The sequence below is a fragment of the Escherichia sp. XD33 genome (genome assembly GCF_019375075.1).
GTDB lineage: Bacteria > Pseudomonadota > Gammaproteobacteria > Enterobacterales > Enterobacteriaceae > Enterobacter > Enterobacter flexneri_A.
Window position 1 is genome coordinate 1 of record NZ_JAENDM010000004.1, and the last position, 57,671, is coordinate 57,671.

Below are 57,671 nucleotides of genomic sequence, written 5' to 3' on the forward strand. Positions count from 1 at the left end.
AAATCAGCCACGAAGAGACGATTTTGGGCTGAAAATTGGAAAATTGAGCCACAGGACGTCGATAAAGGACGGTTTGGGGCGTCATATCGGGAGCTGCGGACCACTTAATCGCAACTTCCATAGACATCGTTTTCATCACGGCGATAATTATCTTTATTGTTTGCCCAAACGTGATCGTTAAATGTCCGGTAATCACGCGACGAATAACGCCAGGCCGCCAGACCAAAACGCGTCGACGTTTGGCTCACAAATTTGTTGTAGGCAATTTGATAACTTTGCCCGTCAAACACATCGCCGTTGTCTTGTTTACTATGCGACTTAGTGGCATCGACGGAAATGGCACCAATGCGTGTATTCCAGCCAGCCCCCAAAGTAAACGCGTAATAATTATTCGCGACCATCGAGCCACCATACAGCGTCAATAAATTATTAAAACCATACTGATAACCCGCCTGGACAAAATCACTTTGTTTGCTCGCCCCTTCAATATGGCTACGACCCGCCGCTAAATCATATTTCGACACGCCGGGTTGCAGCATATTTGGCACCGCTGCATAAGGCACCAGATAGGTGGTTACCGAGCCGTCCGCCTCTTTCACGCTGACATCAAGATCTGCTCCACCACCGGCCAACTGCAAATCTGTAATCGCGAACGGGCCAGGAGGAACCTCTTTCTGATAAACCACAAAACCATTCTGTTCAATAGTTACCAGCGCGTTACTCTGAGCAATCCCCTGCACCCGTGGCGTAAAATTTTGTTTCGAGTTAGGCAACATCTGCATATCACGAAACAACCGCACACCTCTGAAGCGAACAGAATCAAAAATATCGCTTGATGTGTACATATCACCCACGCGAAGCGTGCCGAGAAGTTGGGCAAATCCACGTTCCAGATACAGGGTATTGCTTTTCCACACCCCTGGATTGTTATTTGTTTTACTGAAACTGGCATCAGAATGCAGTTGCCACCCCAGTAAATTTAACCCGCTGTTAAAACGTACATATGTACTCTTGTTATTACCCAACGCTTTATAGTCGCTGTAATACTGACTCAGATAATAAGAGGTATAAAACGCATTAATACCCCGCTCCCAGTTTTCCGGTGGAACATAGCCACTTTCCAGTTCTTCCACCCAGGCCTGCGGGACACTGAAATCGAGACGAAAACCCCCGATATCCCAGGTATAGCTCCCACCCTGAACAAGTTGCTCAAATGTTAAACATTGCTTACCGCTGGCGAAGTTATCGCTATTAATGCCTAACCGCTTGATAACTTCTCTTGATAAACATGTTTCTTGCGGGTTGTCTTTAACAATAATCTCATATTTCCCGCGCCATTGCTTATTGACATAAATATCGATGTCATACTGCCCCGGTAAGGGTTGATTATCATCAAGACGAATATTTGCAACCTGCTGGTCTTTCATTCCACCTATCATAAAATGGGTATCAAAGGTTTCTTCAGCTGCATAAGCTTCAATGCCGAGCAATAACGCTACGATTGCTGATGCAAGTGGGGTCATTCTCAACATAGGCAGCTCCTGCAATTAAATTTTGTCACTAATATAGTTGCCATGGTCATCGATAATGGTCAGATGCCAGTTATTTGCATTATTACTTTTGACATTAACACTCTGACTTTCTAAGGGGGCAATCATAATAGTTTCATAATTGACTTTGACATTATTAGCTTTGACATCCGAAATCGTCACCCAATTAGCTGAGTCATTTTTTATCACCAAACCATTGCCACTGCGATTTACCAGCAATTTTTTAAATGTCGCTTTATTTACCGGAGCAATACCCGCTGGCCGGTAAAACAACTTAATTCTGTTTTGCATCGCAAACTTCAGTGCATTCTTACCTTCTTGCTCTGGACTATTTGGTGGAATATCCAGAACATTCAGATAAAAAATGCTTTCTTTATTAGTGGGCAGTTTATTCGGCATAATTTTGATTTTTACTTGCTGCCCGGAATTTGCCCCTATTTTTGCCACTGGTGGCGTTAACATGAAAGGAACCTGAATTTTTTCTGGTGGTAATGACGTATCGCCATCATCAATCCACGCCTGCAGCAGCGAAGAACGGTTTCCCTGGTTCATCAACTGCACCATCACTTCTTTATTTTCTGCCGGGTAAATAATGCGCGTCCCGTAGATAACAATTCCGGCATGTGCAGGAAGGACCATAGAAAAAATGAGTAAAGATAATAATCCTTTCATTTTAATGCCTCTTAAATTAAAAGGCCGCCATGGGATAGCGGCCATGTTTATTACCTGGAGAAACTTACAATTTTATTTATTAATCCTGCGCCACACGCATAACCAGAGAAGATAACACATCACCTGATTGCACTGAGTTATCTGTCAGTTTCAGGTATTTTGCTTTAAACGGAATAGCATATTGACCTTCCGCTGTTTTATAACTCTCAATGTTAAAAGGTGCAGAAACATCCAGGACATCGCTGTTATCACCTAAATAGAGATAGTAACCCACGGTATCGTTGCTACTGGCTATCGCCTTATCGTTACCGGTTATTTTATCGTTGGTAATCAACGAGAGTTTTACACCAGCAACTTCTTTCGGGCAGCTAATTTTTAACATGCTGCTGGTTACACCGACTGCATCATCATAGGTAGAATATTTAGCTTTACCTTCAAAGACACTGGTTGGTACAGTCGGATATTAATACTTACTGAATCACCACCCGCTTCGAATTTACACGGAGATTCTGCAATATTCCCCTTAATAGTTAATGTTCCGGTATCAACGTCTGCAGCAAATACTCCAGCGCTCATAAAAAAAGAAGAAAAGACAGCGGCAGCAATAATTGAACGTTTCATAATATGTTCCTTAATAAAATTTATTTTTGGTTGTTAAGAGTCTGTATCTCTTGGAAACAAATTTCTCACATCAAAAAAGTTGCCGCAATGTAAACACATTGCTTTATTGATTTAAAACAAATTAACCATTGCAATATAAATACAACAAATATTTAAGAGTATTAACTATTTATCGCATCTATCAATTAATGTAGATTTATGTAAATGGTATTGTTGATATCAATAAAAAAGCCGAAATCATTTATATAAATGATTTCGGCTTTCTAAATGCAATTAAAATCAGGTTGCCAAATTAATCGTAGCGATTTAACACGATTCGACGTTTGCTATCGCTACCTGCAACAACCACTTCTGTCGTTACACCTTTGACGGGCGAAGAAAACAGATGACGGGTGTCAACATTATACGTTAACTGACCACAATGCTGTTGAGGTTGACCATTAACCATAGCCATACTGCATGTTGGGGGACTGATCCTGCCATTAATCGCTAATGTGGCAGTCTCTGAAGAGAATGCGGGAGAAGCCAATCCATAGGCAAGAAAAATAATTCCTGACAGCCAATACTTATTCATTGAACGTTATCCCTGTAGTAAAGGTTATGCCTGGATAGAATGAGTGCATAACAAACTATAGCTGTACATCCACTACACAGCCACGAAGGATGATAATGAAGCATTGCCTGTATGATCAATCGACTTTGTAGAGTTTCGGACGAAGGTCCGCAGAATATTCGCAGTATTAAATAAGTGTTCATTAATGCGGCAAAAACTAATACACCGCATCAATGTAACATCTCTGCGGTGTATGAAGAATAACCAGAATGGTTAATAGGCGTTAGACCGCGCGGAAGGAAATCTCGCCTGGAATGACTTCACCCTGCCAGTAGAGCTGAGCTGCAACGCGGTCAGCCAGCTGGCGGTAGATAGCGGTAAATTCGCTCTCCGGACGGCTGATAACCGTTGGCGTACCTTTATCGAGATCCTCACGTAAGGAGATGTGTAACGGCATCTGCCCCAGCAGCTGTGTATGGTATTTTTCAGCCAGTTTCTCTGCACCACCGGTACCGAAAATCGGTTCATGGTGACCACAGTTACTGCAAATATGCACACTCATGTTCTCGACAATACCGAGCACCGGAACCTCGACTTTCTCGAACATCACAATGCCTTTTTTCGCATCGATCAGCGCGATGTCCTGCGGGGTGGTGACCACGACTGCACCGGTTACTGGAATGTTTTGCGCCAGCGTCAATTGAATGTCACCGGTGCCTGGCGGCATATCAAGCACCAGATAGTCGAGATCCGGCCACAAGGTTTCCTGCAACATCTGCATTAACGCCTTGCTCGCCATCGGTCCACGCCACACCATCGCATTGTCGTCAGTGACCAGATAACCAATTGAATTGGTTGCCAGGCCATGAGACATAATCGGTGCCATATGGGTACCGTCCGGCGAAGTTGGACGCTGATTTTCTGCGCCCAACATTGTTGGGATTGATGGGCCGTAGATATCGGCGTCCAGAATGCCGACTTTCGCCCCTTCTGCCGCCAGCGCCAGTGCCAGGTTTACCGCCGTGGACGATTTACCCACGCCGCCTTTACCGGAACTCACCGCGATAATGTTCTTCACACCGTTAATTCCCGGCTGATTCTTCACGCGTTTCAGAGTGGCTATGTTATGCGACAGTTTCCAGTCGATAGCTTTCGCCCCGGTGATGCGCAGCAGTTCGGCGCTACATTGCTCTTTTAACTCTTCGAACGCGCTATGCCAGACAAACGGCATAACCAGTTCCACATGCAACGTGTCGTCCATCCAGGCGACATGGTGCAACGCTTTCAGCGTGGTGAGGTTATGCTTCAGGGTTGGGTGCTGAAAATTGGCCAGTGTCCCGGCGACCATTGCGCGCAAGGCTTCTGGTGATTTGGCCTGGGATTGTTCGTTCATCCCGACTCCTTTTTTGTATAGATAAACCATCAGCTGATAGTTTACCTGAAGAATATAGAGAAGTACTTACTTAACATTTTCCCATTTGGTACTATCTAACCCCTTTTCACTATTAAGAAGTAATGCCTACTATGACTCAAGTCGCGAAGAAAATTCTGGTGACGTGCGCACTGCCGTACGCTAACGGCTCAATCCACCTCGGCCATATGCTGGAGCACATCCAGGCTGATGTCTGGGTCCGTTACCAGCGAATGCGCGGCCACGAGGTCAACTTCATCTGCGCCGACGATGCCCACGGTACACCGATCATGCTGAAAGCTCAGCAGCTTGGTATCACCCCGGAGCAGATGATTGGCGAAATGAGTCAGGAGCATCAGACTGATTTCGCAGGCTTTAACATCAGCTATGACAACTATCACTCGACGCACAGCGAAGAGAACCGCCAGTTGTCAGAACTTATCTACTCTCGCCTGAAAGAGAATGGTTTTATTAAAAACCGCACCATCTCTCAGCTGTACGATCCGGAAAAAGGCATGTTCCTGCCGGACCGTTTTGTGAAAGGCACCTGCCCGAAATGTAAATCCCCGGATCAATACGGCGATAACTGCGAAGTCTGCGGCGCGACCTACAGCCCGACTGAATTGATCGAGCCGAAATCGGTGGTTTCTGGCGCTACGCCGGTAATGCGTGATTCTGAACACTTCTTCTTTGATCTGCCCTCTTTCAGCGAAATGTTGCAGGCATGGACCCGCAGCGGTGCGTTGCAGGAGCAGGTGGCAAATAAAATGCAGGAGTGGTTTGAATCCGGCCTGCAACAGTGGGATATCTCCCGCGACGCGCCATACTTTGGTTTTGAAATTCCGAACGCGCCGGGCAAATATTTCTACGTCTGGCTGGACGCACCGATTGGCTACATGGGTTCTTTCAAGAATCTGTGCGACAAGCGCGGCGACAGCGTAAGCTTCGATGAATACTGGAAGAAAGACTCCACCGCCGAGCTGTACCACTTCATCGGTAAAGATATCGTTTACTTCCACAGCCTGTTCTGGCCTGCCATGCTGGAAGGCAGCAACTTCCGCAAGCCGACCAACCTGTTTGTTCATGGCTATGTGACGGTGAACGGCGCGAAGATGTCCAAGTCTCGCGGCACCTTTATTAAAGCCAGCACCTGGCTGAATCATTTTGACGCTGACAGCCTGCGTTACTACTACACTGCGAAACTCTCTTCGCGCATTGATGATATCGATCTCAACCTGGAGGATTTCGTTCAGCGCGTGAATGCCGATATCGTTAACAAAGTGGTTAACCTGGCCTCCCGTAACGCGGGCTTTATCAACAAACGTTTTGACGGCGTGCTGGCAAACGAACTGGCTGACCCGCAGTTGTACAAAACCTTCACTGATGCCGCTGAAGTGATTGGTGAAGCGTGGGAAAGCCGTGAATTTGGTAAAGCTGTGCGCGAAATCATGGCGCTGGCTGATCTGGCTAACCGCTATGTCGATGAACAGGCTCCGTGGGTAGTCGCAAAACAGGAAGGTCGCGATGCTGACCTGCAGGCGATTTGCTCAATGGGCATCAACCTGTTCCGCGTGCTGATGACTTACCTGAAGCCGGTACTGCCGAAACTGACCGAGCGTGCAGAAGCCTTCCTCAATACGGAACTGACCTGGGATGGTATCCAGCAACCGCTGCTGGGCCACAAAGTGAATCCGTTCAAGGCGCTGTATAACCGCATCGATATGAAACAGGTTGAAGCTCTGGTGGAAGCCTCTAAAGAAGAAGTGAAAGCAGCTGCCGCGCCAGTTACTGGCCCACTGGCAGATGATCCGATTCAGGAAACCATCACCTTTGACGACTTCGCCAAAGTTGACCTGCGCGTAGCGCTGATCGAAAACGCAGAGTTTGTTGAAGGTTCTGACAAACTGCTGCGCCTGACACTGGATCTCGGCGGTGAAAAACGCAATGTCTTCTCCGGTATTCGTTCTGCCTACCCGGATCCGCAGGCACTGATTGGTCGTCACACCATTATGGTGGCTAACCTGGCACCACGTAAAATGCGCTTTGGAATCTCCGAAGGCATGGTGATGGCTGCCGGTCCAGGCGGGAAAGATATCTTCCTGCTAAGCCCGGATGCTGGTGCTAAACCGGGTCATCAGGTGAAATAATCCCCCTTCAAGGCGCTGCATCGACAGCGCCTTTTCTTTATAAATTCCTAAAGTTGTTTTCTTGCGATTTTGTCTCTCTCTAACCCGCATAAATACTGGTAGCATCTGCATTCAACTGGATAAAATTACAGGGATGCAGAATGAGACACTTTATCTATCAGGACGAAAAATCACATAAATTCTGGGCGGTGGAGCAACAGGGAAACGAGTTGCATATCAGTTGGGGAAAAGTTGGCACCAAAGGGCAAAGTCAGATAAAAAGTTTTTCAGATGCTGCGGCAGCGGAAAAAGCGGAACTTAAGCTGATTGCGGAGAAGGTGAAGAAGGGGTATGTGGAGCAAGCGAAGGATAATTCTTTGCAACCTTCCCAAACGGTAACGGGCTCTCTCAAGGTAGCGGACTTATCCACCATTATTCAGGAACAACCCTCTTTCGTAGCAGAAACCCGTGCGCCTGACAAAAATACAGATGCTGTTTTACCGTGGCTGGCGAAAGATATTGCTGTCGTTTTTCCGCCCGAAGTTGTACACACCACGTTAAGTCATCGCCGCTTTCCCGGAGTTCCTGTTCAGCAAGCAGACAAATTGACCCAATTACGTCGCTTAGCCTGTAGTGTGTCGCAACGGGATAATAAAACAGCCACATTTGACTTCAGCGCCTGTTCTTTAGAATGGCAAAACACCGTCGCCCAGGCGATCAGTCAGATCGACGGCCTGAAAACAACACAGTTACCATCACCAGTAATGGCTGTACTCACGGCACTTGAAATGAAATGCACAAGATATAAAGTGCGTGAGGATATTATGGATCAGATCGTCCAGGAAGGCGGTCTGGAATATGCTACTGATGTAATAATACACCTTCAACAGATTGATATTGAATGGGATTATGCGAATAATGTCATTATTATTCTGCCGTCTGGCATTGCACCTAGCTACTTGGAGCAATATTCCAGATTTGAATTACGCCTACGTAAACATTTATCACTGACGGAAGAGTCTCTCTGGCAAAAATGTGCACAAAAACTTATTGCCGCAATTCCACATATTCCAGAATGGCGGCAACCATTAATTGCTTTGTTATTACCCGAAAAACCAGAAATTGCACATGAAATTGCCCAGCGTCTACTGGGGCAAAAAAAATTACCCTCGCTTGAGTGGTTAAAAATAGTGGCGACTGATGAGCACATTCTTGCCTCATTAGAAAAATATCACGAACCATATGCCATTTTTGATGATTACTATTGTGGTGCGATATGGTCAGCCACCGTATTACAGGAGCAAGGTGTTGCAGCCCTGCCCCGATTTGCTCCCTATGCCGCAAGTGACTACTGCGCCGATGTGTTGCGTCATATCAATCATCCGTTCGCATTGACACTGCTTATACGTGTAGCCGGGCAAACTAAACGCTGTCACGATCGGATGACGAAAGCCATTGCTGCGTTCCCACATGCAGCAATGGCGGCACTGACGGAACTTCTTGGGCAAAAAGAAGAGAACAGTTGGCGCATTATGCTAATGACAATGCTTATCTCACAACCAGCACTGGCAGAACAGGTCATTCCCTGGCTCTCGACACCCGCAGTTGCCGTACTGAAATCATGCCAGCAACAACTGACACAGCCCTCAAACCATGCCAGCGCCGATCTACTGCCAGCCGTAGTAGTCTCCCCTCCCTGGCTTTCGAAAAAGAAAAAATCGCCGATTCCGGTGCTGGATTTAGCGCCATTAGGCATTGAGCCAATCTGTTATCTGACAGAAGAAATCAGTAATCAACTTTTGGCGAAATATATCTGGTATTCAAAACACATCACGGTTAGCCATGAAGAAAGTACTACCAACCTGTTGGCAAGGATGGGTTTTCAACGACGGATCGCTGGTACATATATTAAAGCTCCCGAAGCGGTAGTTGAGGCATGGCTAAATGAAGATTATTCAACCTTACTAAGTGAATTTAAGGTGTTTCATTCACCTACCGGGCATTATTGGCAGTTGGGGATTTTGACAACATTGCCGCTGGAGAAAGCAGTAAAAGCATGGAATGCCCTTACCCTATCTCCACATACCGATACCGAATACTCCATGTTACATTTTGGACTCAAAGGGTTACCTGGGTTAGTAAACTCACTTGCACGCTATCCACAAGAAGCCTTGCCCATCACGAATTACTTCGCAGCGAGTGAGCTGGCTCCTGCCGTCGCCCGTGCCTTCAACAAACTGAAAACGCTACGCGAAAACGCCCGTAGCTGGCTGTTGAAATACCCGGAACATGCCCTTACCGGCCTGCTGCCTGCGGCGCTCGGCAAAGCCGGTGAAGCACAGGATAACGCCCGCGCTGCCTTGCGTATGCTTACCGAAAACGGTCATCAGCCATTACTGCAAGAAATCGCCCGACGTTATAACCAGCCGGAAGTAACCGATGCGGTGAACGCTCTGCTTGCGCTCGATCCCTTAGATAATCACCCGACAAAAATCCCCACTCTTCCGGCCTTTTATCAGCCATCGCTCTGGACGCGCCCGGTATTAAAAGCAAATGCCCAATCACTGCCAGATAGCGCCCTCCTCCACCTCGGTGAAATGCTCCGCTTCCCTCAGGAAGAGGCTCTGTATCCGGGATTATTGCAGGTGAAAGACGTCTGTTCCGCCGACTCACTGGCGGGATTTGCCTGGGATCTGTTTACCGCCTGGCAGACCGCTGGCGCGCCGTCGAAAGAGAGTTGGGCGTTCACTGCGTTAGGCGTTCTCGGTAACGATGACACCGCCCGCAAACTGACGCCATTAATACGCGCCTGGCCTGGTGAATCCCAGCATAAACGCGCCACCGTTGGGTTGGATATTCTCGCTGCTATCGGTAGTGATATCGCCCTTATGCAGCTTAACGGCATCGCCCAGAAACTGAAATTCAAAGCATTACAGGAGCGGGCAAAAGAAAAAATTGCCGACATTGCCGAGAGCCGCGAACTCACGGTGGCGGAGCTTGAAGATCGGTTAGCACCGGATCTCGGTCTGGATGATAACGGTTCGCTGCTGCTGGATTTTGGCCCACGGCAGTTCACCGTCAGCTTTGATGAAACCTTAAAGCCGTTTGTGCGTGATGTTTCCGGCAGCCGCCTGAAAGACCTGCCCAAACCGAACAAAAGCGATGATGAAACGCGGGCGAACGATGCGGTTAACCGCTACAAATTGCTGAAAAAAGATGCGCGTACCATCGCCGCCCAGCAGGTAGCAAGGCTGGAATCCGCCATGTGCCTGCGCCGCCGCTGGTCGCTGGAAAACTTCCAGCTCTTCCTGGTTGAGCATCCGCTGGTTCGTCACTTAACCCGCCGTCTGATTTGGGGCGTTTATAGCGCCGAAAACCAGCTACTGGCTTGCTTTCGCGTAGCAGAAGATAACAGCTCCAGCACCGCTGACGATGATCTTTTCACCCTGCCGGAAGGCGATATCTCTATCGGCACTCCTCACGTTCTGGAAATATCACCAACGGATGCTGCCGCCTTTGGTCAGCTTTTTGCCGCCTACGAACTGCTACCACCGTTCCGCCAGCTCGACCGTAACAGCTACGCCCTGACAGAAGCCGAGCGCAATGCCAGTGAACTGACCCGCTGGGCAGGCAGAAAATGCCCGAGTGGTCGGGTCATGGGGCTGGCGAATAAAGGCTGGATAAAGGGCGAACCACAGGATGGAGGCTGGATCGGATGGATGATCAAACCTTTGGGTCGCTGGTCGTTAATCATGGAAATCGATGAAGGCTTTGCGGTAGGCATGTCGCCAGCCGAACTCAGCGCTGAGCAGCTCTTAAGCAAGCTGTGGCTATGGGAAGGCAAAGCAGAAAGATATGGCTGGGGGAGTAATTCAACACAGGAAGCGCAGTTCTCCGTAATCGATGCCATCACCGCCAGCGAGCTAATTAACGATATTGAAGCCCTGTTTGAATAAGGAAAGAGCATGGACAAGGAATTACCGTGGCTGGCGGATAACGCCCAACTGGAACTGAAATATAAAAAAGGCAAAACGCCGCTCAGTCATCGTCGCTGGCCGGGCGAACCAGTGTCCGTTATCACTGGAAGTCTCATCCAGACATTGGGTGATGAATTGCTACAAAAAGCTGAGAAGAAAAAAAACATTGTCTGGCGTTATGAGAATTTTTCACTGGAGTGGCAGTCCGCCATCACGCAGGCCATCAACTTGATCGGCGAACACAAACCCTCAATCCCGGCCCGGACAATGGCGGCGCTAGCCTGTATCGCGCAAAATGACAGCCAACAGTTGCTCGACGAAATCGTCCAACAAGAGGGGCTGGAATATGCGACTGAGGTGGTGATTGCACGCCAGTTTATTGCGCGGTGTTATGAGAGTGATCCTCTGGTAGTGACATTGCAGTATCAGGACGAGGATTATGGCTATGGTTATCGCTCAGAAACCTATAACGAATTCGATCTCCGACTGCGTAAGCATCTCTCTCTGGCAGAGGAAAGCTGCTGGCAGCGTTGCGCCGACAAACTCATTGCCGCACTACCAGGAATAACCAAAGTTCGCCGCCCTTTTATTGCGCTGATCCTCCCGGAAAAACCAGAAATAGCCAATGAGTTGGTAGGCCTTGAATGCCCGCGAACTCATTTTCATTCTAAGGAGTGGTTAAAAGTTGTTGCTAATGACCCCACAGCGGTGAGAAAACTCGAACACTACTGGAGCCAGGATATATTTAGCGATCGAGAAGCCAGCTACATGTCGCATGAAAACCACTTCGGCTACGCGGCCTGCGCCGCCCTTTTGCGCGAACAAGGACTGGCAGCCATTCCGCGCCTCGCGATGTATGCCCATAAAGAAGATTGCGGCAGTCTGCTGGTACAAATTAACCATCCGCAAGTCATCCGCACCTTGCTACTGGTGGCTGATAAAAACAAACCCAGCCTGCAACGTGTAGCTAAATACCATAAAAACTTCCCCCATGCGACGCTCGCCGCACTGGCAGAACTGCTGGCGTTAACAGAACCACCAGCCCGCCCTGGTTATCCAATCATCGAAGACAAAAAGCTGCCTGCACAGCAAAAAGCACGCGATGAATACTGGCGTACGCTGTTACAAACGCTGATGGCATCGCAGCCACAACTGGCAGCAGAAGTGATGCCGTGGTTAAGTACTCAACCCCAGTCAGTGCTGAAGAGTTATTTATCGGCACCGCCCAAACCGGTTATTGATGGCACCGATAACAGCAATCTGCCAGAAATCCTCGTTTCACCACCGTGGCGTAGTAAGAAAAAAATGACAGCTCCACGTCTTGATTTGGCACCGCTCGAATTAACTCCGCAAGTTTACTGGCAACCAGGCGAACAAGAGAGGCTTGCCGCCACTGAGCCTGCCCGTTATTTCAGCACGGAATCTCTTGCGCAACGCATGGAACAAAAAAGTGGACGAGTTGTATTACAGGAACTGGGTTTTGGGGATGATGTATGGCTGTTTCTGAATTATATACTCCCCGGAAAACTGGATGCTGCACGCAATTCACTCTTTGTTCAGTGGCATTACTACCAGGGGCGGGTTGAAGAGATCCTGAATGGCTGGAACTCCCCGGAAGCACAATTAGCAGAACAGGCGCTCCGCAGCGGTCACATAGAAGCGTTAATTAACATATGGGAAAATGACAACTACTCACATTATCGTCCGGAAAAGAGTGTCTGGAACCTGTATTTATTGGCACAGTTGCCGCGTGAGATGGCTTTGACCTTCTGGCTGCGTGTCAATGAGAAAAAGCATCTGTTCGCGGGTGAGGACTATTTTCTCAGTATCCTCGGATTGGATGCGCTACCAGGTCTGCTGTTGGCTTTTTCACATCGTCCAAAAGAAACATTTCCGTTAATTTTAAATTTTGGCGCAACAGAACTGGCGCTGCCTGTTGCCCACGTCTGGCGACGTTTCGCGGCGCAGCGTGATCTGGTCGCCAGTGGATTTTACAATGGCCGGAACATACGGCTAGTGCACTTATCCCTCTTGTCTTTACCAAACCCAGCGATAATAGCGAAGCCGCATTACTTGCCCTGCGTTTACTGTACGAACAGGGACATGGCGAATTGCTACAAACCGTGGCAAACCGCTGGCAGCGTACAGATGTATGGTCTGCCCTGGAGCAGTTGCTTAAACAGGGTCCAATGGACATTTACCCGGCACGCATTCCAAAAGCCCCTGATTTCTGGCATCCGGCAATGTGGTCCAGGCCTCGACTTATCACTAATAATCAGCCTGTTACCGGTGACGCTCTGGAAATTATCGGCGAAATGCTGCGCTTTACCCAGGGGGGACGTTTTTATAGCGGGCTGGAACAACTGAAAACGTTCTGCCAGCCACAAACGCTGGCAGCTTTTGCCTGGGATCTCTTCACTGCGTGGCAACAAGCTGGTGCCCCCGCAAAAGACAACTGGGCATTTCTGGCGTTAAGTCTCTTTGGTGACGAAAGCACGGCACGGGATCTGACGACACAGATCCTCGCCTGGCCACAAGAAGGCAAATCTGCCCGTGCTGTCAGCGGCCTGAACATCCTTACCCTGATGAATAATGATATGGCGCTGATACAGCTGCATCATATATCGCAACGGGCTAAATCCCGCCCCTTACGTGATAACGCGGCGGAATTTCTTCAGGTGGTCGCAGAAAATCGCGGGCTAAGCCAGGAAGAGCTAGCGGACAGATTAGTCCCAACCCTGGGCCTTGATGATCCGCAGGCGTTGAGTTTTGATTTTGGTCCCCGGCAGTTTACCGTTCGCTTCGATGAAAACCTCAACCCGGTTATCTTTGATCAGCAAAACGTTCGCCAGAAAAGCGTTCCCCGTTTGCGCGCCGATGACGATCAACTGAAAGCGCACGAGGCACTGGCCCGACTAAAAGGGCTAAAAAAAGATGCTACTCAGGTGAGCAAAAACCTGCTCCCGCGTCTTGAAGCTGCCCTACGTACCACCCGACGCTGGTCGCTGGCAGATTTTCATTCTCTGTTTGTTAATCATCCCTTTACCCGTCTGGTTACCCAGCGATTAATATGGGGGGGTTATCCGGCAAATGAACCGCGTCGTTTACTCAACGCCTTTCGTGTGGCCGCAGAGGGGGAGTTCTGCAATGCGCAAGATGAGCCAATTGACCTGCCTGCGGACGCTCTGATTGGCATTGCCCACCCGTTAGAAATGGCAGTAGAAATGCGCAGTGAATTTGCACAGCTTTTTGCCGATTACGAAATTATGCCGCCTTTTCGCCAGTTGTCGCGCCGCACGGTGCTGCTCACACCTGACGAGTCAACCAGTAACAGCCTGACTCGCTGGGAAGGTAAATCCGCTACCGTTGGGCAACTTATGGGAATGCGATACAAAGGCTGGGAGTCAGGCTATGAGGACACATTTGTCTATGACCTGGGCGAGTACCGGCTGGTCCTTAAGTTTTCACCCGGTTTTAACCACTACAATGTTGATAGCAAAGCGTTAATGAGCTGCCGTTCTCTTCGAGTGTACCGTGACAATAAATCCGTCACTTTTGCCGAACTTGATGTGTTTGATTTGAGTGAGGCGTTAAGCGCACCTGACGTCATTTTCCATTAAAACACAGCGGGCAGTGATGCGACTGCCCGTTATCTACACGACTTACCAGCGGGGAAAGCGATGATCGTGCAAAAAGAGCTGGTTGCTATTTACGATTATGAGGTCCCTGTACCTGAAGATCCGTTTTCCTTCAGACTTGAGATCCATAAATGCTCTGAATTATTTACAGGTTCCGTCTATCGACTGGAGCGATTCCGGCTACGTCCAACATTTCATCAACGTGATCGAGAAGATGCTGACCCGCTAATAAATGATGCGTTGATTTATATAAGAGATGAGTGTATTGATGAGCGGAAATTACGAGGTGAATCACCTGAAACTGTAATAGCAATTTTTAATCGTGAACTACAGAATATATTCAACCAAGAAATAGAATAATATACTCTAAATAATTCAAATTGGTCCGATCCGGCGCAACGTCCCAATGGCCTGGATTATAAATCTCATTATCTTAATTGCAACGGGGTCCAGCCGTGGTTATAATTCGTTCGTTGGAACACGATGTTGCACAGGCTGCGGTGTTGGGCCTGAAAATAGTAAATAAAAGAACCTGCCTCACCAGCAGTTTTTTTATTTACTGTGATCTGCTTTCCAGATATTTTTCGCTCAAACAACTAATGCGCCAAACATTTATTGCGCGTAAAATATCGTTTATTTCATTAATACATTTCAGGGATGAATATATGTCACCGCAGAATAATCATCTGCAGCGTCCGCCTGCTGCTGTGTTATACGCCGATGAACTGGCAAAATTAAAACAAAATGATAACGCACCTTGCCCGCCCGGTTGGCAGTTAAGTTTGCCTGCGGCCCGTGCTTTTATCCTTGGCGACGAAGCGCAAAATATCAGCCGTAAAGTGGTGATTAGCCCCTCCGCTGTCGAACGTATGTTAGTCACTCTTGCTACCGGCCGCGGTTTGATGTTGGTGGGGGAACCGGGTACCGCAAAATCTCTTCTTTCTGAATTACTGGCAACCGCTATTAGCGGCGATGCCGGGTTAACCATCCAGGGCGGGGCATCTACCACCGAAGATCAAATCAAGTATGGCTGGAACTACGCCCTGCTTATCAATCATGGTCCGTCAACGGAAGCGCTGGTCCCTGCCCCGCTTTATCAGGGAATGCGCGACGGCAAAATCGTCCGTTTCGAAGAGATAACGCGTACACCGCTGGAAGTGCAGGACTGTCTGTTAGGTATGCTTTCTGACAGGGTGATGACGGTGCCGGAACTCACTGGTGAAGCCAGTCAGCTCTATGCGCGAGAAGGCTTTAATATTATTGCCACTGCCAATACCCGCGATCGCGGCGTCAATGAAATGAGTGCTGCGCTAAAGCGTCGCTTCGATTTTGAAACGGTTTTTCCGATTATGGATTTCGCCCAGGAGTTGGAACTGGTCGCCAGTGCTTCGGCGCGTTTGCTGGCCCATAGCGGTATTCCGCATAAAGTGCCTGACGCGGTACTGGAATTACTGGTCCGCACCTTCCGCGATCTGCGTGCCAACGGCGAAAAGAAAACGTCAATGGATACACTGACAGCGATTATGTCCACCGCTGAAGCCGTGAACGTGGCCCATGCTGTGGGCGTCCGCGCCTGGTTTTTAGCGAATCGCGCGGGGGAGCCTGCCGACCTGGTGGAATGTATTGCCGGAACCATCGTCAAAGATAACGAAGAAGATCGCGCGCGTCTGCGCCGTTACTTCGAACAGCGTGTCGCCACACATAAAGAAGCTCACTGGCAGGCTTATTATCAAGCCCGCCACCGCCTGCCGTGAGGAAAGATGCATGAGCGAGCCGTTAATTGTCGGCATCCGGCATCATAGTCCGGCCTGCGCCCGGCTGGTGAAATCGTTAATCGAAAGCCAGCGGCCACGATACGTGTTGATTGAAGGCCCGGCTGATTTTAATGACCGGGTAGACGAACTGTTTTTAGCCCACCAGCTTCCGGTAGCTATTTACAGTTATTGCCAGTATCAGGACGGTGCAGCCCCCGGGCGTGGTGCCTGGACGCCATTTGCTGAATTTTCGCCGGAGTGGCAGGCGCTACAAGCCGCACGTCGCATTCAGACACAAACTTACTTCATCGATTTGCCTTGCTGGGCGCAGAGTGAAGAAGAGGACGATTCGCCTGATACGCAAGATGAAAGCCAGGCCTTACTGCTGCGTGCCACCCGCATGGATAACAGCGATACCCTGTGGGATCACTTGTTCGAAGATGAAAGCCAGCAAACTGCATTACCCTCTGCGCTGGCGCACTATTTTGCCCAACTGCGGGGCGACGCCTCCGGCGATGCGCTCAATCGTCAGCGCGAAGCCTTTATGGCCCGCTGGATTGGATGGGCGATGCAGCAAAATAATGGCGACGTGTTAGTTGTCTGCGGTGGCTGGCACGCTCCGGCACTGGCAAAGATGTGGCGCGAATGCCCTCAGAAAATTAACAAGCCAGAATTGCCCTCGCTGGCAGATGCCGTTACAGGTTGTTATCTCACACCCTACAGTGAAAAGCGCCTTGATGTGCTGGCAGGATACCTTTCAGGAATGCCTGCCCCGGTATGGCAAAACTGGTGCTGGCAGTGGGGCTTGCAGAAGGCCGGTGAACAACTGCTAAAAACTATCCTTACCCGTTTGCGCCAGCACAAATTGCCCGCTTCTACCGCGGATATGGCTGCCGCTCATCTGCATGCGATGGCGCTGGCACAGTTGCGCGGTCATACACTACCGTTACGCACTAACTGGCTGGATGCCATAGCAGGCTCGCTGATTAAAGAAGCCCTGAACGCGCCGTTGCCGTGGAGCTATCGCGGCGTTATTCATCCCGATACCGATCCGATTCTGCTAACGTTGATAGACACATTAGCGGGTGACGGATTCGGTAAACTTGCCCCTTCTACGCCACAACCGCCTCTGCCAAAAGATGTCACCTGCGAACTGGAACGTACCGCAATCTCCCTTCCGGCGGAGCTTACCTTAAATCGCTTTACCCCCGATGGGCTGGCGCAAAGTCAGGTGTTACATCGGCTGGCAATACTGGAGATCCCTGGGATTGTACGCCAGCAGGGAAGTACACTGACACTTGCAGGCAACGGTGAAGAACGCTGGAAATTAACCCGCCCGCTTAGCCAGCATGCGGCATTGATTGAGGCCGCCTGTTTTGGTGCCACACTCCAGGAAGCCGCACGCAATAAATTAGAAGCCGATATGCTGGACGCGGGCGGAATCGGCAGTATCACCACATGTCTTAGCCAGGCGGCGTTAGCGGGTCTGGCGTCCTTCAGTCAACAATTACTGGAGCAACTCACACTATTAATCGCCCAGGAAAATCAATTTGCCGAAATGGGCCAGGCGCTGGAAGTGCTATATGCCTTATGGCGGCTGGATGAAATTAGCGGTATGCAAGGCGCGCAGATATTACAAACGACGTTATGCGCGGCTATCGATCGCACGCTGTGGCTGTGTGAATCTAACGGCAGACCGGATGAAAAGGAGTTTCACGCTCACCTGCATAGCTGGCAAGCGCTTTGCCATATCCTGCGCGATCTACATAGCGGCGTTAATTTACCCGGCGTTTCTCTTTCTGCGGCGGTAGCCTTACTGGAGCGACGCAGTCAGGCGATTCATGCCCCGGCGCTGGATCGCGGCGCGGCTCTTGGCGCACTAATGCGTCTGGAACATCCCAACGCCAGTGCCGAAGCGGCGCTGACGATGCTGGCGCAGTTATCCCCGGCACAATCCGGTGAGGCGCTGCACGGTTTGCTGGCATTAGCCCGTCATCAACTGGCCTGTCAACCTGCATTTATCGCCGGTTTCAGCAGTCATTTAAATCAACTAAGTGACGACGATTTTATTAACGCCCTGCCCGATTTACGCGCGGCAATGGCCTGGCTACCGCCACGAGAACGCGGGACGCTGGCGCATCAGGTGCTTGAGCATTACCAGCTTGCGCAGCTTCCTGTTTCAGCGCTGCAAATGCCGTTGCATTGTCCACCACAGGCCATTGCACATCATCAACAACTCGAACAGCAGGCACTGGCATCGCTGCAACACTGGGGAGTTTTCCATGTCTGAACTGAACGATCTTCTGACCACCCGTGAGCTACAACGCTGGCGATTAATTCTTGGCGAAGCGGCAGAAACGACGCTTTGTGGGCTGGATGACAACGCCCGGCAGATAGACCACGCGCTGGAATGGCTGTATGGGCGCGATCCTGAACGGCTCCAGCGTGGTGAACGCTCCGGTGGATTAGGTGGCTCAAATCTCACCACCCCTGAGTGGATCAACAGTATTCACACGCTGTTTCCGCAACAGGTGATTGAGCGGCTGGAAAGCGATGCCGTACTGCGCTATGGCATTGAAGATGTGGTGACGAATCTCGACGTGCTGGAACGTATGCAGCCTTCTGAAAGCCTGCTACGCGCCGTTTTGCATACCAAACATCTGATGAACCCCGAAGTACTGGCTACCGCCCGCCGGATAGTGCGCCAGGTTGTTGAAGAAATTATGGCTCGACTGGCAAAGGAAGTTCGTCAGGCTTTTTCTGGTGTCCGCGATCGCCGTCGCCGCTCATCTATTCCACTGGCGCGAAACTTTGATTTCAAAAGTACTCTACGCGCCAACCTGCAACACTGGCACCCACAACACGGCAAGTTGTATATCGAATCCCCCCGCTTTAACAGCCGCATTAAACGCCAAAGCGAACAATGGCAACTGGTCTTACTGGTTGATCAAAGCGGCTCGATGGTCGATTCGGTGATCCACTCTGCGGTGATGGCGGCCTGTTTATGGCAGTTACCCGGCATTCGTACCCATCTGGTCGCTTTTGACACCAGTGTGGTTGATCTCACGGCAGACGTTGCCGATCCGGTAGAGTTATTAATGAAAGTGCAATTAGGCGGCGGAACCAATATCGCCAGTGCCGTGGAGTATGGTCGGCAACTTATTGAACAACCAGCGAAAAGCGTCATTATCCTCGTGAGCGATTTTTACGAAGGGGGTTCATCATCATTACTGACGCATCAGGTGAAAAAGTGTGTCCAGAGCGGCATCAAAGTGCTGGGACTGGCAGCGCTCGATAGCACAGCAACACCTTGCTATGACCACGATACGGCCCAGGCGCTGGTAAATGTCGGCGCACAAATAGCCGCCATGACACCGGGCGAGCTGGCATCATGGCTTGCGGAGAATCTTCAGTCATGAATTCACTACGTCCGGAATTATTAGAACTGACACCGCAGGCCCTGACGGCGTTAAGCAATGCCGGTTTTGTTAAGCGCAGTCTTAAGGAACTGGAAAATGGCAACGTCCCGGAAATCAGCCATGAGAACGGCGCTTTAATCGCCACCTTCAGTGACGGTGTCCGTACCCAGCTGGCGAACGGCCAGGCACTGAAAGAGGCTCAGTGCAGCTGCGGGGCCAGCGGTATGTGCCGTCATCACGTGATGCTGGTGTTAAGTTATCAACGACTTTGTGCTACCGCCCAGCCTACGGGAAAAGAAGAGGAATGGGATCCGGCAATCTGGCTGGAAGAACTGGCTACCCTTCCCGATGCCACCCGCAAACGCGCACAGGCGCTGGTCGCTAAAGGCATCACCATTGAGTTGTTCTGTGCGCCGGGTGAAATTCCCTCTGCCCGCTTACCGATGAGCGATGTGCGTTTTTATTCCCGCAGCAGTATTCGTTTCGCCCGTTGTGATTGTATTGAAGGCACACTTTGCGAACATGTCGTACTGGCTGTGCAGGTCTTCGTCGAGGCCAAAACTCAGCAAGCGGAATTTAACCATTTGATCTGGCAGATGCGCAGCGAACACGTCACATCATCTGACGATCCGTTTGCCAGCGAAGAAGGCAAAACGTGTCGTCAATATGTTCAGCAATTAAGCCAGGCATTATGGCTGAGCGGCATCAGCCAGCCGCTTATTCACTACGAGGCCGCTTTCAGCCGCGCGCAGCAAGCGGCGGAACGCTGCAACTGGCGATGGGTGAGTGAATCGCTACGGCAACTGCGCGCCAGCGTTGATGCCTTCCACGCCCGCGCAAGCCATTATCATGCCGGAGAATGCTTGTGTCAGCTTGCGGCATTAAACAGTCGATTAAATTGCGCACACGAAATGGCGCAGCGCGACAGTGTTGGTGAAATTCCTCCCATGCCGTGGCGCACGGTCGTTGGCGCAGGCATTGCCGGAGAAGCAAAGCTTGATCATCTGCGGCTGGTGTCTTTAGGTATGCGTTGCTGGCAGGATATTGAGCATTATGGTTTACGCATCTGGTTTACCGATCCCGACACCGGCAGTATTTTGCACCTTTCGCGCAGTTGGCCGCGAAGCGAACAGGAAAACTCACCGGCAGCTACGCGTCGGCTGTTTAGTTTTCAGGCTGGCGCACTGGCGGGTGGGCAAATTGTTTCACAAGCAGCAAAACGCAGTGCCGATGGCGAGCTGCTGTTAGCTACCCGCAACCGCTTAAGCAGCGTTGTGCCGCTGTCGCCTGATGCCTGGCAAATGTTGAGCGCGCCGTTACGCCAGCCGGGCATTGTGGCTTTGCGGGAATATTTACGCCAGCGTCCCCCCGCCTGCATACGGCCTCTTAATCAGGTCGATAACTTATTTATTCTGCCGGTCGCTGAGTGTATTTCGCTCGGTTGGGATAGCAGCCGCCAGACGCTGGATGCGCAGGTCATTAGCGGCGAAGGTGAAGATAATCTGCTGACGTTATCACTGCCAGCCTCAGCCAGCGCGCCTTATGCCGTTGAACGCATGGCGGCGCTTTTGCAACAAACAGAGGACCCCGTGTGTCTGGTTTCTGGCTTTGTCAGTTTTGTAGAGGGGCAATTGACACTGGAACCACAGGTAATGATGACAAAGACTCGTGCCTGGGCGCTGGACGCTGAAACTGCGCCTGTGGCACCGCTACCTTCTGCCAGCGTTTTGCCTGTGCCGTCTACTGCTCATCAGTTGCTGATACGCTGCCAGGCGTTACTTATTCAACTGCTCCATAACGGCTGGCGCTATCAGGAACAAAGTGCTATTGGTCAGGCAGAGTTGCTGGCGAATGACCTCACCGCCGTGGGTTTTTATCGGCTGGCACATGTGTTGGGACAATTTCGTAATACAGAAAGCGAGGCACGGGTAGAAGCAATGAATAACGTTGTTTTGCTTTGCGAACAATTATTCCCCATGCTTCAGCAACAAGGATGAAATAGTGCTTTTTACTAAGAGTTCTACTCCAGTTCCGGACTGCTCACGCCACGGTATTAGGCATATCCTATATAGCCCCTGGTGAGAGTCACCAGTTCCTTGATTAAATAAAATGGAGTTTTACATGAAGGCTTTCAATAAGCTGTTTTCCCTTGTTGTTGCATCTGTTCTGGTTTTCTCTCTTGCTGGCTGCGGTGACAAAGAAGAATCGAAGAAATTCAGCGCCAATCTGAACGGCACTGAAATTGCCATTACCTATGTCTACAAAGGTGACAAGGTGCTTAAGCAATCTTCTGAAACCAAAATTCAATTTGCCTCCATAGGTGCTACCACCAAAGAAGATGCTGCCAAGACACTTGAGCCGTTAAGCGCCAAATACAAAAACATCGCGGGTGTTGAAGAAAAATTAACCTATACCGATACCTACGCGCAGGAAAACGTGACTATCGATATGGAAAAAGTGGATTTTAAAGCCCTGCAGGGTATTTCAGGAATCAACGTTTCTGCTGAAGATGCCAAAAAAGGTATCACTATGGCGCAAATGGAACTGGTGATGAAAGCCGCTGGTTTTAAAGAAGTGAAATAATCTGTCGGCGGCCATGTTTCGCATGGCCGCCATACCCGTCTTAGCTTTTCTTCACATGCTGGCGCGCTGCCAGTCCACGCAGAAAATAACGTAAAAATTGATCGCCGCATTCGCGGAAGTTTTTATGATCCGGTGCACGCATCATCGCCGTAATTTCCGGCATCGAAACGCGGAACTGCTGTTCGGTGAGGATCGCCAGAATGTCATCGGTTTTCAGCGAAAACGCGATGCGTAATTTTTTCAGCACGATGTTGTTATTAATGCGACGTTCCGGCTCCAGTGCCGGAGCAGACTCATCCTTGCCGCGTTTTTCATAAATCAGGCCATTGAGGAATGACGACAAAACAATGTCCGGACAACGCTGAAAACCCTCTTCGTCTTCTTTACGTAGCCAGACGGCGATCTGTTCCGCGGTGGCTTCGACATTACCCAGCGCCAGAATACGCACCAGGTCATTATTATTGGCTTTCAAAATGTAGCGCACGCTGCGCAGAATATCGTTACTTAGCATGAGGCCTTCAGGTGTTGATGAGGCAAAAAGCCATTTTAGCAGTCTTTTACAGGCCAATCGCCTCTTTTAAGCTTTTCAGATAACGGCGGCTGACCGGCACGGTTAAGCCATTACGCAAAATCAACTCGGCCTGGCCGTTATCTTCCAGACGAATCTCCTGTAAATGCGCGAGGTTAACCAGATACTGACGATGGCAGCGCAGTAGTGGTGTACGACTTTCCAGGGTACGTAATGTCAATTCGGTAAAGCCCTCTTTCCCTTCGTGGCTGGTAACGTAGACACCGCTCATCCGACTGCTGACAAATGCCACATCTTTCATTTGCAGCAAATAAATCCGACTATGCCCAGTACAAGGGATAAATTTCAGCGCCTGTTGATTTTCTGGTAACAGCGAAACATCCTGCTTGCTGCGTTCCTGCCGCAAACGCGCCAGCGTTTTCTCCAGTCGCGCTTCATCAATTGGCTTCAGCAGATAATCAAAGGCGTGTTCTTCAAAGGCTTTAATGGCGTATTCGTCAAACGCGGTGAGAAAAACAATATACGGACGATGTTCCGGGTCGAGCATCCCCACCATTTCCAGACCACTGATGCGCGGCATCTGGATATCGAGAAACAGCACATCCGGGCGCAGTTTATGCACCGCGCCGATCCCTTCCACGGCGTTTGAACACTCACCAACGATTTCAATATCGCTCTGCTCCTGCAAAAATACGCGCAGGTTCTCCCGTGCTAACGGTTCATCATCGACAATTAAGACTTTAATCATGCCTCGTCCCTCCATGGTAGTCGTAACGTTATTCGGGTGTAACTATCAGGCTCACAGGCGACGCTTATCCCATAGTCATCGCCAAACCGTTCACGTAAACGCTTATCCACCAGATTCATCCCCAGCCCACTGGCATTGGTTACCGGTTGATACAAACCGGCATTGTCTTCGATCTCCAGCATTAAATGTTGCCCCTCACGTCGGGCGCTGATTGCCACTCGCCCTGTATCCAGCAGTTGTGATGTCCCATGTTTAATGGCGTTTTCCACTATCGGTTGCAGGGTAAACGCGGGCAATTGCTGCTGGGATAATTCTTGCGGAATAGCAATGTTGACCTGCAACCGCGACTGGAAGCGCGCCTTTTCAATTTGCAGATAAGCATTCACATGTTCAATTTCGTCGGCGAGAGTAACAAACTCCGAAGGCCGCTTTAAGTTTTTGCGGAAAAAAGTGGAAAGATACTGCACCAGCTGGCTGGCCTGTTCGCTGTCGCGACGGATCACCGCTTTAATGGTGTTAAGCGCATTAAACAAAAAATGGGGATTCACCTGGGCGTGAAGCAGTTTGATCTCTGACTGGGTGAGCATCGCTTTTTGCCGCTCATATTGCCCGGCAAGGATCTGCGCCGAAAGCAGTTGCGCAATCCCCTCACCCAACGTGCGGTTGATTGAACTGAATAAACGGTTTTTGGCTTCATACAATTTGATGGTGCCCATCACCCGCTGATTTTCACCACGCAACGGAATTACCAGCGTCGACCCCAGTTTGCATTGCGGATGCAAAGAGCAACGGTAAGGTACTTCGTTGCCATCAGCGTAGACCACTTCACCGGTTTCAATCGCTTTTAAGGTATAAGTCGAAGAAATCGGTTTGCCGGGTAAATGGTGGTCGTCACCAATTCCGGTAAAGGCTAGCAATTTCTCTCGATCGGTAATCGCGACTGCACCAATATCCAGCTCCTGATACAGCACCTGTGCCACTTTCATGCTGTTCACTTCGTTAAACCCCTGGCGCAAAATGCCTTCCGTCGAGGCCGCCACTTTCAGCGCAGTGGCAGAAAAAGCTGAAGTGTATTTTTCAAACATCGCGCGTTTATCGAGCAATATACGCATAAACAGCGCCGCGCCGACGGTATTGGTGACCATCATTGGCGCAGCAATATTACTCACCAGACGTACCGCATCTTCATAAGGTCGGGCGATCGCCAGGATGATCAACATTTGCACCATTTCAGCGACGAACGTGACGGCACCGGCGGTAATGGGGTTAAAGACTTTATCAGTGCGCCCGCGACGGATCAGAATGCTGTGTACCAGGCCGCCGAGCAATCCTTCAACGATGGTTGAGATCATGCAACTTAGCGCGGTCATGCCCCCCATCGAATATCGATGTAAGCCGCCGGTCAGACCAACCAGCCCACCGACGACCGGACCGCCGAGTAAGCCGCCCATTACCGCGCCTATCGCACGGGTATTGGCAATAGAATCGTCAATGTGCAACCCAAACCAGGTGCCCATGATGCAGAAGATGGAAAAGACGATGTAGCAGAGAAATTTATGCGGCAGACGAACCGTGACCTGCATTAACGGTATGAATAATGGCGTTTTACTCATTAACCACGCAATGACTAAAAAAACGCACATCTGCTGAAGCAGCAGCAACACCAGATTAAAATCGTACATACCCGCAAACCACACTTCCCTTTAAAACGCGTAACATACATTGCCTGCGTTTAACTTTCTTTGAACTCTTGCAGAAAAATGAGAATTCGTGAGTACGATCACTCAAAATCGCCTGGCAAAAATAAAATCACCCTATAGATGCACAAAAAACGGGCAAAACTACCTGGTTCGCAAAACTGCGTCTAAAGTTAAACCGGGACCTCGCGAGCAAGGGTGAGACGATGGCGCTTTACACAATTGGTGAAGTGGCGTTGCTTTGTGATATTAATCCTGTCACGTTACGCGCGTGGCAGAGGCGTTACGGATTGCTGAAACCGCAACGGACAGACGGCGGTCATCGGCTGTTCAACGATGCCGATATTGACCGGATCCGCGAGATCAAACGCTGGATCGACAACGGCGTGCAGGTCAGCAAAGTTAAAATGCTGCTCAGTAATGAAAATGTTGATGTGCAGAACGGCTGGCGCGATCAGCAAGAAACATTACTGACTTACCTGCAAAGCAGCAATCTACATAGCCTGCGAACGTGGATCAAAGAGCGCGGTCAGGATTACCCCGCCCAGACACTCACCACACATCTGTTTATTCCTCTGCGCCGACGGCTTCAGTGCCAACAACCGACTCTCCAGGCGCTGCTGGCGATCCTCGACGGCGTACTGATCAACTACATCGCCATTTGTCTGGCTTCGGCACGTAAAAAACAGGGTAAAGATGCGCTGGTGGTTGGCTGGAATATTCAGGATACCACCCGTCTGTGGCTGGAGGGCTGGAGGGCTGGATTGCCAGTCAACAAGGATGGCGCATTGATGTCCTCGCCCACTCGCTCAATCAACTACGCCCTGAACTATTCGAAGGCCGTACATTGCTGGTGTGGTGCGGTGAAAATCGAACCTCCGCCCAACAGCAGCAACTCACCAGTTGGCAAGAACAAGGCCATGATATTTTCCCACTCGGCATTTAATGATTCGTTAACAAATGCGCTTTACTGTACAATCCTTTCGTTAACATAAGGAGTGCATTATGCGCATAGCTAAAATTGGGGTCATCGCCCTGTTCCTGTTTATGGCGTTAGGCGGAATTGGTGGCGTCATGCTCGCAGGTTATACCTTTATTTTGCGTGCTGGCTAAGCGCCTGCACCAGCCTTTCAAACAGGCGGTCTGCGATGATCGCCGCCAGTGCCACCAGTAACGCCCCCTGGATCACATACGCGGTATTAAATCCGCTAAGCCCGATGATGATGGGCGTACCCAGCGTGCTGGCCCCTACCGTTGAGGCGATCGTCGCCGTACCAATGTTGATAATCACCGAAGTTCGCACGCCCGCCAGAATCACCGGAGCCGCCAGCGGTAGCTCGACCTTACGCAGTCGCTGACCACGACTCATTCCCATACCTTTCGCAACTTCTGTCACGCTGGCATCAATCGCTCCCAGCCCGGCAAGTGTCGCCTGCAGGACGGGCAGCACACCGTAAAGGATCAAGGCGATAATCGCTGGTTGCAGACCAAAGCCGATCACCGGAACGGCGATCGCCAGCACTGCGACGGGCGGAAAAGTCTGTCCAACGGCGGCAATAGTTTCCACCAGTGGGCGAAATTCCGCGCCCCACGGGCGAGTGACAGCAATTCCGGCACCAGTGCCAATGATCACCGCAAACAAACTCGAAATTCCCACCAGCCAGAAATGAGCCAGTGCCAGAGCTGCAAAACTTTCTTGCTGATAAACGGGTCGTGGCAGTTGTGGGAACAAGGCAGCAAACAGCGGCTGGCTGTAAGGCAGCCAGAAAATCAGCGCCACAAACAGAGCAATGAGCCAGAACAGCGGATCGCGCAACATCTTCATACGCTTACGCCTCCACCAGCAGATCCTGAAAATGCAGCGTGCCGCAAGGCTGGCCCTGCATGTTCACCACCGGCAGCACCTCGCATCCCCGCGCAACAAACAGAGAGAGCGCATCGCGTAGCGTCATCTCTTCTGCCAGTGCCTCACCATCTGCTCGTTCTTCGCGACGCACGTAATCCGCCACACTACGTAACGAAAGCAGGCGCACACCCAGTTCACTACGTCCAAAAAACTGGCGGACAAAATCATTCGCCGGACGAGTCAGCATCGTCAGCGGATTGCCCTGCTGCACTACTTCACCGTGATCCATCAATACCAGATGTTCTGCCAGCCGTAGCGCCTCATCAATATCATGAGTGACCAGCACAATGGTACGCCCCAGCAAACGGTGAATGCGCGTCATCTCTTGTTGCAACGCGCCGCGCGTTACCGGGTCCAGTGCGCCAAAAGGTTCATCCATTAGTAAGACTTGCGGATCGGCAGCCAGTGCACGCGCCACTCCCACACGTTGCTGCTGACCACCGGAAAGCTGATGCGGATAACGCTCACGCAAATTTGACTCCAGCCCCAGTAGCGCCATTAATTCGTCGATACGATCGTCAATCCGCGCCCGCGACCATTTTTGTAATTGCGGCACGGTAGCGATGTTTTGCGCCACGCTCCAGTGGGGGAACAGGCCAATAGATTGAATGGCATAGCCCATCCGGCGGCGCAACTCCAGTACTGGCAGCGAGCGAATTTCTTCTCCGGCAAAGCGGATCACTCCGCTGTCATGCTCCACCAGGCGGTTAATCATTTTCAGGGTGGTGGATTTGCCGGAGCCAGATGTGCCAATCAGCACCGAAAAACTCCCTTCCTGAAAATTGAGATTGAGATCGTTAACGGCTTTTTGTGCGCCGAACAGTTTGCTGACATGGCTAAATTCAATCATTACGTTTCACCTTCAGCAGTGCGATAAGCAAATCGAACAGCGCGTCGGTAAGCACCGCCAGAACAATTACCGGGATCACCCCCAGCAACACTAAATCAATGGCGCTGCTTAGCAGCCCCTGGAAAACCAGCGCACCAAAACCGCCTGCGCCGATTAACGCCGCAATCACCGCCATACCTACAGTTTGCACCATCACCACCCGCAGGCTGCGCAGAAATACCGGTAACGCCAGTGGTAACTGAACATGCAGGAATCGCCGCGCCCCGCTCATGCCCATCGCTCTGGCGCTCTCCAGCACATCGCGCGGGATCTGGTTCAAGCCGACTACCACGCCGCGCACCAGCGGCAGCAAGGCATAGAGCACCAGCGCAATCAGTGCGGGTGTCATTCCGGTTCCTGCTATGCCGAGCTTCCCCAGCCACGGAAAGGCCGTCACCAGCGCGGCAAGCGGCGCAATCAACAGGCCAAAGAGCGCCACCGAAGGCACGGTCTGAATGACATTGAGCAGAGAAAAAATTGCCCCCTGCCGAGCAGTGGAAAAGTAGCACCAGATGCCCAACGGCACACCAATCACTAACGCAGGCAGCACCGCACCAAACAGCAACGTCAGATGTTGTGCCAGCGCGTCGTCAAACACATCCTGACGGTTGGCGTATTCTTTCATTAGTGAGAGATCGTTAAGCGTGCCGGAGTACAGCAACCACAGCGGAATAATGGCAATCTGCATATGCAACAACCAGCGCCACAGCGAATGCGTGGAGATTCGGCGGATGGCATCGCTACAGGCCAGCAATGCCAGCGCCGCAGCCAGCCAGAAACCACTGCCGAGGCTGGTACGCGCCAGCGCACTGCCATTTTGCGCCAGTTGGGTCGCCGCCTTTCCAGCTCCCCACACCAGCAATACGAAGACGAATTGCGCCAGAATGAGTGCACAAATGCTGCCTTTTTTACCGGGAATAAAACAGGCCGTCAGCCAGGCGCAACCAACGCCCACCAGCATCCAGATCGTTTGCGGCCACAGCTGCCAGAGATGACGCCCCTCACCCGAAACTAAACGATTAGGCGCGTAACTGATAAACGGCAGCGCCGCTGCGATTGCCGTCAGCAACAGCAGCAGCGCCAGAACAGGATTAATACGGAAATAAGTCACGGGAAATTACTTCGTCCACCCTTTTTGTTTCAGGTAGTCGGCAGCCACTTTTTTGGCATCCAGTCCTTCCACAGCAATGCTGGCATTCAGTTGCTGCAATGTTTTTGCATCGAGGCTGGCGAAGACTGGCTGTAGCCACTGTGCCATTTGCGGATACTCCCTCAACACCGACTCACGCACCACTGGTGCAGGCGCGTAGATAGGTTGCACACCTTGCGGATCGCTTAAGGTTTGCAGCCCCAGCGCCGCTACCGGGCCGTCAGTGCCGTAAGCCATTGCAGCATTAACGCCAGAGGTTTGCTGGGCAGCGGCTTTGATCGTCACCGCCGTGTCGCCACCAGCCAGTGACAGCAACTGATCCTGACCGAGCTTAAAGCCATAGGCTTTTTCAAACGCGGGTAACGCATCGGCGCGTTCGATAAACTCTGCCGAGGCTGCCAGTTTGAAGGTGCCGCCCTCTTGCAGATAACGACTCAGGTCGGCAAGCGAAGTGAGTTTATTTTTCTCTGCCACATCCTGACGCACGGCGATAGTCCAGGTGTTATTTGCAGGCGCGGGCGTCAGCCAGATTAACTTGTTGTGCTCCGAATCGAGCTTTTTGACTTTCTCGTAACCTTGCTGCGCGTTTTTCCACGCTGCATCGTTTTCATCTTTAAAGAAGAAAGCGCCATTGCCGGTATATTCCGGATAGATATCCAGTTCATCGGAAGTAATCGCCCCGCGCACCACAGGAGTCGTTCCGAGTTGCACTTTATTCACCGTCGGTACGCCGTGGCTTTCCAGCACCTGCAAAATGATATTGCCGAGTAGCGCACCTTCGGTATCGATTTTTGAACCGACTTTAACGGGGGAAGCCGCCTGTAGCGGCAGGCTCACGGCTGCCAACATAACCAGTGAACCTGCCCAGAGCTTTAAGAGTGGCATGATGCTTTCCTCATTCTTTTACTGTTGTTTTCAGCGAATTAAGAGAAAAGCATAGTTGATAATGGCGGGGTTAGCTTGAGCGGAAGGATTCAGTTGCAGAATCAGATAAATACTTAAGAGGCATATTCGGTCCGGCGTTTCCTGCCGGATGCGGCGCGAGCGCCTTATCCGGCCTACAAAGGGCGAAAATTCAGCAAGTTAAGATATGAACATCAGGCAAAGGGCGCAAACGTCGCGCCCTTACAAAAGCATTACAGCAACTCAAACTCGCCTTTCTTAACGCGTGCGGAATCAGTGCCGATAAAGACATTGAACTTGCCAGGCTCGGCGTCATATTTCATCTGTTGATTCCAGAACTTCAGCGCCTCAATATCAATCGGGAAGCTGACGGTCTGAGTTTCGCCCGGCTTCAGGGTGATTTTCTCAAAGCCTTTCAGCTGTTTCACAGGGCGACTCATGGAAGCCGTCACATCCTGCAAGTACATCTGCACTACCGTGGCACCCTCGCGCTTACCGGTGTTCGTCACCTGCACGCTGGCCGTCACTTTGCCGTCACGCTTCATGGTCGGCGCAGAAAGTTTCACATCAGAGACGGTGAAAGTGGTATAGCTCAGACCATAGCCGAACGGATAAAGCGCCCCGTTAGCTTCATCAAAATAACGCGAAGTGTATTTGTTCGGCTTGTCGGCATTATACGGACGACCGGTGTTCAGATGGCTGTAGTACACCGGGATCTGCCCGACAGAACGCGGGAAGGACATCGGCAGCTTGCCGGACGGGTTGTAATCGCCAAACAACACATCGGCAATTGCATTACCGCCTTCAGTCCCCGCAAACCAGGTTTCCAGAATCGCATCAGCCTGCTGATCTTCTTTCACCAGCGCCAGCGGACGCCCGTTCATAAGCACCAGCACCAGCGGTTTACCGGTGGCTTTCAGCGCCGCAATCAAGTCACGTTGGCTTTGCGGAATAGTGATATCGGTCCGGCTGGAGGCTTCGTGCGCCATCCCCTGTGCTTCACCGACTACAGCCACCACCACATCAGATTGTTTCGCCGTCTGCACCGCTTCATCAATCATCTCTTGCGGCGAACGCGGATCGACTTTGACCGCTTCTTCATACTGATTCAGGAAATCGATAATGCCTTTGTCACTGGTAACGTTCGCCCCTTTGGCATACAGCACTTTACCGTTTTCACCGACGGCATTTTTAATCCCGGTCAGTACGGTCACGGATTGATCGGCAACACCGGCTGCGGACCAGCTGCCCATCACGTCACGTTTACTGTCCGCCAGTGGCCCAACCACCGCAATGGTGGCCGATTTTTTCAGCGGTAACGTTTCGAGACGGTTTTTCAGCAACACCAAGCTTTCGCGCGCTACTTCACGCGCTTCTTTACGGTGCAGGCGGCTTTCGGCATTGGTATCCACCGGGTCAGACTCTTTCGGCCCCAAATGGCTGTATGGGTCGTTAAACAACCCCATATCATATTTAACGTTCAGTACATGGCGGGCAGCATCGTCCAGCTCTGCCATCGTCACTTTGCCGGATTTAATCAACCCAGGCAGATACTTCGAGTAGTACTCGTCGCTCATGCTCATGTTGATTCCGGATTTCAGCGCCACGCGCACCGCATCTTCCGGGTCTGCCGCCGTGCCATGTTTAATCAGCTCTTTGATTGCACCGTGATCGGAAACGGTGATGCCTTTAAAGCCCCACTGGTCGCGCAGAACATCTTTCAGCAGCCAGGAATCGGAGGTGGCTGGCGTGCCGTTCAGCGAGTTCAGCGCCACCATCACCGCGCCGCTGCCTGCGTCCAGCCCCGCTTTGTACGGCGGCATATAATCATTAAACAGGCGCTGCGGACTCATATCGACGGTGTTGTACTCTTTACCGCCTTCTACCGCGCCGTATGCGGCAAAGTGTTTGACGCTGGTCATCACCGAGTAGCGATCTGCCGGGCTTTTACCCTGCATCGCTTCCACCATGGTTTTACCCATTGTTGAGGTGAGATACGTATCTTCGCCAAAACCTTCGGAAGCACGTCCCCAGCGCGGATCGCGCGAGACATCGACCATCGGTGCCCAGGTCATATTCAGGCCATCATCTGCCGCTTCATAAGCAGAGACACGTCCGACCGTTTTCACTGCATCGAGGTTAAAAGACGAGGCCAGACCGAGGCTAATCGGGAACACCGTGCGCTGACCGTGCAGCACGTCGTAAGCAAAGAAAAGAGGAATTTTCAGGCGGCTTAATTCCATCACCTGATCCTGCATGGCGCGGATATCCTGACGGGTTACGGTGTTGAAAATCGCCCCAACCTGACCGTCTTTGATCATCTCGCGGATCGCCTCTTTCGGGTTATCCGGGCCGACGCTGATTAAGCGCAGCTGACCAATTTTCTCATCAACTGTCATTTTCTTAAGCAGTTCGGTGACGAACGCATCCCGCGCTTCGGGCGTTAATGGATGGTTGCCGAATAAATCATCCGCCAGTGCTGGCTGCAGGGCCAGACTCACCGCGATTCCTACTGAACATAGCCATTTCATATGGATTTTTCTTCCTCTGTTGCCCGACGAGGCAGCGAAAATGGTGCAAAAACCGTAGTTTGCCATAAGCATGATGGAGAGAGAAAAAGAATGCTCAGTTTATTGTCTGAATTTTCAAAATATTCACTCGCTGAATTGTCATACAAGGCGCTATTCTAGTTTGTGATATTTTTTCGCCACCACAAGGAGTGGAAAATGTCTTCCATGACAACAACTGATAATAAAGCCTTTTTGAATGAACTTGCCCGTCTGGTCGGTCATTCACACCTGCTCACCGATCCCGCAAAAACGGCCCGCTATCGCAAGGGCTTCCGTTCTGGTCAGGGCGACGCGCTGGCTGTCGTTTTCCCTGGCTCACTACTGGAATTGTGGCGGGTGCTGAAAGCCTGCGTCACCGCCGACAAAATTATTCTGATGCAGGCTGCCAATACAGGCCTGACCGAAGGATCGACGCCAAACGGTAACGGCTATGATCGCGATATCGTGATCATCAGCACCCTGCGTCTCGACAAGCTGCACGTTCTTGGCAAGGGCGAACAGGTGCTGGCCTATCCGGGCACCACGCTCTATTCGCTGGAAAAAGCCCTCAAACCGCTGGGACGCGAACCGCACTCAGTGATTGGATCATCGTGTATAGGCGCATCGGTCATCGGCGGTATTTGTAACAACTCCGGCGGCTCGCTGGTGCAACGTGGCCCGGCGTATACCGAAATGTCGTTATTCGCGCGTATAAATGAAGACGGCAAACTGACGCTGGTGAACCATCTGGGGATTGATCTGGGCGAAACGCCGGAGCAGATCCTTAGCAAGCTGGATGATGATCGCATCAAAGATGACGATGTGCGTCACGATGGTCGTCACGCCCACGATTATGACTATGTCCACCGCGTTCGTGATATTGAAGCCGACACGCCCGCACGTTATAACGCCGATCCTGATCGGTTATTTGAATCTTCTGGTTGCGCCGGGAAGCTGGCGGTCTTTGCAGTACGTCTTGATACCTTCGAAGCGGAAAAAAATCAGCAGGTGTTTTATATCGGCACCAACCAGCCGGAAGTGCTGACCGAAATCCGCCGTCATATTCTGGCTAACTTCGAAAATCTGCCGGTTGCCGGGGAATATATGCACCGGGATATCTACGATATTGCGGAAAAATACGGCAAAGACACCTTCCTGATGATTGATAAGTTAGGCACCGACAAGATGCCGTTCTTCTTTAATTTCAAGGGACGCACCGATGCGATGCTGGAGAAAGTGAAATTCTTCCGTCCGCATTTTACTGACCGTGCGATGCAAAAATTCGGTCACCTGTTCCCCAGCCATTTACCGCCGCGCATGAAAAACTGGCGCGATAAATACGAGCATCATCTGCTGTTAAAAATGGCGGGCGATGGCGTGGGCGAAGCCAAATCGTGGCTGGTGGATTATTTCAAACAGGCCGAAGGCGATTTCTTTGTCTGTACGCCGGAGGAAGGCAGCAAAGCGTTTTTACACCGTTTCGCCGCTGCGGGCGCAGCAATTCGTTATCAGGCGGTGCATTCCGATGAAGTCGAAGACATTCTGGCGTTGGATATCGCTCTGCGGCGTAACGACACCGAGTGGTATGAGCATTTACCGCCGGAGATCGACAGCCAGCTGGTGCACAAGCTCTATTACGGCCATTTTATGTGCTATGTCTTCCATCAGGATTACATAGTGAAAAAAGGCGTGGATGTGCATGCGTTAAAAGAACAGATGCTGGAACTGCTACAGCAGCGCGGCGCGCAGTACCCTGCCGAGCATAACGTCGGTCATTTGTATAAAGCACCGGAGACGTTGCAGAAGTTCTATCGCGAGAACGATCCGACCAACAGCATGAATCCGGGGATCGGTAAAACCAGTAAACGGAAAAACTGGCAGGAAGTGGAGTAAAAATTACGGATGGCAGAGTATCGCCATCCGAATTCACTTAATCGTTCTGTGCCGTCTGCCCCGCCGCCGCCATTTGGGCGGCTTTTTGTTTTTTATAGCTCAACGCTGCTGCCGGCACAGGCATCACTTTACCGGTTTCAATCCAGGTACGCAGGCGGCTGGCATCGGCAAAATGGGTATATTTGCCAAACGCGTCCATCACTACCAGCGCCACCGGTTTATTATTGATAACCGTACGCATCACCAGACAATGGCCCGCCGCATTGGTAAAGCCGGTTTTGGTTAACTGAATATTCCAGTTATCGCGATACACCAGATGATTAGTATTGCGGAACGGCAGCGTATACGTCGGATTAGAGAAGGTTGCCATATCTTCCCGGGTAGTACTTAACTGCCCGATCAACGGATATTGTTTGCTGGCAATGAGCAGTTTGGTTAAGTCACGGGCAGTTGAAACGTTATGCACCGACAATCCGGTAGGTTCAACAAAGCGCGTGTTGTTCATTCCGAGCGATTTCGCTTTCGCATTCATTGCCTTAATAAAGGCTTTGTAACCACCGGGATAATGGTGCGCAAGGCTTGCCGCCGCGCGGTTTTCTGAAGACATCAGCGCCAGCAACAGCATATCTTTACGGCTGATTTCGCTATTCAGTCGTACGCGCGAATAGACCCCTTTCATCTCCGGCGTCTGGCTGATATCCACTTTTAGTTTTTCATCCAGCGGCAGTCGTGCATCCAGCACAACCATCGCGGTCATTAATTTGCTGATAGACGCAATCGGACGCACCAGATCCGGGTGGTTCGAATAGATCACTTTGTTGGTATTCAGATCAACAATCATCGCGCTACCGGAGGCAATTTCCGGTTGTGAAGCGGTGGTAGCGGCTGCCGTTTTCGCAACGGCCTGCGGTGCCAAAGGCACAGCCAGCATCAGGGCCAGGCTAAATAAAGAAACTCGAAATTTCGGCATGATGAGCATTCAGATAGTGGTTCACGCGCACGGGTTGCGCACCGCCGGAGTAAGGATTTACTGAGGCTAGCGACGCCATCATAACGAGCAAAAAGTGCGATCGTCAAAGGAGAATCGTGAGGAAATGCTGCATTGCTGACATTTACGCCAGCAATGCAACGTCAAAGAACTTTCTAGAACAAACGATAACCGTAGCCCCATAGTATAACGGTTAGGGCGAGCAGCACTTCCAGTACCAGCACGCCAATCGCCAGCGTCGAACTAGAGAAGCTAAGGCCTTCCTCTTTGTTGATATTCAGGAAGCTCGGAATACCAAGGTAAAGCAGGTAGCCGGTGTAAAACAGCGCCACCGTGCCGACCAGCGCACACAACCAGACCAGTGGATAAAGCGCCACCAGACCGCTTAAAAACAGCGGAGTTGCAACGTAGCCCGCGAAGACCATGCAGTGCGCAAGTGACGGACGCTGCGGATAATTACGCGCCATCCACCAGATGACCCGCCCCATTACCGCAACCCCAGCCAGCATAACGCCATAAAACAGGACAGCCAGCGCCAGTCCGGTAAACCAGGATAACTTCAGGATAGTGCCATCGCCAAAATTCCAGCCAATCTGTGTAGTGCCAATGAAGGCGCAAATCACCGGAATCGCCGCCATCAGCAAAACGTGGTGGGTGTAATGGTGAGAAATCGTTTCGTTTTCGCGATTAATCACCTGCATTTCACGATCGGGATGGGAAAACAGTCCCCAGACATGGCTCATACCGCCCCCTTGTTGTGAGTTCATGAACCTGACAGTTCAAGTATAAGTCAGCTTGTGATTATTTTTTTGTTCGCTCATGTAATTTGCACCGTCTGATGTACGTCCTTTTTCAGCGTGAATGATTTCCAGGGTGTATGCTTAAAGGCAACCAAAGGGAGACAGACTGGCCTATGGATCTCAATACACTCATCTCACAATATGGTTATGCCGCGCTGGTGATCGGTAGCCTGGCGGAAGGTGAAACCGTGACTTTGCTGGGAGGCGTTGCGGCACATCAGGGGCTATTAAAGTTCCCGCTGGTGGTACTTTCTGTGGCGCTTGGCGGCATGATTGGCGACCAGGTGCTTTATCTGTGCGGGCGGCGGTTTGGCGGCAAGCTGTTACGCCGTTTCTCGAAACATCAGGATAAAATTGAGCGGGCGCAGAAACTTATCCAACGCCATCCGTATCTGTTTGTCATTGGTACGCGCTTTATGTATGGCTTTCGGGTGATTGGCCCGACGCTGATTGGTGCCAGCCAGCTGCCGCCGAAAATCTTTCTGCCGCTTAATATTCTCGGCGCATTTGCCTGGGCGTTGATTTTTACCACTATCGGTTACGCTGGTGGTCAGGTGATTGCGCCGTGGTTGCACACTCTCGACCAGCATTTGAAGCACTGGGTCTGGTTGATTCTGGTCGTGGTTCTGGTGGTAGGCGTGCGCTGGTGGCTGAAACGGCGCGGGAAGAAAAAGCCGGATCATCAGGCGTAAAACCATTGCCCTGGGTAAGGCGTTCGCGCCGCATCCGACATCCGGTGCACCATGCCTGATGCGACGCTTGTGCGTCTTATCATGCCTACCAAAATTTTACCCATTGAAATAACCACGCACCTCACTGCGCTATTCTGGGTTGAACTGCGGATTCGCCAACATAAAGCCGCCATCCACTATCAACGACTGCCCGGTGGTGTAATTTGCGCCCTCTGAGCACAGCCACGCTACCAGGCTGGCAATCTCATGCGTTGCGCCAAAACGCCGCAGAGGAATCGAAGGCTCCGCGTCGGGCTTCACGTCGCTGTCATCCATGCCATTCATTGGCGTGGCGATCGCCCCAGGCGCGACTGCGTTCACCAAAATCTTATGCCTGACCAGCTCCAGCGCCATCGCTTTGGTTAACCCACCGAGCGCATGTTTAGCGGCTGTGTAGGCGCTGGCATCCGGCAGCGGCGTATGTTCATGTACCGACGTAATGTTGATGATGCGACCGCCCTGCCCTTGTTTCACCATCTGGCGGGCCGCAATTTGTGAGCATAAAAATGCACCATCGACATCAACGGTAAAAATCTTGCGCCACTCATCGAAAGCCATATCAAGAAACGGCGCTTTGGTCATTGCGCCCGCATTATTCACCAGCACATCAATACGCCCCAGCCGTTGAATGAGTTTCTCCAGCGCCTGCGCACCTTCTGGCAGTTTACCGAGATCCAGCTGCACGATCTCCGCACGTACGCCGTGGCTAACTACCTCACGCGCGGTATCTTTTGCCCCTTCTTCATCTGAGTTCCAGGTAATACCAATATCAACCCCCTGCTGCGCCAGTAATAACGCGCACTCTTTGCCGATCCCCGAATCGGAGGCGGTAATAATCGCAACCTGTGCCATCGAGTTCTCCACTTAACGCTGAATAAACGTTAAGTATAGAAGGCGCATATCATCAGCGTTTGTAACCCCCGCCCAACGCACCAGTGAGTTGAATGGAGGCATCCAGCCACTGCCCTTGCAATAACAGGCCATTGGCCCGCTCACGCAGCGCGGGGATTCTGGCTTCGCTGACGCGGGAACCAGCAATGATGCCCGCGTTAAAGCGCGCCTGCGCAAGACCTACCACACGCAAGGCATCGCGCTCAATTTGCGCCTGATGCTGGTTTTTCTCCGCCAGTGTCTGAACCTGACTGGCTGCCCGCGCCACGTCATTCACCGCTTCAACCACCGCTTTGTTGTAGCTGGCGATAGACAAGTTGCTTTCGGCTTTTGCGATATCGAGATTGGCGTTAAGACGACCACTATCGAAAATGGGTAGCGTCAGGCCTGCCGTAACGCCCATTTGCTGCGCGGAATGACGGAACAGATCGCTTAAGTGCAACGCATCCTGTTGCAGGAAGGCCATCAGGTTGATGTCAGGATAAAATGCCGCTTTTGCCGCATCAATGGTGCTTAGCGATGACTCAACGTACCAGTGCGCCGCCTGCAAATCTGCCCGCCGGGCCAGTAAGGAGTACCCCAGTTCATCAGGAAGCTGGCTTGCCACTTTCGGCAACGCGACCGGTTTAAGCTTCAATGACTTTGTCTGGTTATTTGTAAGTGCGCTTAACCGTGCCTCAATAATTTTCATTTTCCCCGCGACATCGTTGAGCTGCTGCCGGGTTTTGCTGGCATTAATATCGGTTTCCACACCTTCAACTGAAGAAGTAATCCCGTTCTGATATAGCTGGCGATCGGTCGCGATAATGGTGTTCTGCTCTTTTTCTATTTGCTGCAAGACCGTGTTTAACGCCGCCTGGGTTTGCCACTCCCAGTACAGGCGGGCTACGCTGCCAGCCAGCAATTGGCGGGTTTGCTCGCGTTCCGCCGCCCGTGCTTTAACCGTACCCAGGCGGGCAGTAACCTCCGCCCGATTCTTTCCCCAGATATCGAGCTGCCAGCCCGCCGTTAAGCCAAAAGTACCGTTGGTGTACCACGGGCCGGTCGTACCTGCGGCCGGATCGTTCAGAGCAAACGGCCCCATTAAGCCTTCTGCCGACATTTTTTGCCGCTCCATATCCGCCGAAAAGTCGATCTGCGGACCATCCTGAGTGGCAACTGCCTTCGCCTGGGCTTCAGCTAGCTGAATGCGCTGTTCAGCCACCTGCATATCCGGTGCGTTCTGTAGTGCATTGTTAATTAAGGAAGTGAGTTGATTATCGTGATACTCCAGCCACCATTGGCTGTCTGGCCAACCATTTTTCAGCGCCGTGGGTAATGCGGTGTCAACTTGTGCAGCGGGCGTTTGCTGGCTTAACGCCTGGCGGGTTTCATGCATAGGCGCACACCCGGCCAGCATCAGTAACAGCGGAAAACAGGCGATGGCTGGATAAAAGGAATCACGATTCATGGGGGAATAATCAGGTAAGAAAAGGTGCGCGGAGATTACCGTGTGTTGCGATATATTTTTTAGTTTCGCGTGGCAATACATCAGTGGCAATAAAACGACATATCCAGAAAAATATACACTAAGTGAATGATATCTTCCGATTTATCTTAATCGTTTATGGATAACGGCAAAGGGCTTCGTTTTTTCCTATACTTATTCAGCACTCACAAATAAAGGAACGCCAATGAAAATTATACTCTGGGCTGTATTGATTATTTTCCTGATTGGGCTACTGGTGGTGACTGGCGTATTTAAGATGATATTTTAAAATTAATTAATGTCATCAGGTCCGAAAATAACGAGAATATTTCAGTCTCTCATCCTGTTGCGCTCCTGTCATGTGCATTGCTTCATATAATCACTGGCGCAAGGAGCGCGCAGGGGGCGGCCAATCGCCGCCGCCCCCTGCACCCCCGGGCTCTGGCGAACAAAATCGCCGCTGCGCGGTGCCCTCGGCTTATCCCTTACGGCTACCGGGTCGGGCGCGAGGTAACATCCCTGTAAAACGCGCCCTCAGCCCACATCCATGTGGGCTGCCCCGGCCTTCAGGGAACGCCTCGGCAATTTTGACGCCACCAAACAACCGTGCGGCCTATTGATAAAGAGCTAACACATTGTCAAAAAACATCACTATGGTTTTTTAGAGTTTCTCGATATCAATTGCCTGAATAGCCCTTGCAATATCAGGGGAATTATTCAACACCCGAACATGCTGAAATAATTCCGTTGCTTCATCGTATTCTTTACGCAAATAACTCAACCACTGTTTAATCCGCGCAACGTGATATAACCCGGTATCGCCCTGCTTTTCCAGACGGGTATATTTTTGCAGCAAAGCAACCACCTCCGGCCACGGCATTCGCGGTTCGTTATATTTTACCACCCGGCTCAGGTTGGGAATATTGAGCGCCCCGCGACCAATCATCACTGCGTCGCAGCCGCTGATCGCCATGCATTGTTGCGCGCTCTGCCAGTCCCAGATTTCACCGTTGGCAATCACCGGAATATTCAGCCGCTGGCGAATATCGCCAATCGCCTGCCAGTCAATATGCTCCGCGCGGTAACCCTGCTCTTTCGTCCGCCCATGCACCACCAGCTCCGTAGCGCCAGCCTGTTGAACCGCATCGGCGATTTCAAATTTCTTCTCACCGCTGTCCCAGCCCAGACGCACTTTCACGCTGACGGGCAAATGCGCCGGTACAGCTTCACGCATCGCTTTTGCACCCTGGTAGATGAGTTCAGGATCTTTGAGTAACGTCGCCCCGCCGCCGCTACCGTTAACCGTTTTCGACGGGCAGCCGCAATTGAGATCCACGCCCCAGGAACCTAACTCCACCGCACGGGCGGCGTTCTCTGCCAGCCATTGTGGGAACTGACCTAACAACTGCACGCGCACCAGCGTACCAGATGGTGTCCGGCTGGCGTTTTGTAGCTCAGGGCAAATGCGATGAAAGACTTTTACCGGCAGCAGTTGATCCACCACGCGGACAAACTCGGTGATGCACAGATCGTAGTCGTTAACTTCGGTCAGCAATTCACGCACCAGAGAGTCAAGCACTCCCTCCATCGGTGCCAGTAACACACGCATATCATCACCCGCAAAAAAATGAGGCGCTATGTTAGCGCCTATGGTCAGCGGATTAAAGGTCTGCAAAGAGGGATTGCTGCAAACTGCAATCCCTCTCTATGCTTGATGTATGCCTGAGTTCGCTGCGCATTGCGTAATGCCGGGGAGCGAAAAAATAAGCGCTGATTTCTTAATGTGATCGGTAGCACGTTTTACGAATTAATTGTATGATGAATCCATCTCATCTGGGGTGTTGATTATGAGTAAGACACTGAACATTATCTGGCAATATTTACGCGCTTTCGTCCTGATTTATGCCTGCCTGTATGCAGGCATTTTCATTGCTTCCCTGCTACCGGTAACCATTCCGGGCAGCATCATCGGGATGCTGATCCTGTTTGTCCTGCTGGCCTTGCAAATTCTTCCGGCAAAATGGGTCAATCCGGGGTGCTACGTACTGATTCGCTATATGGCGCTATTGTTTGTGCCGATTGGCGTAGGCGTCATGCAATATTTTGATTTGCTCCGCGCACAGTTTGGCCCGGTAGTGGTTTCCTGTGCAGTCAGTACGCTGGTGGTTTTTCTGGTGGTGAGCTGGAGTTCGCAACTGGTACACGGTGAACGTAAAGTCGTAGGTCAGAAAGGATCAGAAGAATGATGGCGAATATCTGGTGGTCATTACCGCTGACATTGATTGTCTTTTTTGCCGCCCGCAAACTGGCGGCACGGTATAAGTTTCCCTTGCTTAACCCGTTGCTGGTAGCAATGGTGGTGATCATTCCTTTTTTAATGCTGACTGGCATCTCTTACGACAGCTACTTTAAAGGTAGCGAAGTGCTAAACGATCTGCTGCAACCGGCGGTCGTCGCGCTGGCCTATCCTTTATATGAGCAGCTACACCAGATCCGCGCGCGCTGGAAATCGATCATCACCATCTGTTTTATCGGCAGCGTGGTTGCGATGGTGACGGGGACTTCCGTGGCATTGTTGATGGGCGCTTCACCGGAAATCGCCGCGTCAATCCTGCCGAAATCAGTCACCACGCCTATTGCAATGGCGGTTGGCGGCAGTATTGGCGGTATTCCGGCAATCAGCGCAGTTTGCGTGATTTTCGTCGGCATCCTCGGCGCGGTATTTGGCCATACATTGCTTAATGCGATGCGTATTCGTACCAAAGCTGCGCGCGGTCTGGCAATGGGGACTGCCTCGCACGCCCTCGGTACGGCGCGCTGCGCCGAGCTGGATTATCAGGAAGGTGCATTTAGTTCGCTAGCGCTGGTGTTATGCGGGATAATTACTTCGCTGATCGCACCGTTCCTTTTCCCGATTATTCTGGCAGTAATGGGCTAAAATTTGCGATGCGTCGCGCATTTTTGATGTAAGTTTCACGCGTTGCATAATTAATGAGATTCAGATCACATATAAAGCCATAACGGGTTCGTAAACTGTTATCCCATTACATGATTATGAGGCAACGCCATGCATCCACGTTTTCAAACCGCTTTTGCCCAACTTGCGGATAACTTGCAATCTGCACTGGAACCTATTCTGGCAGACAAGTACTTCCCCGCTTTGTTGACCGGGGAGCAAGTCTCATCGCTGAAGAGCGCAACGGGGCTGGACGAAGACGCGCTGGCATTCGCACTACTTCCGCTGGCGGCGGCCTGTGCGCGTACGCCATTGTCGAATTTTAATGTTGGCGCAATTGCGCGCGGTGTGAGCGGAACCTGGTATTTTGGTGCCAATATGGAATTTATTGGTGCGACAATGCAGCAAACCGTTCATGCCGAACAAAGCGCGATCAGCCACGCCTGGTTGAGTGGTGAAAAAGCGCTTGCAGCCATCACCGTTAACTACACGCCTTGTGGTCACTGCCGTCAGTTTATGAATGAACTGAACAGCGGTCTGGATCTGCGTATTCATCTGCCGGGCCGCGAGGCACACGCGCTGCGTGACTATCTGCCGGATGCCTTTGGGCCGAAAGATCTGGAGATTAAAACGCTGCTGATGGACGAGCAGGATCACGGCTATGCGCTGACTGGTGATGCGCTTTCTCAGGCGGCGATTGCGGCGGCAAACCGTTCGCACATGCCTTACAGTAAGTCGCCAAGCGGTGTTGCGCTGGAATGTAAAGACGGTCGAATTTTCAGCGGCAGCTACGCTGAAAACGCCGCATTCAACCCGACTCTGCCACCGTTGCAGGGAGCGTTAATTCTATTGAATCTCAAGGGTTATGATTACCCGGATATCCAGCGCGCGGTTCTGGCAGAAAAAGCCGATGCGCCGTTGATTCAGTGGGATGCCACCTCCGCAACGCTGAAAGCTCTCGGCTGTCACAGTATCGACCGCGTACTTCTCGCTTAAGCCTGGTGCCGGATGCGGCGTGAACGCCTTGTCCGGCTTGCCAGCCCTCTCCTGGTGTCGAAAATCCCGGCAAACAGTTTGCCGTTTCTTGCGCAAAACCAGCGGGTAAAGTAGCCTGATGGAAATTTTCCTTAGATCGAGTCTCCTGCATGTTAAAGCGCGTGTTCCTCAGCCTGTTAGTCCTGATCGGCTTGCTGCTGTTGACTGTGCTCGGCCTCGATCGCTGGATGAGCTGGAAAACCGCGCCTTATATCTACGACGAATTGCAGGATCTCCCCTACCGCCAGGTCGGTGTGGTGCTCGGAACAGCAAAATATTATCGTACTGGCGTAATTAATCAGTATTATCGCTACCGCATTCAAGGAGCGATTAATGCCTATAACAGCGGTAAGGTAAATTATCTATTACTGAGCGGCGATAACGCATTGCAAAGTTATAATGAGCCGATGACCATGCGCAAAGATTTAATCGCTGCTGGTGTCGACCCATCAGATATTGTTCTCGATTACGCAGGCTTTCGTACGCTGGATTCCATCGTGCGTACACGCAAAGTTTTCGATACTAATGATTTCATTATTATCACCCAACGTTTCCACTGTGAGCGAGCATTATTTATTGCGCTGCATATGGGGATTCAGGCTCAGTGTTATGCCGTACCGTCACCGAAAGATATGCTGTCAGTACGTATTCGTGAATTTGCCGCCCGTTTCGGTGCGCTGGCTGACCTTTATATTTTTAAACGTGAACCGCGTTTTTTAGGGCCGCTGGTCCCTATTCCGGCTATGCACCAGGTACCGGAAGATGCGCAGGGGTATCCCGCCGTCACACCCGAACAGTTACTTGAATTACAAAAGAAACAAGGAAAGTAGTTATGGATGTACAGCAGTTTTTTGTCGTTGCCGTTTTTTTCCTTATCCCGATATTTTGTTTCCGCGAAGCATGGAAAGGCTGGCGCGCAGGCGCGATTGATAAACGGGTTAAAAATGCACCGGAACCGGTGTATGTCTGGCGAGCAAAAAATCCCGGACTCTTTTTCGCTTATATGGTGGCATATATCGGCTTCGGAATTTTATCTATCGGCATGATTGTTTATCTTATTTTCTATCGTTAATATTCCCCTCTCCAGTTAATTATTGAGAATAATTATTACTTCACCTGATAAGCTGCGGATATCACATTCCTAACCGCAGCTATTTGTGAATCTTTTCACAGTTTAAATTCCCCCGCACGCTTAGCCTTAATATCAGTACATTATTATTTACTAAACGCTCGCCTTAATTACCTATAGCATTAAGGAAGATCACATGCCGCAACAAAATTATCTGGATGAACTCACTCCGGCTTTTACGTCTTTACTGGCGATTAAAGAAGCCTCTCGCTGTTTATTATGTCACGACGCTCCCTGTAGTCAGGCTTGCCCGGCACAGACCGATCCGGGGAAATTTATTCGCTCAATCTACTTTCGTAATTTTAAAGGCGCTGCCGAGACAATTCGCGAAAATAATGCCCTCGGTGCCGTTTGTGCCAGAGTGTGCCCAACGGAGAAATTATGCCAAAGCGGTTGTACCCGTGCCGGTGTTGATGCTCCCATTGATATCGGCCGCTTACAGCGTTTTGTTACTGATTTTGAACAACAAACCGGAATGGAAATTTATCAGCCCGGTACTAAAACGCTCGGCAAAGTCGCGATTATTGGCGCAGGTCCTGCCGGATTGCAGGCCAGTGTGACACTGACAAACCAGGGTTATGACGTCACGATTTATGAGAAAGAAGCGCACCCCGGTGGCTGGTTGCGTAACGGTATTCCGCAATTCCGGTTACCGCAATCAGTGCTGGATGCAGAGATCGCCCGTATTGAAAAAATGGGCGTGACCATTAAGTGCAACAACGAAGTCGGTAACACACTCACCCTGGAGCAACTGAAAGCGGAAAACCGCGCGGTACTGGTCACCGTGGGGTTATCAAGCGGTTCCGGGCTACCGCTGTTTGAGCATAGCGACGTTGAGATTGCCGTCGACTTCTTGCAACGTGCACGACAGGCGCAAGGCGATATCAGCATTCCACAAAGCGCATTAATTATCGGCGGCGGTGATGTCGCGATGGACGTAGCCAGCACGCTGAAAGTTCTCGGCTGTCAGGCAGTAACTTGCGTAGCGCGTGAAGAGTTAGATGAGTTTCCGGCAAGCGAAAAAGAGTTTACCAGCGCCCGGGAGCTGGGCGTTTCGATCATCGATGGATTCACGCCAGTAGCCGTGGAAGGCAATAAAGTCACGTTTAAGCATGTACGGTTACCGGGCGAACTGACGATGGTGGCAGATAAAATTATTCTCGCCGTCGGTCAGCATGCCAGACTGGATGCCTTTGCGAAGTTAGAGCCGCAGCGTAACACCATCAAAACACAAAATTATCAGACCCGCGATCCGCAAGTCTTTGCTGCTGGCGATATTGTTGAGGGTGACAAAACCGTGGTCTATGCCGTGAAAACCGGGAAAGAAGCCGCCGAGGCGATTCATCACTATTTAGAGGGAGCTTGCTCATGTTAACGAAAGATCTTTCGATTACCTTTTGCGGCGTGAAGTTTCCCAACCCGTTCTGCCTCTCTTCTTCGCCGGTAGGCAACTGCTATGAGATGTGTGCCAAAGCCTACGACACAGGTTGGGGCGGCGTGGTGTTTAAAACGATCGGCTTTTTTATCGCCAACGAAGTCTCGCCGCGTTTTGATCATCTGGTGAAAGAAGATACCGGTTTTATCGGCTTCAAAAATATGGAGCAGATTGCCGAGCATCCGTTGGAAGAGAATCTGGCCGCCCTGCGTCGGCTGAAGGAAGATTACCCGGACAAAGTATTGATCGCTTCGATCATGGGGGAAAATGAGCAGCAATGGGAGGAGCTGGCGCGCCTGGTGCAAGAAGCTGGCGCGGATATGATCGAGTGTAACTTCTCCTGTCCGCAAATGACGTCTCATGCGATGGGTAGCGATGTCGGGCAAAGCCCGGAGCTGGTAGAAAAATATTGTCGGGCAGTTAAACGGGGTTCCACGCTGCCGATGCTGGCGAAGATGACACCGAATATCGGTGATATGTGCGAAGTGGCGCTGGCGGCGAAGCGCGGCGGCGCAGATGGCATTGCGGCAATTAACACCGTTAAATCCATCACCAATATCGATCTTAATCAGAAAATCGGTATGCCGATCGTGAACGGTAAATCGAGTATTTCCGGATATTCCGGTAAAGCGGTAAAACCGATCGCCCTGCGCTTTATTCAGCAAATGCGCACCCATCCAGAACTGCGCGATTTCCCGATCAGCGGTATCGGCGGCATTGAAACCTGGGAAGATGCGGCGGAGTTTTTATTGCTCGGCGCAGCAACGTTACAGGTCACCACCGGCATTATGCAGTACGGCTATCGGATAGTGGAAGATATGGCGAGCGGGTTGTCGCATTATCTCGCCGATCAAGGGTTTGATTCGTTGCAGGAGATGGTAGGTCTGGCGAATAACAATATTGTCCCGGCGGAAGATTTAGACCGCAGTTATATTGTCTATCCCCGTATCAATCTTGATAAATGTGTTGGCTGTGGACGCTGTTATATTTCCTGTTACGACGGCGGTCACCAGGCGATGGAATGGAGCGAGAAAACCCGCACACCGCATTGTAATACCGAGAAATGTGTGGGTTGTCTGCTTTGTGGTCACGTCTGCCCGGTGGGTTGTATTGAGCTCGGGGAAGTGAAGTTTAAGAAAGGCGAGAAAGAACACCCGGTAACGTTGTAAAACCAGAGACGCATCCGGCATTTGGCACCGATTGCCGGATGCAGCGCATCCGGCAATATCCACAATCACATCACTTCTTACGCGCGTATTTCAGTGAATCCAGCGCTACGGCGAAGATAATAATCGCCCCTTTGATGATGTACTGCCAGTATGGGTTTACGCCGATATACGTCAGGCCATAGTTGATGACGGTAAAAATAATTACCCCGGTCACCACGCCAATCACCGTCCCCACACCGCCGCTGAACGATACACCGCCTACCACGCACGCCGCGATAGCATCCAGCTCATACATAAAGCCGAGGTTGTTGGTGGCAGAGCCGATACGTCCGGCTTCTAACATCCCGCCGAAGGCATAGAACACACCAGACAACGCGTAGATCATCAGCAGGTTCAGGCCGACGTTGACACCAGATACTTTTGCCGCTTCCGGGTTACCGCCAATGGCAAAAATGTTCTTACCGAAGCGGGTTTTGTTCCACAACACCCAGACGAACGCCACCGCAATCAACGCGTAGAAGGTGATGTAAGAGAGACGGAAACTCCCCAGCGCGACAAAGCCCTGAGCAAAGGTAGAGAAGCCACTGTCAAAACCAGAAATTGGCGACGCCCCGACAAAGTCGTAATAGAGCGAGTTGATGCCATAGACGATGATCATCGTGCCGAGCGTGGTAATGAACGGCGTCACGTTGAGATAAGCGATAATCAGACCGTTGATCAAACCGATCACCGCACCAATGGCACAGACAATCAGAATAACCAGCGCAATCGGCATCGTCGCCATTTCCGGGAACACTTTGTTGGCGTTATCCATGGACTGCAATAATGTCGCAGCCACCACTGCCGCCAGCCCTACCTGACGACCAGCAGAAAGATCGGTCCCCTGGGTGACAATTAACCCTGCCACACCGAGCGCGATAATAATACGCACCGATGACTGGGTGAGAATATTACTTAAGTTCAACAGACTTAAAAATGTTGGGTCCTGGAAAATAATAATCGCCAGCAAAACTAAAAGAACGACGTAAATACCGCCCTCTTTCAGGTAAGTAAGAAAACTTTTCTTATTTAACGCACTCATGGGAAGCCCCTAATCTTAAAGGTGCAAAGACGCAAGACGCAGAATTTCGTTTTGCGTTGTTGTTTTTGTGTCGACAATTCCGGAAACGAGACCATTGCTCATGACCAGAATACGGTCTGTTATCCCTAACAACTCAGGCATTTCAGAGGAGATAATAATAATCCCCTTGCCTTTCTTCGCCAGTTCGGCAATTAACTGATAAATTTCAAACTTCGCCCCGACATCAATACCGCGCGTCGGTTCATCGAGCATTAATATTTCTGGTTGCGTTAGTAGCCAGCGACCAATAATCACCTTTTGCTGATTACCACCGGAGAGCGAACCAATTTGCGTCCGATGACCCGGCGTTTTTACCCGCATCGAATCAATCACCCACTGGGTATCGCTTTTCATCCGCGAGTTATCCAGTAAACCAACTTTATTTTTGTAGTTGCGAATATTGGAAATTAACGAGTTAAAACCAATATCCAGATAGGCATAAATTCCCGTTGAGCGGCGCTCCTCAGTTACCAGTGCAAATCCGTGGTTTATGGCTTCGTTGGCATTATGGTTATTGATCTGTTTGCCGTGCAACGTTATGGTGCCAGCCGATTTCTCGCGAATACCAAATAACGTCTCAACAATATCGGTACGTTTCGCCCCCACCAGCCCGGCAATACCGAGGATCTCCCCTTTATGCAGATCAAACGAGACATCGCGAATCGACGGCTGGCGCAGTGACGTCAGGTTACGCACCTCGAGGATGACTTCGCCCGGCTTGTTTTCTTTGTCAGGAAAACGCTGATTAAGAGAACGCCCAACCATCATGGCGATGATCTTGTCCATCGTCAGTCCTGCCAGCGGTTCGGTGGCGATCCACTGACCGTCGCGCAATACGGTAACTTCATCACATAACTGGAAGATTTCTTCCATTTTATGCGAGATATAAACAATACCGCAGCCGCGCTCTTTTAATTTACGAATAATAGTGAACAGATGATTGACCTCTTTTTCGGTTAACGAAGAAGTCGGTTCATCCATAATCACAATTTTCGCGTTATAGGAAAACGCTTTGGCGATTTCGATCATCTGCATTTGCGAAACGGATAATGTGCCGACGCGCGCACGCGGATCGATATCAATATCCAGTTCATCAAAAATCGCTTTGGTTTCGCGGTACATTTTGTCCTGATCGACAAACATGCCTTTGGTGGGATATCGCCCCAGCCACATGTTATCCATCACCGAACGTTGTAATACCAGGTTTAACTCCTGGTGTACCATCGAAATACCATTTTCCAGTGCTTCTTTGGCAGAATGGAAATCGATCTCTTTACCCTGGAATAAAATGGTGCCGGAGTCTTTTTGATAAATACCAAACAGGCATTTTAATAATGTTGATTTTCCTGCGCCGTTTTCCCCCATTAATGCATGGATAGAATGTGGCCGGACTTTTAAATTAACGTTATCAAGTGCCTTAACACCAGGAAAAGACTTGTTGATACCGCTCATTTCCAACAAGTATTCCCCGGAAGACGGAGTCGTTGAGCTGACCATATAATTTTACCTTGTTGGCCATACAATAAGGGCGCAGTAAACGACTGCGCCCAATCAGTCTTATTTCTTGCTGAATTCAGCCAGGTTGTCTTTATCTACGCCAACATAAGGTACGCGGACCACTTTGTTGTCGATTTTCCAGTTGGTGCCATCAGCCGCACCTTTGCCATCGGCCAGGTTTTTCGCCAGATCAAAGGTCGCTTTCGCCTGGTTGTTAGCATCGTTCAGTACTGTGCCCGCCAGTGCACCGGATTTCACCAGCGCCAGCGCTTCTGGCAGCGCATCGACGCCAAACACCGGAATGCTGGACTTGTTGTGTGCTTTCAGTGCTTCTACCGCGCCCATTGCCATCGCATCGTTGTTGGCGATAACCACTTCGATTTTGTTGGCGTTCGGGCCAGACAGCCAGGCGTCCATCTTATCTTTCGCCTGAGCGGTATCCCACATAGCGGTATCTAACTGTAACTGTTCAGTTTTAATGCCTTTGTCGTTCAGCTCTTTAATCACGTAAGTGGTACGTGCTTCTGCATCCGGATGGCCCGGTTCACCTTTCAGCAATACGAATTGAATCTGACCGTCTTTGTTCAGATCCCAACCCTGATTCGCCGCCCAGTGTTTAGCAATCAAATCGCCCTGAATAATGCCGGACTCTTTGGAATCAGTGCCAACGTAGTAGGCTTTGTCGTAGCTATCCAGCGCCTTACGAGACGGTTCTTTGTTGAAGAAAACCACCGGCACGTTTTGCCCACGCGCTTTCTCAATCACCGTACCCGCAGCTGCCGGGTCAACCAGGTTGATTGCCAGTGCCTTCACCCCTTTCGCTAGCAATACGTCGATCTGATCGTTCTGCTTGGACTGGTCATTCTGAGAATCATTCATCAGCAGCTGAACATCTGGCGCGGCTTTCGCATCTTGCTCAATAGCCTTGCGCACTACAGACATAAAGTTATCGTCGTACTTATAGATTGTTACACCAATGCGAGTATCAGCAGCGTGTGCAGCGGCACCGAATAACATGCTGGCCATCACAGCAGACAGGGTTAACACCTTCTTATTCATGGTATCTCCGGTTTTTCTTATGCAGGATAGTGCTTGAGATAAATGCTCGGCGGGGCAGTAGAGTTAATGAAGTGTTACTGAACGCCGAAGCTCACTTTTTAAAATTCGTTCTTCCATGCCCGGTAACGCTCCAGAAAACGGCTTTAATTGTTGTTATGACGCTATTACCTCGGTGAAAGTGATTATTCACTGTTACATACGGGTTACAACGTTAAAACGGTGCAATCATAGCCATCACATTGTTAAGATACTGTGAAATCACTCACAGATTGAAAGCGGTTACATCGCCTGATTTGTTGAGTTAGTGATCGCCGCCGCATTCTGGCGCGTTGCGACAGAATGGCGACGCACTAACGTCGGCATAAAACAGTGGCTGGCACGAGGATCAATATTGCCTGCTGCCCCCTGCAAGGCCAGTTCGGTGGCTAATTTAGCCATTGAAGCAATGGGATAACGCACGGTCGTTAATTGCGGGTCGGTGTAACGGGCGATGGGAATATCATCGAAACCGATGATTGAGAGATGTAACGGAATCGCAATGCCATTATCTTTTAATGCTGTCAGTGCGCCAGCGGCCATATTGTCGTTATAAGCAAATACAGCGGTAAGTTGTAGATTGCGCCCCAGCAGTTCAACCATCGCCGCCTCACCGCCCGGCATGTCCGGCGTACCAGTGCCAATCCAGCTTTCCGGCGGAATAATATCCTGCTCTTTCAACGCACTCATCCAGCCTGCTTTACGCATGGCGTCATCTTCAATGCCGTGACTGGAAGAAAGATAACCAATACGTTGATGACCGTTATTCAGCAACATGCGCGTCGCCATTCGGGCACCGCTGAGATTATCCAGGCAAACGCAACGATGGGCGTACCCCGGCACAACGCGGTTGATTAACACCATACCGGGAATGTTATCCATAAATTGCGCCAGTTCATCGTCACTCAATGCTTTTGAGTGAACAATCAACGCATTACAACGCTGGCGAATTAACACCTCAATGGCGTGACGCTCTTTTTCCGCTTCATGATAGCTATTGCCGATTAGCACGTATTTCTGATGCTGCTGAGCGACTAGATCCACCGCTTTTACCAGCGCGCCGAAAAACGCATCAGAAACGTCCATCACCACCACGCCAATGGTGTCGCTAACCTGAGTTGCCAGCGCCTGGGCATTGGCGTTTGGCCGATAATCCAGCTCACTCACGGCTTTCATTACTGCTTCACGCGTGTCGGCACTGACCAGCGTGCTGTTATTGAGCACCCGGGAAACCGTTGCCACAGAGACGCCAGCCTGACGCGCTACATCACGAATGGTGATCATATTCACTACCTGTTATGAGATTGCAGTAAATGACTGCTTGCTGGCGGCTATTTTGTCAGCACTGAATACAGGACTTCGTGAATCGAGTCACAGCAATGGAAACGGTTACAGCCGTTTTGTTAACGAATGTGATCCAGATCGTTATCTTGATGTTTTAGATATTGCCGGTCCGGCAGCACGCAAAGTTAACTGACGCCAGAGCCATTCCACCGGCCCCTGGCGGAAGAAACGCAGCCAGATAACAGAGAAGAGGATATTCGCCAGCCATACCGGAATAACAAACGCCAGCAGCTCCAGGCGGTCAAAATGCATAAACAAACCGAGGTGGTAAAAAAGCGTGGTACAAATCAGCGTTTGCAATAGATAGTTGGTCAGCGCCATCCGTCCGACGCAGGCGATCGCAAGCACCAGCTTAAAGCGGCTCAATTGCGGCCAGAAACCATAAAACAGCGACGCATAGCCTATCGCCTGAAACGGCGCACTCAGTTCCCGCGGCATCTGAAGTAAGAAGGCGCACCAGCGATATGCCCAGTCCAGCCGCCATTGCAGGGCGATGGCAGGAAGGTTAATGATCACCCCAATCGCCACCAGCACAAAACCAGTACGACGATAGTGACGTAAGCTGAACTGCCCTTTCAGCCAGCCACTGCGCATCAATGCGGCACCAATGAGCATCATCCCAGCCAGTTGCCAGCCATACTGTGCGCCCAGTGCCAGTAAACTGTTGCCAACACCATCGGCACGATTACTGATCGCATCAACGCCGCCGTGAAGCTTCCAGTATTTTTCATACAAAATAGCCGATGCATCCGGCGTCCAGGCGCGGCTGGTCTGGCTATCGGAAATCAACCCCAATAACAGCAAAACGCCAAGCCCCACCAGATAAAGCATGACGCCTGTATTAAACAGGCTTTTTACCGATGGCGCATCGCGCACCAGCCGCCAGCAGATTAAGCCCACCAGCCCGTAAGCCAGCAGAATATCGCCGTCCCAGAACAGTAAACCGTGAATAAAGCCCAACAAGACTAACAGCGTTAACCGCGACTGGATCCAGCGTCTGCCACGGGGCAGCAACATTTGCAGGCCCGCACCAAACAGCAGCGCAAAAAGCGTGAGGAATTTCACCTGGCCGACGAGATCAAGAAATGCCCAGGTCCATGCATCCTGCGGCGTAATAGCGCCGTACCAGGCGGGATTAAGATAAGCCGCCTTTGGTAGCCCAAAGGCGCTGATGTTTAATAGCAGGATCCCCAGAATGGCGACGCCGCGAACAAAATCGAGCGTGACGTTGCGCTCCATGGTTCCTGCCTTTTAATCAGTTGTGATGACGCACAGCGCGCAGAAACTCGTGGCGCGTATTCTGACTGGATTTGAACAATCCACCAAGAGAGGTCGTTGTCGTGGCACTGGTTGCATCGCGGATGCCACGCGCCTTCACGCAGTAATGCACCGCGTCGATCGAGACAGCCACGTTATTGGTGCCCAGCAGCGTTTGTAGCGCAATAAGAATTTGCTGCGTCAGACGTTCCTGCACCTGCGGACGCTGGGCAAAGAACTGCACGATACGGTTAATTTTTGACAGACCGATCACCGAATCTTTCGGGATATAAGCCACCGTCGCTTTGCCATCGATGGTAACAAAATGGTGTTCACAGGTACTGGTCAGAGTGATATCGCGCACGGTGACCATTTCATCGACCTTCATTTTGTTTTCAATGAGGGTGATTTTCGGGAAGTTGGCGTAATCCAGACCGGAGAAAATTTCATCGACATACATTTTAGCGATGCGATGCGGCGTTTCCATCAAACTGTCATCAGCCAGGTCGAGATTCAGCAGCTGCATGATTTCGGTCATATGACCAGCAATAAGGCTTTTGCGCGTTTCGTTATCCATTTCATGCACGGGCGGGCGCAGCGGTGTTTCCAGTCCTCGCGCAACTAACGCTTCATGAACCAGGGCCGCTTCTTTACTGAGTGATGGCATTTATGATTTCTCCTGCAGGTGTGACGCCTCCGCCCTGCGTGGGGGCAAAGTTATTAAGCTGATTTACAGCCTGATTATTGTGCGTGAGGCGGCGCACATAATCCAGTATTCACAGCGATAATTATTGTAATTGCCGCTGCCTTTCATCAGCAGATGTTAAAACATCGTTATGCAAATACGGAAGTGAAAGTTACTCACAGCACATTGAATAAACGGTATGATGAAGAAATTGCAAACAACACAACAAGGAGCCACGCATGGAAATGCTCGAAGAGCACCGCTGTTTTGAAGGCTGGCAGCAACGCTGGCGACACGACTCCAGTACCTTAAACTGCCCGATGACGTTCAGTATCTTTCTCCCTCCACCTCGTGATCACACTCCGCCACCAGTGCTGTACTGGCTTTCCGGATTAACCTGCAATGACGAGAACTTCACCACCAAGGCGGGTGCCCAGCGGGTAGCGGCGGAACTGGGGATTGTACTGGTGATGCCAGACACCAGCCCGCGCGGCGAAAAGGTTGCCAACGACGATGGCTACGATTTAGGCCAGGGCGCAGGCTTTTATCTTAATGCCACGCAACCGCCGTGGGCGACGCATTACCGGATGTATGATTATCTGCGCGATGAATTACCGGCGCTGGTTCAGTCGCAATTTAATGTCAGCGACCGCTGCGCCATTAGCGGTCACTCAATGGGTGGTCACGGTGCGCTGATTATGGCGCTGAAAAATCCGGGTAAATACACCAGCGTTTCGGCCTTTGCGCCAATTGTGAATCCGTGCAGCGTCCCGTGGGGAATCAAAGCGTTTAGCAGCTATTTAGGTGAGGACAAAAATGCATGGCTGGAATGGGACAGTTGCGCACTGATGTATGCCAGTAACGCGCAGGATGCGATCCCGACGCTTATCGATCAGGGCGATAATGATCAGTTTCTTGCCGACCAGTTGCAACCTGCGGTACTGGCAGAAGCCGCGCGCCAGAAAGCGTGGCCGATGACGCTGCGTATTCAGCCGGGATATGATCACAGTTACTACTTCATCGCCTCTTTTATAGAGGATCACCTGCGCTTCCATGCGCAGTATTTACTGAAGTGAAAGTCCGCCCGGTTCGCCGGGCATCTTCTCATCAGAAGCGATAATCCACTGCCATAAAGTAACGACGTCCGTCTTCGTTATAGCTGTAGTCGTCACGACTGAGATCCTTGTCGCCAAGGTTCAGCACGCCTGCGCGCAGTTTGACGTCTTTAGTCACCTGCCAGGCCGCGCCGGTATTCCAGATGGTATAACCGCCCGGTGTTTTAGCCGTCGCGCTGTCGGCGCGTTTCTGCCCGGTATAGTGCCCAGAAACATAGAATGACCAGTCTTCCAGCGCCAGCGGTTTCCAGTCCAGCGTACCGTTAGCAGTATGGAACGGCAGATCGGATAGCGGTTTGTTTTCGCCGTTGCTGACATCACGACCATCGTTGTAGGTGTAGTTGATCGACAGTTTCCATTCATCGTTGAACGGAATTTTCAGTTCGGTTTCCACGCCCTGAATACGAGCTTTGTTAACGTTGTAGTAGCTAAATACCGGTATGCGCCGTCCGTTAGCGCCCGTCTCAAAACCAACAAAGTTTTGGTAGCCCGGTGCAGCGTTGACGTCAGACGTACGGCTGATGCTGATACGATCTTTCACATCGTTACGGAAAACGGTAACGCTGGATTCAACCCCTTCCAGCCAGCCTTCTTCACCCATGTAGTAAAGCCCCAGCTCCCAACTTTCGCTGGTTTCTGGTTTCAGATCCGGGCTACCCACAATCTTACATGCGCCACGGCAGGAATTGCTCGTCCAGTCAGGGCTAAGTTGCAACAGAGAAGGTGCTTTAAATGCCGTCGCCCAGCCCCCTTTCACCGTTACGGTGTCGGTGGCGTTATAAACCAGGTAGGCACGCGGACTCCAGTGTTCACCGTAGGTTTAGTGATCGTCCATACGCACGCCGGTCGTCAGCGCCAGCGGCTCGAAGATCCGCCATTCATCTTCCACAAACAGCGCGTACTGGCTGGCAGACGTTTTGGAGCTGGTTCCCCCGGTCAGGTTCACCGCATCGCTAAGTTTGTCGTGACGCCATTCACCGCCAACCGTGAGAAACTGATTAATCGCCGTCAGCGGCAACGTGTATTTGCCGTCGACCGTATTGCTTTCGGAAGTTATCGGGCTGCTGTTGCCAGGGTTTTTGTTCTCGACTTTCTCACCGTAGTATTTCAGTTCGCTGGTGCCGTAATCCCAACGCCCATTATGGCTGACGGAGTAGTTCTGGCGTTCCAGGCGGTTTTTGTCCAGCGAGTCGGAATCACGATCCTGACGGTCGAAACCGTATCCGGCAGTAAAATCGTGATTTTGATTCGGTGTCCAGGCAAATTCGACATTGCCGTCGCGGCTGGAGAATCCTTCAATACGCGGCGTTTCTCCGGTATCGGTGGTCGTTGAGTTTTGCGGGTCATCCTTTTCACGTTTTGCCAGGCTGCCGTAAGCTTTCATTCCCAGCACACCATCAATTAATGGTCCACTGGTAAAGAACTGACCGTTATAGGTGTCACCGCGATCGCGATGTTCCTGAATGGTGGTATCGACGGTAACGGTACCCGACCATTTCTGACCGATTTTTTTGGTGATGATATTCACTACACCGCCGAGCGCATCGGAACCGTACAGCGACGACATCGGGCCACGGACCACTTCAATACGTTCGATGGAATCGACCGGGATCCAGTTCAGATCGAAATCATTGTGGCGGAAGACGGCATTGCGGGAGTTCACGCGTTTACCGTCGACGAGAATCAGGGTATAGCTGCTGTCCAGACCACGAATACTAACGCCCTTACGGTTATCCCCTTCGTTCGTCAGTTGTACGCCAGGCACTTCTTTGAGGACATCCTTCAGATTCTGTACCGGTTTTCGCTGCAGGTCTTCCTGGGTAATGACGCTGATACTGGCAGGTGCATCTTTAAGATTTTGTTCCACGGAAGATGCAGTGACAACCATCGTTTCGCCATCATCATCGACCGCTAACACAGGCCATGCACAAGAAATAGCGGACAAACACAGCCCGACCCGTACGAAAGGGTTCAACCTAAACATTCCATATCTCCATGAGGTAACTACGAAAATAAAATGGGTTATCGCTCACATCTTCTTCACGTCCCCTTGCGTACGGCAGCATCGCGGTGGACTTATTTTTTATGCAGGTGATCATCCCAGAAAGCCGGAACAGCCTCTGATTTGTCAGCCTTTTTTGATTGCGGCGTAACGATAATGCAAACGATAACAATTATCAATCCAAATGTTAAATTTTATATCCGCATGATTTGTCAGGGAAATGGAATTGAAAAAGCCCTCTCGGTTGAGAGGGCTTAGCAAGGAAGGGAGGAAACTTATTTCTTATCGTTCTGCGGGAACTTCATTTCGCTGTAGCGTACGAAGTGAGTTCCTTTAATCAGCTTGTAGCCGAACCAAATAATCAGGAACAGCGGGATACCAATATA

Annotated in this window: 44 protein-coding genes and 5 pseudogenes (1 of these 49 running past the window's edge); 23 read left to right on the forward strand and 26 right to left on the reverse strand. The window is 51.0% G+C overall.

All coding sequences use genetic code 11. From position 1 onward, the window contains the following. Positions 1–107 precede the first annotated feature (107 nt). The 5 genes and pseudogenes from K0778_RS03915 to apbC all read right to left on the reverse strand — a co-directional run. Positions 108–1,532, reverse strand: a pseudogene (locus K0778_RS03915) (fimbrial biogenesis outer membrane usher protein); the annotation flags it as partial. Between the two features lie 15 nt (positions 1,533–1,547). Further along, positions 1,548–2,222, reverse strand: a complete 675-nt coding sequence (locus K0778_RS03920) for a fimbria/pilus periplasmic chaperone (protein ID WP_000677393.1) — start codon at positions 2,220–2,222, stop codon at positions 1,548–1,550. A gap of 79 nt (positions 2,223–2,301) precedes the next feature. Beyond that, positions 2,302–2,843 (reverse strand): annotated as a pseudogene (locus K0778_RS03925) (fimbrial protein). 292 nt (positions 2,844–3,135) lie between these two features. After that, positions 3,136–3,417 (reverse strand): YehE family protein, encoded by a 282-nt coding sequence (locus tag K0778_RS03930; protein WP_001324851.1) that lies wholly within the window; start codon positions 3,415–3,417, stop codon positions 3,136–3,138. Between the two features lie 262 nt (positions 3,418–3,679). Further along, complete coding sequence (gene apbC, locus K0778_RS03935; RefSeq protein ID WP_001005448.1) at positions 3,680–4,789, reverse strand: iron-sulfur cluster carrier protein ApbC; 1,110 nt, start codon at positions 4,787–4,789, stop codon at positions 3,680–3,682. Positions 4,790–4,920: 131 nt separating this feature from the next. Here apbC and metG point away from each other — a divergent pair, with 131 nt between their 5' ends. From metG to K0778_RS03980, 9 genes and pseudogenes are all read left to right on the forward strand, one after another. Beyond that, the gene (metG, locus tag K0778_RS03940; RefSeq protein ID WP_001300883.1) at positions 4,921–6,954 is read left to right on the forward strand and encodes a methionine--tRNA ligase; all 2,034 of its coding nucleotides are present in this window, start codon (positions 4,921–4,923) and stop codon (positions 6,952–6,954) included. A gap of 140 nt (positions 6,955–7,094) precedes the next feature. Next, positions 7,095–10,889 carry a DUF4132 domain-containing protein gene (locus K0778_RS03945; RefSeq protein ID WP_071940764.1) on the forward strand — a complete coding sequence of 1,265 codons (3,795 nt, stop codon included), beginning with the start codon at positions 7,095–7,097 and terminating at the stop codon, positions 10,887–10,889. A gap of 9 nt (positions 10,890–10,898) precedes the next feature. Further along, positions 10,899–14,530, forward strand: a pseudogene (gene yehI / locus K0778_RS03950) (DUF4132 domain-containing protein YehI). Between the two features lie 60 nt (positions 14,531–14,590). After that, a complete protein-coding gene (yehK, locus tag K0778_RS03955; protein ID WP_000636925.1) occupies positions 14,591–14,908 on the forward strand; it encodes a protein YehK in 318 nt (105 codons plus the stop codon). Between the two features lie 305 nt (positions 14,909–15,213). Continuing rightward, on the forward strand, positions 15,214–16,302 hold the full coding sequence (locus tag K0778_RS03960; protein ID WP_001300974.1) for an AAA family ATPase: 1,089 nt from the start codon (positions 15,214–15,216) through the stop codon (positions 16,300–16,302). 10 nt (positions 16,303–16,312) lie between these two features. Further along, the gene (locus K0778_RS03965) at positions 16,313–18,592 is read left to right on the forward strand and encodes a DUF5682 family protein (protein WP_021548823.1); all 2,280 of its coding nucleotides are present in this window, start codon (positions 16,313–16,315) and stop codon (positions 18,590–18,592) included. Continuing rightward, positions 18,585–19,721, forward strand: a complete 1,137-nt coding sequence (locus K0778_RS03970) for a VWA domain-containing protein (protein WP_001351788.1) — start codon at positions 18,585–18,587, stop codon at positions 19,719–19,721. Before K0778_RS03965 ends, K0778_RS03970 begins: the two co-directional genes overlap by 8 nt. After that, complete coding sequence (locus K0778_RS03975) at positions 19,718–21,718, forward strand: SWIM zinc finger family protein (RefSeq protein WP_023150017.1); 2,001 nt, start codon at positions 19,718–19,720, stop codon at positions 21,716–21,718. The genes K0778_RS03970 and K0778_RS03975 overlap by 4 nt, the downstream gene beginning before the upstream one ends. A gap of 124 nt (positions 21,719–21,842) precedes the next feature. Next, positions 21,843–22,304 (forward strand): YehR family lipoprotein, encoded by a 462-nt coding sequence (locus tag K0778_RS03980; RefSeq protein WP_001295429.1) that lies wholly within the window; start codon positions 21,843–21,845, stop codon positions 22,302–22,304. Positions 22,305–22,344: 40 nt separating this feature from the next. On the opposite strand, the gene K0778_RS03985 is transcribed toward K0778_RS03980, so the two are convergent. The 3 genes from K0778_RS03985 to btsS are packed head-to-tail and all read right to left on the reverse strand — an operon-like array spanning position 22,345 to position 25,263. Continuing rightward, a complete protein-coding gene (locus tag K0778_RS03985; RefSeq protein WP_001295430.1) occupies positions 22,345–22,815 on the reverse strand; it encodes a DUF1456 family protein in 471 nt (156 codons plus the stop codon). A gap of 46 nt (positions 22,816–22,861) precedes the next feature. After that, a complete protein-coding gene (gene btsR / locus K0778_RS03990; RefSeq protein WP_000598641.1) occupies positions 22,862–23,581 on the reverse strand; it encodes a two-component system response regulator BtsR in 720 nt (239 codons plus the stop codon). Then, complete coding sequence (gene btsS, locus K0778_RS03995; RefSeq protein ID WP_001295431.1) at positions 23,578–25,263, reverse strand: two-component regulatory system sensor histidine kinase BtsS; 1,686 nt, start codon at positions 25,261–25,263, stop codon at positions 23,578–23,580. Before btsS ends, btsR begins: the two co-directional genes overlap by 4 nt. 221 nt (positions 25,264–25,484) lie before the next feature. Here btsS and K0778_RS04000 point away from each other — a divergent pair. From K0778_RS04000 to K0778_RS04005, 3 genes and pseudogenes are all read left to right on the forward strand, one after another. Then, positions 25,485–26,084, forward strand: a pseudogene (locus tag K0778_RS04000) (MerR family transcriptional regulator); the annotation flags it as partial. Then, positions 26,018–26,224: a hypothetical protein gene (locus K0778_RS28535; RefSeq protein ID WP_370876877.1), complete on the forward strand. Its 207-nt coding sequence runs from the start codon at positions 26,018–26,020 to the stop codon at positions 26,222–26,224. The pseudogene K0778_RS04000 and the gene K0778_RS28535, both read left to right, overlap by 67 nt. A 59-nt stretch (positions 26,225–26,283) precedes the next feature. Continuing rightward, on the forward strand, positions 26,284–26,391 hold the full coding sequence (locus K0778_RS04005; RefSeq protein ID WP_001216963.1) for a protein YohO: 108 nt from the start codon (positions 26,284–26,286) through the stop codon (positions 26,389–26,391). Here K0778_RS04005 and yehW read toward each other — a convergent pair. From yehW to bglX, 5 genes are all read right to left on the reverse strand, one after another. Then, the gene (gene yehW / locus K0778_RS04010) at positions 26,372–27,103 is read right to left on the reverse strand and encodes a glycine betaine ABC transporter permease YehW (protein WP_000783120.1); all 732 of its coding nucleotides are present in this window, start codon (positions 27,101–27,103) and stop codon (positions 26,372–26,374) included. The two genes, K0778_RS04005 and yehW, sit on opposite strands and share 20 nt — an antisense overlap. A gap of 4 nt (positions 27,104–27,107) precedes the next feature. Beyond that, positions 27,108–28,034 (reverse strand): glycine betaine ABC transporter ATP binding protein YehX, encoded by a 927-nt coding sequence (yehX, locus tag K0778_RS04015; protein ID WP_000569357.1) that lies wholly within the window; start codon positions 28,032–28,034, stop codon positions 27,108–27,110. After that, entirely contained in the window at positions 28,027–29,184 is a 1,158-nt protein-coding gene (gene yehY / locus K0778_RS04020) for a glycine betaine ABC transporter permease YehY (protein ID WP_000220838.1), read from the reverse strand. Before yehY ends, yehX begins: the two co-directional genes overlap by 8 nt. Positions 29,185–29,190: 6 nt before the next feature. Next, complete coding sequence (gene osmF, locus K0778_RS04025; protein WP_001130295.1) at positions 29,191–30,108, reverse strand: glycine betaine ABC transporter substrate-binding protein OsmF; 918 nt, start codon at positions 30,106–30,108, stop codon at positions 29,191–29,193. Positions 30,109–30,359: 251 nt separating this feature from the next. Beyond that, complete coding sequence (gene bglX, locus K0778_RS04030; protein WP_000871504.1) at positions 30,360–32,657, reverse strand: beta-glucosidase BglX; 2,298 nt, start codon at positions 32,655–32,657, stop codon at positions 30,360–30,362. 195 nt (positions 32,658–32,852) lie between these two features. Here bglX and dld point away from each other — a divergent pair, with 195 nt between their 5' ends. Further along, positions 32,853–34,568 (forward strand): D-lactate dehydrogenase, encoded by a 1,716-nt coding sequence (gene dld, locus K0778_RS04035; RefSeq protein ID WP_000097391.1) that lies wholly within the window; start codon positions 32,853–32,855, stop codon positions 34,566–34,568. A gap of 37 nt (positions 34,569–34,605) precedes the next feature. Here the strand turns inward: dld and pbpG are convergent, their stop codons facing one another. Both pbpG and K0778_RS04045 read right to left on the reverse strand, forming a co-directional pair. After that, the gene (gene pbpG, locus K0778_RS04040) at positions 34,606–35,538 is read right to left on the reverse strand and encodes a D-alanyl-D-alanine endopeptidase (RefSeq protein ID WP_001295432.1); all 933 of its coding nucleotides are present in this window, start codon (positions 35,536–35,538) and stop codon (positions 34,606–34,608) included. A 173-nt stretch (positions 35,539–35,711) separates the two neighbouring features. After that, positions 35,712–36,299, reverse strand: coding sequence for a Yip1 family protein (locus K0778_RS04045; protein WP_001295454.1), 588 nt, complete (start codon positions 36,297–36,299; stop codon positions 35,712–35,714). 170 nt (positions 36,300–36,469) lie between these two features. Between K0778_RS04045 and K0778_RS04050 the strand changes: the two genes are divergently transcribed. Further along, complete coding sequence (locus tag K0778_RS04050; protein ID WP_001300768.1) at positions 36,470–37,048, forward strand: DedA family protein; 579 nt, start codon at positions 36,470–36,472, stop codon at positions 37,046–37,048. Positions 37,049–37,177: 129 nt separating this feature from the next. Here the strand turns inward: K0778_RS04050 and K0778_RS04055 are convergent, their stop codons facing one another. Beyond that, positions 37,178–37,939, reverse strand: a complete 762-nt coding sequence (locus tag K0778_RS04055; protein WP_000079568.1) for an SDR family oxidoreductase — start codon at positions 37,937–37,939, stop codon at positions 37,178–37,180. 52 nt (positions 37,940–37,991) lie between these two features. After that, positions 37,992–39,428, reverse strand: coding sequence for a multidrug resistance outer membrane protein MdtQ (gene mdtQ, locus K0778_RS04060; protein ID WP_001078146.1), 1,437 nt, complete (start codon positions 39,426–39,428; stop codon positions 37,992–37,994). 223 nt (positions 39,429–39,651) lie between these two features. Here mdtQ and yohP point away from each other — a divergent pair, with 223 nt between their 5' ends. Beyond that, positions 39,652–39,735, forward strand: coding sequence for a small membrane protein YohP (gene yohP, locus K0778_RS04065; RefSeq protein WP_000691708.1), 84 nt, complete (start codon positions 39,652–39,654; stop codon positions 39,733–39,735). Positions 39,736–40,107: 372 nt separating this feature from the next. Here the strand turns inward: yohP and dusC are convergent, their stop codons facing one another. Beyond that, complete coding sequence (dusC, locus tag K0778_RS04070; RefSeq protein ID WP_001264861.1) at positions 40,108–41,055, reverse strand: tRNA dihydrouridine(16) synthase DusC; 948 nt, start codon at positions 41,053–41,055, stop codon at positions 40,108–40,110. Positions 41,056–41,293: 238 nt separating this feature from the next. On the opposite strand from dusC, the gene K0778_RS04075 reads away from it, so the two are divergent. The 7 genes from K0778_RS04075 to preA all read left to right on the forward strand — a co-directional run bounded on the left by K0778_RS04075 (position 41,294) and on the right by preA (position 47,170). After that, positions 41,294–41,692 (forward strand): CidA/LrgA family protein, encoded by a 399-nt coding sequence (locus K0778_RS04075; RefSeq protein ID WP_001295452.1) that lies wholly within the window; start codon positions 41,294–41,296, stop codon positions 41,690–41,692. Then, positions 41,689–42,384 (forward strand): CidB/LrgB family autolysis modulator, encoded by a 696-nt coding sequence (locus K0778_RS04080; protein ID WP_000968208.1) that lies wholly within the window; start codon positions 41,689–41,691, stop codon positions 42,382–42,384. The genes K0778_RS04075 and K0778_RS04080 overlap by 4 nt, the downstream gene beginning before the upstream one ends. A gap of 129 nt (positions 42,385–42,513) precedes the next feature. Next, positions 42,514–43,398 (forward strand): cytidine deaminase, encoded by an 885-nt coding sequence (cdd, locus tag K0778_RS04085; RefSeq protein ID WP_000553555.1) that lies wholly within the window; start codon positions 42,514–42,516, stop codon positions 43,396–43,398. 149 nt (positions 43,399–43,547) lie between these two features. Further along, positions 43,548–44,267 (forward strand): outer membrane permeability protein SanA, encoded by a 720-nt coding sequence (sanA, locus tag K0778_RS04090; RefSeq protein WP_000920064.1) that lies wholly within the window; start codon positions 43,548–43,550, stop codon positions 44,265–44,267. 2 nt (positions 44,268–44,269) lie between these two features. Continuing rightward, positions 44,270–44,509, forward strand: coding sequence for a DUF2542 family protein (locus K0778_RS04095; protein ID WP_000383096.1), 240 nt, complete (start codon positions 44,270–44,272; stop codon positions 44,507–44,509). Between the two features lie 193 nt (positions 44,510–44,702). Next, positions 44,703–45,941 carry an NAD-dependent dihydropyrimidine dehydrogenase subunit PreT gene (gene preT, locus K0778_RS04100; RefSeq protein ID WP_001136388.1) on the forward strand — a complete coding sequence of 413 codons (1,239 nt, stop codon included), beginning with the start codon at positions 44,703–44,705 and terminating at the stop codon, positions 45,939–45,941. Next, positions 45,935–47,170 (forward strand): NAD-dependent dihydropyrimidine dehydrogenase subunit PreA, encoded by a 1,236-nt coding sequence (preA, locus tag K0778_RS04105; RefSeq protein ID WP_000956071.1) that lies wholly within the window; start codon positions 45,935–45,937, stop codon positions 47,168–47,170. The genes preT and preA overlap by 7 nt, the downstream gene beginning before the upstream one ends. A 70-nt stretch (positions 47,171–47,240) precedes the next feature. Here the strand turns inward: preA and mglC are convergent, their stop codons facing one another. The 6 genes from mglC to folE form a co-directional block, all read right to left on the reverse strand. After that, positions 47,241–48,251 carry a galactose/methyl galactoside ABC transporter permease MglC gene (mglC, locus tag K0778_RS04110; RefSeq protein WP_001275118.1) on the reverse strand — a complete coding sequence of 337 codons (1,011 nt, stop codon included), beginning with the start codon at positions 48,249–48,251 and terminating at the stop codon, positions 47,241–47,243. Between the two features lie 15 nt (positions 48,252–48,266). Then, positions 48,267–49,787: a galactose/methyl galactoside ABC transporter ATP-binding protein MglA gene (gene mglA, locus K0778_RS04115; RefSeq protein ID WP_000255039.1), complete on the reverse strand. Its 1,521-nt coding sequence runs from the start codon at positions 49,785–49,787 to the stop codon at positions 48,267–48,269. 60 nt (positions 49,788–49,847) lie between these two features. Further along, entirely contained in the window at positions 49,848–50,846 is a 999-nt protein-coding gene (gene mglB / locus K0778_RS04120) for a galactose/glucose ABC transporter substrate-binding protein MglB (RefSeq protein ID WP_001036964.1), read from the reverse strand. A gap of 279 nt (positions 50,847–51,125) precedes the next feature. Then, on the reverse strand, positions 51,126–52,166 hold the full coding sequence (gene galS, locus K0778_RS04125; protein ID WP_000628659.1) for an HTH-type transcriptional regulator GalS: 1,041 nt from the start codon (positions 52,164–52,166) through the stop codon (positions 51,126–51,128). Between the two features lie 141 nt (positions 52,167–52,307). Beyond that, complete coding sequence (gene yeiB, locus K0778_RS04130) at positions 52,308–53,465, reverse strand: DUF418 domain-containing protein YeiB (protein ID WP_000440919.1); 1,158 nt, start codon at positions 53,463–53,465, stop codon at positions 52,308–52,310. Positions 53,466–53,481: 16 nt separating this feature from the next. Then, complete coding sequence (gene folE / locus K0778_RS04135; protein WP_001139613.1) at positions 53,482–54,150, reverse strand: GTP cyclohydrolase I FolE; 669 nt, start codon at positions 54,148–54,150, stop codon at positions 53,482–53,484. A gap of 257 nt (positions 54,151–54,407) precedes the next feature. Here folE and yeiG point away from each other — a divergent pair, with 257 nt between their 5' ends. Further along, positions 54,408–55,244, forward strand: a complete 837-nt coding sequence (gene yeiG / locus K0778_RS04140) for an S-formylglutathione hydrolase (RefSeq protein WP_000425438.1) — start codon at positions 54,408–54,410, stop codon at positions 55,242–55,244. A 31-nt stretch (positions 55,245–55,275) separates the two neighbouring features. On the opposite strand, the pseudogene cirA reads toward yeiG, so the two are convergent. Continuing rightward, positions 55,276–57,267 (reverse strand): annotated as a pseudogene (gene cirA / locus K0778_RS04145) (catecholate siderophore receptor CirA). A 293-nt stretch (positions 57,268–57,560) separates the two neighbouring features. Continuing rightward, positions 57,561–57,671, reverse strand: the 3' portion of a protein-coding gene (gene lysP, locus K0778_RS04150) for a lysine-specific permease (protein ID WP_000253273.1). The gene runs 1,359 nt beyond the window's last position; only the last 111 of its 1,470 coding nucleotides appear in the window; the start codon falls outside the window, past its right edge; it ends in the stop codon at positions 57,561–57,563.

What these genes read in the sequence shown, in the direction of transcription:
- K0778_RS03920 (WP_000677393.1), bottom strand. Translation starts at nt 2,222, where the DNA reads ATGAAAGGATTATTATCTTTACTCATTTTTTCTATGGTCCTTCCTGCA.
- K0778_RS03930 (WP_001324851.1), bottom strand. Translation starts at nt 3,417, where the DNA reads ATGAATAAGTATTGGCTGTCAGGAATTATTTTTCTTGCCTATGGATTG.
- apbC (WP_001005448.1), bottom strand. Translation starts at nt 4,789, where the DNA reads ATGAACGAACAATCCCAGGCCAAATCACCAGAAGCCTTGCGCGCAATG.
- metG (WP_001300883.1), top strand. Translation starts at nt 4,921, where the DNA reads ATGACTCAAGTCGCGAAGAAAATTCTGGTGACGTGCGCACTGCCGTAC.
- K0778_RS03945 (WP_071940764.1), top strand. Translation starts at nt 7,095, where the DNA reads ATGAGACACTTTATCTATCAGGACGAAAAATCACATAAATTCTGGGCG.
- yehK (WP_000636925.1), top strand. Translation starts at nt 14,591, where the DNA reads ATGATCGTGCAAAAAGAGCTGGTTGCTATTTACGATTATGAGGTCCCT.
- K0778_RS03960 (WP_001300974.1), top strand. Translation starts at nt 15,214, where the DNA reads ATGTCACCGCAGAATAATCATCTGCAGCGTCCGCCTGCTGCTGTGTTA.
- K0778_RS03965 (WP_021548823.1), top strand. Translation starts at nt 16,313, where the DNA reads ATGAGCGAGCCGTTAATTGTCGGCATCCGGCATCATAGTCCGGCCTGC.
- K0778_RS03970 (WP_001351788.1), top strand. Translation starts at nt 18,585, where the DNA reads ATGTCTGAACTGAACGATCTTCTGACCACCCGTGAGCTACAACGCTGG.
- K0778_RS03975 (WP_023150017.1), top strand. Translation starts at nt 19,718, where the DNA reads ATGAATTCACTACGTCCGGAATTATTAGAACTGACACCGCAGGCCCTG.
- K0778_RS03980 (WP_001295429.1), top strand. Translation starts at nt 21,843, where the DNA reads ATGAAGGCTTTCAATAAGCTGTTTTCCCTTGTTGTTGCATCTGTTCTG.
- K0778_RS03985 (WP_001295430.1), bottom strand. Translation starts at nt 22,815, where the DNA reads ATGCTAAGTAACGATATTCTGCGCAGCGTGCGCTACATTTTGAAAGCC.
- btsR (WP_000598641.1), bottom strand. Translation starts at nt 23,581, where the DNA reads ATGATTAAAGTCTTAATTGTCGATGATGAACCGTTAGCACGGGAGAAC.
- btsS (WP_001295431.1), bottom strand. Translation starts at nt 25,263, where the DNA reads ATGTACGATTTTAATCTGGTGTTGCTGCTGCTTCAGCAGATGTGCGTT.
- K0778_RS04005 (WP_001216963.1), top strand. Translation starts at nt 26,284, where the DNA reads ATGCGCATAGCTAAAATTGGGGTCATCGCCCTGTTCCTGTTTATGGCG.
- yehW (WP_000783120.1), bottom strand. Translation starts at nt 27,103, where the DNA reads ATGAAGATGTTGCGCGATCCGCTGTTCTGGCTCATTGCTCTGTTTGTG.
- yehX (WP_000569357.1), bottom strand. Translation starts at nt 28,034, where the DNA reads ATGATTGAATTTAGCCATGTCAGCAAACTGTTCGGCGCACAAAAAGCC.
- osmF (WP_001130295.1), bottom strand. Translation starts at nt 30,108, where the DNA reads ATGCCACTCTTAAAGCTCTGGGCAGGTTCACTGGTTATGTTGGCAGCC.
- bglX (WP_000871504.1), bottom strand. Translation starts at nt 32,657, where the DNA reads ATGAAATGGCTATGTTCAGTAGGAATCGCGGTGAGTCTGGCCCTGCAG.
- dld (WP_000097391.1), top strand. Translation starts at nt 32,853, where the DNA reads ATGTCTTCCATGACAACAACTGATAATAAAGCCTTTTTGAATGAACTT.
- pbpG (WP_001295432.1), bottom strand. Translation starts at nt 35,538, where the DNA reads ATGCCGAAATTTCGAGTTTCTTTATTTAGCCTGGCCCTGATGCTGGCT.
- K0778_RS04045 (WP_001295454.1), bottom strand. Translation starts at nt 36,299, where the DNA reads ATGAGCCATGTCTGGGGACTGTTTTCCCATCCCGATCGTGAAATGCAG.
- K0778_RS04050 (WP_001300768.1), top strand. Translation starts at nt 36,470, where the DNA reads ATGGATCTCAATACACTCATCTCACAATATGGTTATGCCGCGCTGGTG.
- K0778_RS04055 (WP_000079568.1), bottom strand. Translation starts at nt 37,939, where the DNA reads ATGGCACAGGTTGCGATTATTACCGCCTCCGATTCGGGGATCGGCAAA.
- mdtQ (WP_001078146.1), bottom strand. Translation starts at nt 39,428, where the DNA reads ATGAATCGTGATTCCTTTTATCCAGCCATCGCCTGTTTTCCGCTGTTA.
- yohP (WP_000691708.1), top strand. Translation starts at nt 39,652, where the DNA reads ATGAAAATTATACTCTGGGCTGTATTGATTATTTTCCTGATTGGGCTA.
- dusC (WP_001264861.1), bottom strand. Translation starts at nt 41,055, where the DNA reads ATGCGTGTGTTACTGGCACCGATGGAGGGAGTGCTTGACTCTCTGGTG.
- K0778_RS04075 (WP_001295452.1), top strand. Translation starts at nt 41,294, where the DNA reads ATGAGTAAGACACTGAACATTATCTGGCAATATTTACGCGCTTTCGTC.
- K0778_RS04080 (WP_000968208.1), top strand. Translation starts at nt 41,689, where the DNA reads ATGATGGCGAATATCTGGTGGTCATTACCGCTGACATTGATTGTCTTT.
- cdd (WP_000553555.1), top strand. Translation starts at nt 42,514, where the DNA reads ATGCATCCACGTTTTCAAACCGCTTTTGCCCAACTTGCGGATAACTTG.
- sanA (WP_000920064.1), top strand. Translation starts at nt 43,548, where the DNA reads ATGTTAAAGCGCGTGTTCCTCAGCCTGTTAGTCCTGATCGGCTTGCTG.
- K0778_RS04095 (WP_000383096.1), top strand. Translation starts at nt 44,270, where the DNA reads ATGGATGTACAGCAGTTTTTTGTCGTTGCCGTTTTTTTCCTTATCCCG.
- preT (WP_001136388.1), top strand. Translation starts at nt 44,703, where the DNA reads ATGCCGCAACAAAATTATCTGGATGAACTCACTCCGGCTTTTACGTCT.
- preA (WP_000956071.1), top strand. Translation starts at nt 45,935, where the DNA reads ATGTTAACGAAAGATCTTTCGATTACCTTTTGCGGCGTGAAGTTTCCC.
- mglC (WP_001275118.1), bottom strand. Translation starts at nt 48,251, where the DNA reads ATGAGTGCGTTAAATAAGAAAAGTTTTCTTACTTACCTGAAAGAGGGC.
- mglA (WP_000255039.1), bottom strand. Translation starts at nt 49,787, where the DNA reads ATGGTCAGCTCAACGACTCCGTCTTCCGGGGAATACTTGTTGGAAATG.
- mglB (WP_001036964.1), bottom strand. Translation starts at nt 50,846, where the DNA reads ATGAATAAGAAGGTGTTAACCCTGTCTGCTGTGATGGCCAGCATGTTA.
- galS (WP_000628659.1), bottom strand. Translation starts at nt 52,166, where the DNA reads ATGATCACCATTCGTGATGTAGCGCGTCAGGCTGGCGTCTCTGTGGCA.
- yeiB (WP_000440919.1), bottom strand. Translation starts at nt 53,465, where the DNA reads ATGGAGCGCAACGTCACGCTCGATTTTGTTCGCGGCGTCGCCATTCTG.
- folE (WP_001139613.1), bottom strand. Translation starts at nt 54,150, where the DNA reads ATGCCATCACTCAGTAAAGAAGCGGCCCTGGTTCATGAAGCGTTAGTT.
- yeiG (WP_000425438.1), top strand. Translation starts at nt 54,408, where the DNA reads ATGGAAATGCTCGAAGAGCACCGCTGTTTTGAAGGCTGGCAGCAACGC.